This is a genomic window from Kocuria sp. CPCC 205263 (assembly GCF_040981075.1).
Classification (GTDB): domain Bacteria; phylum Actinomycetota; class Actinomycetes; order Actinomycetales; family Micrococcaceae; genus Kocuria; species Kocuria rosea.
On the sequence record NZ_JAVKPV010000004.1, the window covers coordinates 288,212 to 343,032 of the forward strand.

Annotated in this window: 56 protein-coding genes (2 of these 56 running past the window's edge); 27 read left to right on the plus strand and 29 right to left on the minus strand. The window is 74.4% G+C overall.

Going from position 1 to position 54,821, the window contains the following annotated elements:
- A protein-coding gene (locus tag RF647_RS08305; RefSeq protein ID WP_368811306.1) for a ZIP family metal transporter crosses the window boundary here: on the plus strand, positions 1-663 show its 3' portion. Its footprint begins 129 nt before the window's first position; only the last 663 of its 792 coding nucleotides appear in the window; the start codon falls outside the window, past its left edge; its stop codon occupies positions 661-663.
- A 79-nt stretch (positions 664-742) separates the two neighbouring features.
- Positions 743-1,465, plus strand: coding sequence for an NYN domain-containing protein (locus RF647_RS08310; protein WP_017834300.1), 723 nt, complete (start codon positions 743-745; stop codon positions 1,463-1,465).
- A gap of 20 nt (positions 1,466-1,485) precedes the next feature.
- Here the strand turns inward: RF647_RS08310 and RF647_RS08315 are convergent, their stop codons facing one another.
- The 9 genes from RF647_RS08315 to RF647_RS08355 all read right to left on the minus strand — a co-directional run bounded on the left by RF647_RS08315 (position 1,486) and on the right by RF647_RS08355 (position 10,192).
- The gene (locus tag RF647_RS08315; protein WP_368811307.1) at positions 1,486-2,394 is read right to left on the minus strand and encodes a neutral zinc metallopeptidase; all 909 of its coding nucleotides are present in this window, start codon (positions 2,392-2,394) and stop codon (positions 1,486-1,488) included.
- A 43-nt stretch (positions 2,395-2,437) separates the two neighbouring features.
- Positions 2,438-3,049, minus strand: a complete 612-nt coding sequence (locus tag RF647_RS08320; protein ID WP_368811308.1) for an energy-coupling factor transporter transmembrane protein EcfT — start codon at positions 3,047-3,049, stop codon at positions 2,438-2,440.
- The gene (locus RF647_RS08325) at positions 3,046-3,783 is read right to left on the minus strand and encodes an energy-coupling factor ABC transporter ATP-binding protein (protein WP_368811309.1); all 738 of its coding nucleotides are present in this window, start codon (positions 3,781-3,783) and stop codon (positions 3,046-3,048) included. Before RF647_RS08325 ends, RF647_RS08320 begins: the two co-directional genes overlap by 4 nt.
- 3 nt (positions 3,784-3,786) lie before the next feature.
- Positions 3,787-4,410 (minus strand): biotin transporter BioY, encoded by a 624-nt coding sequence (locus RF647_RS08330; protein ID WP_368811310.1) that lies wholly within the window; start codon positions 4,408-4,410, stop codon positions 3,787-3,789.
- Positions 4,411-4,420: 10 nt separating this feature from the next.
- Entirely contained in the window at positions 4,421-5,869 is a 1,449-nt protein-coding gene (locus RF647_RS08335) for an AI-2E family transporter (RefSeq protein ID WP_368811311.1), read from the minus strand.
- A 129-nt stretch (positions 5,870-5,998) separates the two neighbouring features.
- Entirely contained in the window at positions 5,999-7,093 is a 1,095-nt protein-coding gene (locus tag RF647_RS08340) for a zinc-binding alcohol dehydrogenase (RefSeq protein ID WP_368811312.1), read from the minus strand.
- Positions 7,090-8,091 carry a Gfo/Idh/MocA family protein gene (locus tag RF647_RS08345; protein ID WP_368811313.1) on the minus strand — a complete coding sequence of 334 codons (1,002 nt, stop codon included), beginning with the start codon at positions 8,089-8,091 and terminating at the stop codon, positions 7,090-7,092. The genes RF647_RS08340 and RF647_RS08345 overlap by 4 nt, the downstream gene beginning before the upstream one ends.
- A complete protein-coding gene (locus tag RF647_RS08350) occupies positions 8,088-9,227 on the minus strand; it encodes a glycosyltransferase (protein WP_368811314.1) in 1,140 nt (379 codons plus the stop codon). The genes RF647_RS08345 and RF647_RS08350 overlap by 4 nt, the downstream gene beginning before the upstream one ends.
- Positions 9,224-10,192 (minus strand): glucosyl-3-phosphoglycerate synthase, encoded by a 969-nt coding sequence (locus RF647_RS08355; protein WP_368811315.1) that lies wholly within the window; start codon positions 10,190-10,192, stop codon positions 9,224-9,226. Before RF647_RS08355 ends, RF647_RS08350 begins: the two co-directional genes overlap by 4 nt.
- A 282-nt stretch (positions 10,193-10,474) precedes the next feature.
- On the opposite strand from RF647_RS08355, the gene abc-f reads away from it, so the two are divergent.
- Entirely contained in the window at positions 10,475-12,073 is a 1,599-nt protein-coding gene (abc-f, locus tag RF647_RS08360) for a ribosomal protection-like ABC-F family protein (RefSeq protein WP_133410080.1), read from the plus strand.
- A gap of 21 nt (positions 12,074-12,094) precedes the next feature.
- Here abc-f and RF647_RS08365 read toward each other — a convergent pair whose 3' ends face one another.
- Genes RF647_RS08365 through RF647_RS08375 form a run of 3 tightly spaced genes read right to left on the minus strand, consistent with a single transcriptional unit; the run spans position 12,095 to position 13,905 of the window.
- The gene (locus tag RF647_RS08365; RefSeq protein WP_368811316.1) at positions 12,095-13,081 is read right to left on the minus strand and encodes an SURF1 family protein; all 987 of its coding nucleotides are present in this window, start codon (positions 13,079-13,081) and stop codon (positions 12,095-12,097) included.
- Complete coding sequence (locus RF647_RS08370; protein WP_095651523.1) at positions 13,078-13,356, minus strand: hypothetical protein; 279 nt, start codon at positions 13,354-13,356, stop codon at positions 13,078-13,080. Before RF647_RS08370 ends, RF647_RS08365 begins: the two co-directional genes overlap by 4 nt.
- 54 nt (positions 13,357-13,410) lie before the next feature.
- Positions 13,411-13,905, minus strand: a complete 495-nt coding sequence (locus RF647_RS08375; RefSeq protein WP_368811317.1) for a DUF3099 domain-containing protein — start codon at positions 13,903-13,905, stop codon at positions 13,411-13,413.
- Positions 13,906-14,081: 176 nt separating this feature from the next.
- On the opposite strand from RF647_RS08375, the gene RF647_RS08380 reads away from it, so the two are divergent.
- The 3 genes from RF647_RS08380 to RF647_RS08390 all read left to right on the plus strand — a co-directional run bounded on the left by RF647_RS08380 (position 14,082) and on the right by RF647_RS08390 (position 16,334).
- The gene (locus RF647_RS08380) at positions 14,082-14,810 is read left to right on the plus strand and encodes a beta-ketoacyl-ACP reductase (protein WP_017834285.1); all 729 of its coding nucleotides are present in this window, start codon (positions 14,082-14,084) and stop codon (positions 14,808-14,810) included.
- 45 nt (positions 14,811-14,855) lie between these two features.
- Positions 14,856-15,614, plus strand: a complete 759-nt coding sequence (locus tag RF647_RS08385; protein ID WP_368811319.1) for an SDR family oxidoreductase — start codon at positions 14,856-14,858, stop codon at positions 15,612-15,614.
- A gap of 210 nt (positions 15,615-15,824) precedes the next feature.
- Positions 15,825-16,334 (plus strand): SRPBCC domain-containing protein, encoded by a 510-nt coding sequence (locus RF647_RS08390; RefSeq protein WP_368811320.1) that lies wholly within the window; start codon positions 15,825-15,827, stop codon positions 16,332-16,334.
- Between the two features lie 17 nt (positions 16,335-16,351).
- On the opposite strand, the gene RF647_RS08395 is transcribed toward RF647_RS08390, so the two are convergent.
- The gene (locus tag RF647_RS08395) at positions 16,352-16,744 is read right to left on the minus strand and encodes a VOC family protein (protein WP_368796226.1); all 393 of its coding nucleotides are present in this window, start codon (positions 16,742-16,744) and stop codon (positions 16,352-16,354) included.
- 37 nt (positions 16,745-16,781) lie between these two features.
- Complete coding sequence (locus RF647_RS08400) at positions 16,782-17,198, minus strand: VOC family protein (RefSeq protein WP_368811321.1); 417 nt, start codon at positions 17,196-17,198, stop codon at positions 16,782-16,784.
- A gap of 107 nt (positions 17,199-17,305) precedes the next feature.
- Here RF647_RS08400 and RF647_RS08405 point away from each other — a divergent pair, with 107 nt between their 5' ends.
- Complete coding sequence (locus RF647_RS08405) at positions 17,306-17,860, plus strand: dihydrofolate reductase family protein (protein ID WP_368811322.1); 555 nt, start codon at positions 17,306-17,308, stop codon at positions 17,858-17,860.
- Here RF647_RS08405 and RF647_RS08410 read toward each other — a convergent pair.
- Positions 17,818-18,645, minus strand: a complete 828-nt coding sequence (locus RF647_RS08410) for an amidohydrolase (RefSeq protein WP_368811323.1) — start codon at positions 18,643-18,645, stop codon at positions 17,818-17,820. The genes RF647_RS08405 and RF647_RS08410 overlap by 43 nt on opposite strands.
- A 111-nt stretch (positions 18,646-18,756) precedes the next feature.
- On the opposite strand from RF647_RS08410, the gene RF647_RS08415 reads away from it, so the two are divergent.
- Positions 18,757-19,167, plus strand: coding sequence for a hypothetical protein (locus RF647_RS08415; RefSeq protein WP_368811324.1), 411 nt, complete (start codon positions 18,757-18,759; stop codon positions 19,165-19,167).
- Positions 19,168-19,221: 54 nt separating this feature from the next.
- Here the strand turns inward: RF647_RS08415 and RF647_RS08420 are convergent, their stop codons facing one another.
- The 5 genes from RF647_RS08420 to RF647_RS08440 form a co-directional block, all read right to left on the minus strand.
- Positions 19,222-19,497 (minus strand): helix-turn-helix transcriptional regulator, encoded by a 276-nt coding sequence (locus RF647_RS08420; RefSeq protein WP_095651514.1) that lies wholly within the window; start codon positions 19,495-19,497, stop codon positions 19,222-19,224.
- A gap of 41 nt (positions 19,498-19,538) precedes the next feature.
- Positions 19,539-20,204: a response regulator gene (locus RF647_RS08425; protein ID WP_368811325.1), complete on the minus strand. Its 666-nt coding sequence runs from the start codon at positions 20,202-20,204 to the stop codon at positions 19,539-19,541.
- Positions 20,201-21,994: an ATP-binding protein gene (locus tag RF647_RS08430; RefSeq protein ID WP_368811326.1), complete on the minus strand. Its 1,794-nt coding sequence runs from the start codon at positions 21,992-21,994 to the stop codon at positions 20,201-20,203. Before RF647_RS08430 ends, RF647_RS08425 begins: the two co-directional genes overlap by 4 nt.
- Positions 21,995-22,100: 106 nt before the next feature.
- Entirely contained in the window at positions 22,101-23,030 is a 930-nt protein-coding gene (gene serB / locus RF647_RS08435) for a phosphoserine phosphatase SerB (RefSeq protein WP_017834351.1), read from the minus strand.
- A gap of 46 nt (positions 23,031-23,076) precedes the next feature.
- Positions 23,077-23,775, minus strand: a complete 699-nt coding sequence (locus RF647_RS08440) for a FadR/GntR family transcriptional regulator (protein ID WP_368811327.1) — start codon at positions 23,773-23,775, stop codon at positions 23,077-23,079.
- Between the two features lie 206 nt (positions 23,776-23,981).
- On the opposite strand from RF647_RS08440, the gene RF647_RS08445 reads away from it, so the two are divergent.
- The 11 genes from RF647_RS08445 (at position 23,982) to RF647_RS08495 (ending at position 35,750) form a co-directional block, all read left to right on the plus strand.
- Positions 23,982-25,364, plus strand: a complete 1,383-nt coding sequence (locus RF647_RS08445) for an SLC13 family permease (RefSeq protein WP_133410094.1) — start codon at positions 23,982-23,984, stop codon at positions 25,362-25,364.
- Positions 25,365-25,417: 53 nt separating this feature from the next.
- Positions 25,418-26,710 (plus strand): CaiB/BaiF CoA transferase family protein, encoded by a 1,293-nt coding sequence (locus RF647_RS08450; protein WP_368811328.1) that lies wholly within the window; start codon positions 25,418-25,420, stop codon positions 26,708-26,710.
- Positions 26,707-27,630, plus strand: coding sequence for an enoyl-CoA hydratase/isomerase family protein (locus RF647_RS08455; RefSeq protein WP_368811329.1), 924 nt, complete (start codon positions 26,707-26,709; stop codon positions 27,628-27,630). The genes RF647_RS08450 and RF647_RS08455 overlap by 4 nt, the downstream gene beginning before the upstream one ends.
- Positions 27,631-27,690: 60 nt before the next feature.
- Positions 27,691-28,476: an ABC transporter ATP-binding protein gene (locus RF647_RS08460; protein WP_031283465.1), complete on the plus strand. Its 786-nt coding sequence runs from the start codon at positions 27,691-27,693 to the stop codon at positions 28,474-28,476.
- Between the two features lie 6 nt (positions 28,477-28,482).
- Positions 28,483-29,355: a sulfite exporter TauE/SafE family protein gene (locus RF647_RS08465; RefSeq protein WP_368811330.1), complete on the plus strand. Its 873-nt coding sequence runs from the start codon at positions 28,483-28,485 to the stop codon at positions 29,353-29,355.
- A gap of 119 nt (positions 29,356-29,474) precedes the next feature.
- Positions 29,475-30,278, plus strand: a complete 804-nt coding sequence (locus RF647_RS08470) for a TrmH family RNA methyltransferase (RefSeq protein WP_368811404.1) — start codon at positions 29,475-29,477, stop codon at positions 30,276-30,278.
- Between the two features lie 181 nt (positions 30,279-30,459).
- Complete coding sequence (locus RF647_RS08475) at positions 30,460-31,014, plus strand: hypothetical protein (RefSeq protein ID WP_165979678.1); 555 nt, start codon at positions 30,460-30,462, stop codon at positions 31,012-31,014.
- Between the two features lie 212 nt (positions 31,015-31,226).
- Positions 31,227-31,487: a type B 50S ribosomal protein L31 gene (locus RF647_RS08480; protein ID WP_017834341.1), complete on the plus strand. Its 261-nt coding sequence runs from the start codon at positions 31,227-31,229 to the stop codon at positions 31,485-31,487.
- 133 nt (positions 31,488-31,620) lie between these two features.
- A complete protein-coding gene (locus RF647_RS08485) occupies positions 31,621-32,685 on the plus strand; it encodes a biotin/lipoate A/B protein ligase family protein (RefSeq protein WP_368811331.1) in 1,065 nt (354 codons plus the stop codon).
- A 142-nt stretch (positions 32,686-32,827) separates the two neighbouring features.
- Positions 32,828-33,880, plus strand: a complete 1,053-nt coding sequence (locus RF647_RS08490; RefSeq protein WP_368811332.1) for an LCP family protein — start codon at positions 32,828-32,830, stop codon at positions 33,878-33,880.
- Positions 33,881-33,980: 100 nt separating this feature from the next.
- On the plus strand, positions 33,981-35,750 hold the full coding sequence (locus tag RF647_RS08495; RefSeq protein ID WP_368811333.1) for a glycosyltransferase: 1,770 nt from the start codon (positions 33,981-33,983) through the stop codon (positions 35,748-35,750).
- A gap of 13 nt (positions 35,751-35,763) precedes the next feature.
- Here the strand turns inward: RF647_RS08495 and RF647_RS08500 are convergent, their stop codons facing one another.
- From RF647_RS08500 to RF647_RS08510, 3 genes are all read right to left on the minus strand, one after another.
- A complete protein-coding gene (locus tag RF647_RS08500; RefSeq protein WP_368811405.1) occupies positions 35,764-36,654 on the minus strand; it encodes an oxygenase MpaB family protein in 891 nt (296 codons plus the stop codon).
- A gap of 143 nt (positions 36,655-36,797) precedes the next feature.
- Entirely contained in the window at positions 36,798-37,472 is a 675-nt protein-coding gene (locus tag RF647_RS08505) for a hypothetical protein (RefSeq protein WP_368811335.1), read from the minus strand.
- Positions 37,473-37,653: 181 nt separating this feature from the next.
- Positions 37,654-38,355: an SDR family oxidoreductase gene (locus RF647_RS08510; protein ID WP_133410103.1), complete on the minus strand. Its 702-nt coding sequence runs from the start codon at positions 38,353-38,355 to the stop codon at positions 37,654-37,656.
- 222 nt (positions 38,356-38,577) lie between these two features.
- On the opposite strand from RF647_RS08510, the gene RF647_RS08515 reads away from it, so the two are divergent.
- On the plus strand, positions 38,578-39,972 hold the full coding sequence (locus tag RF647_RS08515; protein ID WP_368811336.1) for an aldehyde dehydrogenase: 1,395 nt from the start codon (positions 38,578-38,580) through the stop codon (positions 39,970-39,972).
- A 60-nt stretch (positions 39,973-40,032) separates the two neighbouring features.
- On the opposite strand, the gene RF647_RS08520 is transcribed toward RF647_RS08515, so the two are convergent.
- From RF647_RS08520 to RF647_RS08530, 3 genes are all read right to left on the minus strand, one after another.
- Positions 40,033-40,740 (minus strand): BTAD domain-containing putative transcriptional regulator, encoded by a 708-nt coding sequence (locus RF647_RS08520; protein ID WP_368811337.1) that lies wholly within the window; start codon positions 40,738-40,740, stop codon positions 40,033-40,035.
- A gap of 173 nt (positions 40,741-40,913) precedes the next feature.
- Positions 40,914-42,596 (minus strand): ABC1 kinase family protein, encoded by a 1,683-nt coding sequence (locus RF647_RS08525; RefSeq protein WP_368811338.1) that lies wholly within the window; start codon positions 42,594-42,596, stop codon positions 40,914-40,916.
- Entirely contained in the window at positions 42,593-43,750 is a 1,158-nt protein-coding gene (locus RF647_RS08530) for a hypothetical protein (protein WP_368811340.1), read from the minus strand. The genes RF647_RS08525 and RF647_RS08530 overlap by 4 nt, the downstream gene beginning before the upstream one ends.
- Positions 43,751-43,942: 192 nt before the next feature.
- Between RF647_RS08530 and RF647_RS08535 the strand changes: the two genes are divergently transcribed.
- On the plus strand, positions 43,943-45,367 hold the full coding sequence (locus RF647_RS08535; RefSeq protein ID WP_368811341.1) for a hypothetical protein: 1,425 nt from the start codon (positions 43,943-43,945) through the stop codon (positions 45,365-45,367).
- Positions 45,368-45,433: 66 nt separating this feature from the next.
- The gene (locus tag RF647_RS08540) at positions 45,434-45,637 is read left to right on the plus strand and encodes a hypothetical protein (RefSeq protein WP_017834330.1); all 204 of its coding nucleotides are present in this window, start codon (positions 45,434-45,436) and stop codon (positions 45,635-45,637) included.
- A 112-nt stretch (positions 45,638-45,749) separates the two neighbouring features.
- Here the strand turns inward: RF647_RS08540 and pepN are convergent, their stop codons facing one another.
- Entirely contained in the window at positions 45,750-48,374 is a 2,625-nt protein-coding gene (gene pepN / locus RF647_RS08545) for an aminopeptidase N (protein ID WP_368811342.1), read from the minus strand.
- A 94-nt stretch (positions 48,375-48,468) separates the two neighbouring features.
- Between pepN and RF647_RS08550 the strand changes: the two genes are divergently transcribed.
- Both RF647_RS08550 and RF647_RS08555 read left to right on the plus strand, forming a co-directional pair.
- Positions 48,469-48,909 (plus strand): DUF2243 domain-containing protein, encoded by a 441-nt coding sequence (locus RF647_RS08550; RefSeq protein ID WP_368811343.1) that lies wholly within the window; start codon positions 48,469-48,471, stop codon positions 48,907-48,909.
- Complete coding sequence (locus RF647_RS08555; protein ID WP_368811344.1) at positions 48,906-49,691, plus strand: cytochrome c oxidase assembly protein; 786 nt, start codon at positions 48,906-48,908, stop codon at positions 49,689-49,691. Before RF647_RS08550 ends, RF647_RS08555 begins: the two co-directional genes overlap by 4 nt.
- 7 nt (positions 49,692-49,698) lie before the next feature.
- On the opposite strand, the gene RF647_RS08560 is transcribed toward RF647_RS08555, so the two are convergent.
- Together RF647_RS08560 and RF647_RS08565 are read right to left on the minus strand one after the other, a co-directional pair.
- Entirely contained in the window at positions 49,699-49,971 is a 273-nt protein-coding gene (locus tag RF647_RS08560; RefSeq protein ID WP_368811345.1) for a hypothetical protein, read from the minus strand.
- Complete coding sequence (locus RF647_RS08565) at positions 49,968-50,339, minus strand: hypothetical protein (RefSeq protein ID WP_368811346.1); 372 nt, start codon at positions 50,337-50,339, stop codon at positions 49,968-49,970. The genes RF647_RS08560 and RF647_RS08565 overlap by 4 nt, the downstream gene beginning before the upstream one ends.
- A 213-nt stretch (positions 50,340-50,552) precedes the next feature.
- On the opposite strand from RF647_RS08565, the gene RF647_RS08570 reads away from it, so the two are divergent.
- The 3 genes in view from RF647_RS08570 to RF647_RS08580 are tightly spaced (at most 2 nt apart) and all read left to right on the plus strand, a layout consistent with a single transcriptional unit that may run on beyond the window.
- Positions 50,553-52,190, plus strand: coding sequence for a carbamoyltransferase (locus tag RF647_RS08570; protein ID WP_368811347.1), 1,638 nt, complete (start codon positions 50,553-50,555; stop codon positions 52,188-52,190).
- On the plus strand, positions 52,187-53,830 hold the full coding sequence (locus RF647_RS08575) for an HAD-IIIA family hydrolase (RefSeq protein ID WP_368811348.1): 1,644 nt from the start codon (positions 52,187-52,189) through the stop codon (positions 53,828-53,830). Before RF647_RS08570 ends, RF647_RS08575 begins: the two co-directional genes overlap by 4 nt.
- 2 nt (positions 53,831-53,832) lie before the next feature.
- Positions 53,833-54,821, plus strand: the 5' portion of a protein-coding gene (locus RF647_RS08580; protein ID WP_368811349.1) for a glycosyltransferase family 9 protein. 115 nt of this gene lie beyond the right edge of the window; 989 of the gene's 1,104 nt are visible here — the first part of the coding sequence; its start codon is at positions 53,833-53,835; its stop codon lies beyond the right edge, outside the window.

Here is a 54,821-nt window from a genome sequence, read left to right on the forward strand (position 1 = left end):
ATCACCGCGCTGGCCTTCGAGCTGTTCGAGGACGCCTACGAGCGGGGCGGGCTCTGGCTCGCGGTCATCGGTCTCTTCGCCGGCGCCGTGGTCTTCACCGCGCTCAGCGCCCTCCTGGACCGCTGGGCGCAGCCAGGACCGGCCGCCGAGGACGCGGAGCAGCAGCAGGGCAGCGTCAAGCTGGACACCGACGCCGCCGCGGACGAGAAGGCGCCGACGGCCGCCTCCACCGGCGGCGCCGCGGGGCTGGCGCTGCTGGCCGCCGTCACCCTGGACGGCGTGCCGGAGAACGTGGCGCTGGGCGTCTCGCTCACCGAGGGAACGGGCGGGCTGGCCCTGCTCGCGGCGATCTTCGTGTCCAACCTGCCCGAGTCCCTGGTCGGGGCGGCGTCCATGCGGGAGCAGGGCATGCCCCGCGGCAAGGCCGTCCTGCTCTGGACGGTCTGTGCCGTGCTCCTGGTGGTGGCCGTGCTGATCGGCGCCGGTCCGCTGGCCGGCAGCGACCCTGAGACGATCTCCCTGCCGCTCGCCTTCGCCGCCGGCGCGGTGATCGCCTCCCTGGCCGACACCCTGATGCCGGAGGCCTACGAGCACGGCGGCCCGGCGGTGGCCCTGAGCACGGCGGCGGGCTTCGCGCTGTCCTTCGCCCTGTCCCTGGCCTGAGCCCGCTCCGCGCTCCCCGAGGGCGCCCAGCCGCGCGTCCCGTGCTCCGCTCGGGCCCGGTCCGTGGCAGAGTCGACGCGTGAACACCGACGAGAAGCGCATCGCCCTGCTCATCGACGCCGACAACGCACCGGCGGCCAAGATCGACGTGGTCCTCGCCGAGGTGGCCCGCCACGGCGCCGCGAACGTCCGGCGCGCCTACGGCAACTGGAAGAGCCCGCACCTGCAGCAGTGGGAGGCGGTGCTGCACGCGTACGCGATCCGGCCGATCCAGCAGTTCGCCTACAGCACCGGCAAGAACGCCTCGGACATGGCCATGGTGATCGACGCCATGGACCTCCTCTACGCCGGATCGGTCGACGGCTTCGCGATCGTCTCCAGCGACGCCGACTTCACCCCGCTGGTGATGCGGATCCTCACCGACGGGCACAAGGTCTACGGCTTCGGCCAGCGGCAGACGCCGGAGCCGTTCATCAACGCCTGCTCGCAGTTCACCTACGTGGAGAGCCTGGGGGAGCCCGCCGAGGAGAAGCCCGGCGAGGCGCCGGCGGCCGCGCCGCAGCAGGCGCTGCGCGGTGACGCGCGGCTGGTCAGGATGCTGCGGAGCGCGGTGGACGCCGCCAGCGGCGACGACGGGTGGGCCCATCTGGGCGCCGTCGGCCAGCAAATCGGCAACCAGGCGTCCTTCGACTCCCGCAACTACGGGTACCGCAAGCTCAGCGACCTCATCGAGGCCACCGGTCTCTTCGACGTCCGCCGGCAGAACCCGGGCGTCCAGGTGCGGGACAGCCGCCGCCGCTGACCTGTGCGCGCCCGGGGTGGTCAGAGGGCCGGCGGGGCGTTCAGGTCGCGGGCGCTGAAGGTGTCGCAGGCGTTGATGTCGCCGGTCCGGTAGCCCGCGTAGAACCACAGCTGCCGCTGAGCGGAGGCGCCGTGGGTGAAGTTCTCGGGGCTGACCCGGCCCTGGGTGGTCTCCTGGATCCGGTCGTCGCCGATCACGGAGGCGGCGTCGAGGGCCTGGTCGAGCTCCTCCTGGGAGATGTCGCCCAGGTCCACGGCCCCGGACGTGTCCCCGGCGGCGGCGCCGGCCCACAGCCCGGCCAGGCAGTCGGCCTGCAGCTCCACGCGCACGGCGCCGGACTCGGGGCCCTGCGGGTCCTGCTGGGCGTAGCCGAGGGTGCCGATCTGGTTCTGGATGTGGTGGCCGAACTCGTGGGCGAGCACGTACTCCTCGGCCAGCGGGCCGCCGTCGGCGCCGAACTGGGTCTGCAGCTCGTCGAAGAACGCGATGTCGAGGTAGGCGGTCTCGTCCGCGGGGCAGTAGAACGGGCCCACGGCCGACGACGCCGCGCCGCACCCGGTGTTGGTCTGGCCCTCGAACAGCTCCACGCCGGGCATCACGTACTGCTCGCCCGTGGCCTGCGGCAGGTAGTCCTCCCAGAACTGGTCGAGGCTCTGCGCCGTGGCGATCATCCGGCAGTCGGTGTACCGGTTGGCGTCCTCACCGGTCCGGCACCGCTCCGCCCGCTCCTGCTCCACGGAGGTCTGCGACCCGGTGTCCTGGCCGCCCCCGCCGGTGATCGCGTCGATGCCGTCCTGGCCGAAGAGCAGCCCCACGACGAGCAGCAGCAGTCCGCCGCCCAGTCCACCGCCCACGGCGATCCCGCGTCCCCGCCCGCCGCCGCTGCCGACGCGCGAGGCGTCCAGCTGGGAGTTGTTGTCGAAACTCATGGCTGAAGTGTAAGTCGTCTGATGGTGGCGCCGGTGCCGGCGCTCAATCGAAGCCGCGGGCGGCGAGGGCTTCACCGGTCCGCTGGGCGTAGGCGACGGCGGAGATCACCGCCGGGGTCACCAGCCGCACGGGGTTCGGGCGCAGCCCACGCGCGCGCACGGCGTCCCGGAGCTCGCCCACGGCGCCCACGATGAAGGGGATCGAGCGCAGCATCAGGGAGATCGCCAGGCCGATGCGCTCGGGGTCCGCCCCGACCAGCCGCACGGGCGAGCACAGCCACACGACGCCGTCGAGCAGCTCCGGCAGGGGCGTGGTGTGCATCAGGACCCGGGTGAGCACGAGGAGGACGAGGATCGTCAGCACCACGTCGGCGGCCTGCGCCGGCCCCGAGGTCAGGACGTGGTAGACGGCCAGCAGGACCAGCACAGGCAGGGCGGGGGCGAGCCCCCGCCACCACTCGAGGGCGCCGATGCCCGCGGCGGAGCCCGCGACCAGCAGGAGCAGGGTCAGCACGGTCGGCACCGGCCACGAGGGCGAGAGCACCACGGCCAGGGTCACGACGACGATGCCGAGCCCCTTGACCCGGAGCGGGGCGCGGTGCAGGAGGCCGGTGCCGGGGGAGTAGCTGCCGAAGAGGTCCGGGCCCCGGCTCACGGGCGCACCTCCCCGGGGAAGCCGTGCGCGCACCACCGCTCGTAGGCGGGAACGACCTCCTCGGGCGAACCGTCCGCGACCAGGGCGCCCTCGTGCAGGACCAGGACGCGCGGGGCGGTCGCGGCCAGGCCGAGGTCGTGCGTGGAGATCAGCAGCTGGTGCGGGAGCCCGTCGAGCAGCCCCATGAGCCGCCCCCGGTTGCGCAGGTCGAGAAGGGTGGTGGGCTCGTCGAGGACGAGCACCTCGGGCTCCACGGCCAGCACCGCCGCGAACGCCGCCAGCTGGCGCTCCCCGCCGGAGAGGTCGTAGATGCTGTGCTCGGCCCGGTGGCCGATGCCCGCGCGCCCGAGCAGCTCGAGGGCGGCGGTCCGTCGTCGGGCGCGGGGCACGCCGGCCCCGCGCAGGGACAGCTCGACGTCCTCGACCGGGGTCGGCATCACCAGCTGGGAGAGGGGGTCGGTGAACACGAAGCCCACCCGCCGCCGGGCCGCGCGCACGTCCCGGGCCACGTCCGTGCCGTGCACCGTGACCGTGCCCGAGGACGGGCGGACGAGGCCGTTGAACAGCCGCAGGAGCGTGGACTTCCCGGATCCGTTGAGCCCGAGCACGGCCACCCGCCGCTCGTCCAGGCTCACGTCGAGGTCGCGCAGCAGGGTCAGCTCACCCGAGGCGGTGGGCACCGTGACGGTCACGCGGGAGCACACGAGGGCCGCGGCCCCGGGGGTTCCGGGCACGGTTCAGCGCGTGCCCGCGATCCGGGGGAACGCCTTGTGCACGCCCACGGCGATGACCGCGGCGAGCACCACCTTGAGCAGGTCGCCGGGCCAGAACACGAGGTCGGCGAGGAACGCGTCCTGGAAGGGCAGGCGCGCGTTGACCACCAGGCCGAGGATGCCGCCGACCCGGATCACCACGAACCCGGCCAGGGCCGCGGCCACCAGCCGCAGGGTGTAGGTGCCGGTGCGCTCGTAGCGGGCGTTGGTGGCGCCGCCGTCGTTGGCCCGGCGGGCCGGGATCAGCCACTGGGCCACGTAGCCGGCCGCGGCCGCGGCGAACGGGAAGGCCAGAATGTAGCCCGCCGAGGGCCCGGCGAGCACGCCGAATCCGCCGCGGAAGCCCGCGAACACCGGCACGCCGATCAGGCCCACCAGGACGTACAGCGCCACGGCCAGGAGACCGCGGGTGCCGCCGAGGACCAGACCGGTCAGGAACACGGCGAGGGTCTGCAGGGTCAGCGGCACCCCCGCCGCGCCCAGGGGGATCCCGGGGAGCACGGACAGGGCGGCCGTGAGGGCGGCGAACACGGCGACGTTCGCGAGGTCCTCGGCGGTGATGGCGCGGCGGCGCTCGACGTTGGTCATGGCACCCAGACTAGGGCTTGCGGGCCCCCGCGGCGGAACCGGTGTCCTCGTCCTGGGCGGGCGCCGCGCCGTCGGCGTCGTCGCGCTGCCGGACGGCGTCGCGCTCCGTGGCCCCGAAGCGCCCGCCCAGCGCCTGCTGGTAGCGCATCCGCTGGTACTTCCAGCGCTCGGCCATGGTGGCCTTGGCCTCGACGCGGTCCTTCTGGTTCACCGGGTCCGGGCCGAGCACCGGGTCGTCGCCGACCTGGTAGCGGTTGGACCAGACCTGGATGACGGCCCACGCCACGGCGGTGTACGGGACGGCCAGGATGGCGCCGAAGATGCCGCCGACCAGCGTGCCGACGGTCAGGGCGAGCAGCACCATGAGCGCGTGCAGGCTCAGAGTGCGGCCCATGATGATCGGCTGCAGGATGTTGCCCTCGATCTGGTTGACGATCACGACGACGACCACCACGGCCAGCGCCACGCCGACCCCGTTGGTGACCAGGGCCACGAGCGCGGCGATGATGCCCGCGACGGTCGCCCCGACCACCGGGATGAAGGCGGTGACGAACACGATCACGGCCAGCGGGACGGCCAGGGGCACGCCGAGGACCACCAGCGCCACCCCGATGAGCACGGCGTCCACCGCCGCCACGAAGGCCGTTCCTCGGACGTAGCCGCCGAGCACCTGCGCGCTGCGGTCCACGGACTCCGCGAGCTTGGCGCGGCGCTCGCCGCGGAACCAGCGCAGCGTGAAGTTCCACATCCTCTCGCCGTCCTTGAGGCAGAAGAAGAGCACGACGATCATCAGCACCAGCCCGGTCACGAACTCCGTGGCCGCGCCCAGGCCGCTGAGGGCGCCGCCCGCGAAGGAGCCGCTGGTGACGAAGTCCCCGGCCTGCTGGACGGCGGAGTCGATGGCAGCCGTGTCGACGGGGATCGGCCCGGACTGCACGAGGCGCTGCAGCTCGTTCCAGCCCTCCTGCGCCGAGGCCCTGAGCGTGTCCCACTCGCTGCGCACGGCGAAGACGATGCCGGTGAGCACGCCGCCGACCAGGGCCAGGATGCCGAGGAAGGCGGCGAGGGTGGCCAGCAGGTTGGACCACCCCCTGCGCTCGAGCCACTTCACGGCCGGGCCCACGGCGGAGGCGAGGATGAGCGCCACGAGCACGGCGATCAGCACGACCTTGACCTGCAGCAGGACCCAGAGCACCCCGACCACCACGGCGGCGACGAGCAGGGTCTGGGCGGCGCGGGAACCGGCCCGGCCGAGGGAGTCCGCCCAGGGGCCGACCGCAGGGGCCAGCGCCTGGGTGGCCTCCTCGAAGCCGGCGGGCTCGACCCCGGAGCCCATGGCGGGGGCCGCGCTGGTGCCGGGGTCGGCCTGACCGCCGAGGACGCGCTCGGCGTGCAGCGGCGCGGCACTCGATCCTCCGGACGACGTGCTGTGCTGCTCGGGGCGGGGGGGATTTCCCATGCGGGCGCTCCTCGGGGCGTGGGTGGCGAAGGGAAGACGGGCACCGCGGAAGGGACGACGGCGATCGAGCCAACACTAAGGCGACTGTTGGAGGGCTGTCCAACGGTGCCCGCGCGCGGGCCGGAGGGCTCACCGGGGGTCGTCGACGACGAAGACCGCGGTGAGCACGTGCCGGCGCCGCACGACCACGTCCTGCATCAGCGCGGGAGCCTCGTCGAAGGGCACGACGTCACTGATCAGGTGCTCGCGGATCTCGCCGCCGTGGGCAGCCAGCAGACGGATGGTCTCCGCGGACAGCCGCTGCCGGTCCCAGGTGTGGGCGAGACCGCGGGGGACCCGGCCGATCTGTGCGCAGCGCAGGCTCAGCCCGTTGTGGTGGAACTCCTCGCCCAGCCGCACCGCGTCCGCGCCCGCGGTGTAGAACGCCAGGTCGATGACGCTGCCCTGCGGCCGGACCGCGCGCAGCGCCGCGTGCAGGGCCTCGGGCTTGCCGCGGCACTGGAACACGAGGTCCGCGCCGTGGTCGCCCGGCCCGTGCCGCCAGCGGGTCTTGAGCACCCGGCCGGGGTCGTCGGCGAGGTCCAGCGGGAAGAAGCCCAGCCGCTCGGCGAGCGCCCGCCGTCGAGGGTCGGCGTCGGCGACGGCGACCTCGCGCGCGCCGAGGGCGCGGGCGAACAGGGCCGTCATGAGACCCACCGGGCCCGCGCCCGTGACCAGCACGAGCCGCCCGGTGACCCCGTCGCCGAGCCCGCGGACCGGTCCCGCGTCCGCCGCGGCGTGCAGCAGCCCGTTGGCGCAGATGGGGCCGAAGTGGGCGACGAACACGCCGAGCAGGGGGTCCAGTGCCTCCGGCAGCGGCACCAGGTGCTCGGTGAGCGGGTCGGCGACATGGGCGGTGGCGTGGCCGTAGGCCGTGGCGAGCACGTCGCCGGCCCGGAACGCCGGCGTGCGGGAGCGCGCCACCCGGGCGACCTCCATGTAGCCCAGGCGGCGCACCGGGTAGCCCTGCTCCGCGGCACCGGGCCGGAACAGCCCGAGCTCGGTGTCGTGCCGGGAGTGCAGCCCCGGGTGGTCGCCCTTGACGAAGGCCAGCTCCGTGCCCGCGGACAGCCCCGTAGCGAGGGTCTCCAGCAGCACGCCGCCGTCCGGGACCGGGGGAAGCTCCTCCTCCACGATCTCGATCCGGTGCCGGGCGGGGACGACGAGGTTGCGGCGGGCACTCACGGCTCACCCGCCGGTCCCACGCGGTCCGGGTCCGCCAGGGCGACGGGCCGCCCGGTGCGCGCCGAGTCGGCGATCGCGCACGCGAGCCGGTGGGTGCGCAGCGCCTCTCCGTAGGGTGCGCGGGTGGACTCGCGCTCGCCGCGCACCGCTTCGAGGAACTCCCGGTCGACGGTCACCCTCGGGTCCTCGGCGGGGGTGTGCTCGGAGCGGTCCCGCGCGCCGTAGGCGGTGAGGCCCTGCTCCGAGAGCTCCAGGTAGAGCCCGCGGCTCACGGTGTGCAGGGCGGCGCGGTGCTTGACCGCGAGCGCCGACGTCGCGGCGAGCGTGGCGACGGCCCCGGAGCGGAAGCGCACGGTCGCGGCGGTGGCGTCGTCGACGTCGCCGTAGTCCTGCGGGGCCCCGTCCGGGGCCCTGCGGATCCCGGCGGCGTACACCTCGACGGCCTCGCCCAGCAGGAAGCGGGCGGTGTCCAGCACGTGGGTGAGCTGCTCCACGACCTGGCCGCCCGAGCGGTCCGTCCGCCCCCACCACGGCACGGGCGGGCGCTTGTCCAGCCAGTAGCCGTTGGCCAGCAGCGGGGGCGCGTCGGCGAGGAGCTCCCGGGCCAGCACGGCGGTGTCGAGGCAGCGCCAGTGGTAGCCGGTGCCCGTGACCACCCCGCTCTCCTCGACCCGGGCGCCGATCTGCTCGGCGACGTCCAGGCCCAGTCCCACGGGCTTCTCCACGAACAGCGCCTTGCCGCGCTCCAGCGCGGCGAGCTCGGCGGGCCCGTGGGCGAACGGCGGCACGCAGACGTAGACGGCGTCGGCCTCCACGGCGTCGAGGGCCTGCACGGGGTCGCCGAACGCGGGGACGTCCAGTTCAGCCGCCAGGGCGGTGGCGGCGGGCAGGTGCGCGTCCGTCACCCCGACCACGCGCGCCCCGCCGAGTCCGTGCAGCACGTCGACGTGGCGACGGGCCACGGATCCCGCCCCGACCAGGGTGATGCGCAGCGTCATGTCGGGTTCTCCTCCAGGAGCCGGTGGTACAGGTCCAGGTAGCGCCGGGCCATGCCCGCCGGCGTCCACTGCTCGGCGGCGTCCCGGCAGGTCTGCGGGTCGATGCTGTCCAGGTCCCGCAGGTGCTCGACCAGGTCGTCCTCCGCCGCGGCCAGGAACCCGGTGCGGCCGTGCTCCACCAGGGAGGGCAGCACTCCCAGGGGGGTCCCGACGACGGGCACCCCCCGGGACAGCGCCTCGACGACACCGGTGGCCCCCGGTTCGGCCCAGCGGTTGGGCGTCAGCAGGGCGCGGGCCGAGCACAGCAGCAGCTCCTTGCGCTCGCCCGCCACCCCGCCCACCCAGGTCACCGACGTCCCGTCGACCAGGGGCCGGACCGCCTCGAGCCAGTACCGGACGTCGGGGTGGGAGCGCAGCGCCTCGTCGCCCTCGGCGAGGCGCCGCTCCAGCTCCTCGGGGTCGTCGATGCCGGCCACGGGCCCGGCCAGCACCAGCGGGATCCCCGCCCGCCGGCAGACGCGGGCGGCGGTGTCCTGGCCCTTGTCGGCGGTGATCCGGGCCAGCAGCAGGGCGTGCTCGCCCCGGGGCGCGTCCACGGGCAGCCCCGGGGGCGCGGCCAGCGGGACCACGCCCAGCGTCTGCCGCCGCAGGTTGGCCGGCGCCCGCTCGAGCTGGGACGCGGAGACCGCCGCGAACCGGACCCGGCCCCGTCCGTCGAACGCCGAGTAGAACTCGGGGTGCTTGCGCAGGTCCCAGTGCAGGGTCTGCAGCACCGGTGGGGCCGCCGTGCCCATCGCGCCCAGCACGGACGGTCCCACGACCTCCAGGTGGTCGTGCACGAGGTCCCACCGCCGCGGTCCCCGCAGGGCGTCCACGACGCCCTGCATGTGCGCGTGGGCGATGCCCGAGACCCGGTTGTAGGGCATCGCGATGGAGCGGAACGCGGGCCCGGGCAGGGGGCGCAGGTGGTCGTCGGCCTCGAGCGTGCTGGGGCCCACCGTGGCGAGGGTGACGTGCACGCCGGCGCGCCGGAGCTCCGGCACCAGGGTGGCTACCACCGTCTCGATCCCGCCGTAGCCGGACGGGGGCACGGGCAGCCAGGGGCCCGCGTTGACGAGCACCCGCAGCGCGCTCATGCGACGCGGCCGGCCGGCTGCGTCCGGTACTCGGGCACCTGCGCCATGGGCGGGCGCTCGCGGACGCTGACGTCGTGGACCTCGGCGAGGAATCGCTCCCCGTGGCGCAGGAACTGCGTGAGGCGCCCGCTCTCGTCGGCGACGGGGGAGTCGCAGCGCAGCCGCGCCTGGACCGTCAGCTGGATCTGGGCGGCCATGCGGGCCAGGGCCGCGTCGGAGGAGTTCCGGTGGGACCGGACACCCAGGTCCACCTGCGCCATCGCGTCCAGGCCCACGGCCTCCAGCACGTCGATGAGCATCGCGATCTCCACCCCGTACCCGGAGACGAACGGCACCCGTTCGAGCAGGCTCCGGCGTCCCGCGTACTCCCCGGCCAGTGGCTGGACCAGTCCCGCCAGCTGCGGCCAGAACAGGTTCAGCAGCGGGCGGGCCACGAGCTCGGTGACGCGCCCACCGCCCGCCGGCATCACCGTGGCGCCGTCGTGCAGCGGGCGGTCGTAGCAGCTCTTGACGAACTGCACCCCCGGCTCGGTCAGCAGCGGCCCCAGCAGCCCCACGGCGAACTGCGGGTCGAACTCCCGCAGGTCCGAGTCCACGAACGCGAGCACGTCCCCGGTGGTCACGGCCAGGGACTTCCACAGCGCCTCGCCCTTGCCGGGGACGTTGCCGTGGGCGGGCAGGATGTCGGCCTGCCGGTGGACCCGGGCCCCGGCCACCGCGGCGACCGCGCCCGTGCCGTCCGTCGAGTCGGAGTCGATGACGACGAGCTCGTCGATCAGCGCCACGTCCTCCATGAGCGTGCGCCGCAGCGCGGTGACGATCGCGCCCACGGTCTCGGCCTCGTTGCGGGCCGGGAGCACCACGCTGACCGTGCTGCCGCGCTTCCGGCGGCAGAGCTGCTCCGCGGACCACTGACGGCCGTGGTAGCTGCGGGTGGTGAACCACTGCTGGACGTCCTGTCGCATGCTGCCCGCTTCCGACGATGAGAAATACTGGAAGGAGACTGACCAGTTGACGTCGGACACTACCCAGCGACGGCCCCACCGAGAAGAGCCCGCCCGGAGCCGGGCGATTGTGTCGGGCCTCCGGGCCCGGGCCGTGGAGAAGGTGCCCGTCCGTCACGTGAGCAAGAACGCGGACCCGGCCCCCTGCACGGGGTGCCGCCGCCGAACAGGGACCGGTAGAATGGACAGGTTGCCCGGTCAGGGCACCCGCTCCTCACCACTCCCTCCCGAAAGGTCTCCTCCGTGATCACTGTCCAGAACCTCGAACTGCGTGCCGGTGCGCGGCTGCTCATGGACGAGGTCAACTTCCGGGTGGACAAGGGGGACAAGATCGGTCTGGTCGGGCGCAACGGCGCCGGCAAGACCACGATGACCAAGGTCCTCGCCGGGGAGACCCTGCCCGCGGGCGGGACGGTCACGCGCACCGGGGCCATCGGCTACCTCCCGCAGGACCCCAAGGTCGAGGACATGGAGCAGCTGGCCCGGGACCGCATCCTCTCCGCCCGCAACCTCGCGGGCGTCGTCGCCCGCCTGCGCCAGGCGGAGCAGGACATGGCCTCCGAGGAGGACGCCGTGCGCAACAAGGCCATGCGCGGCTACGACCGGCTCGAGTCGGAGTTCCTCGCCGGCGGCGGCTACGCCGCGGAGTCCGAGGCCGCGACGATCACGTCCAACCTGGACCTGCCCGAGCGGATCCTCGACCAGCCGCTGCGCACTCTCTCCGGTGGGCAGCGCCGTCGCGTGGAGCTGGCCCGCATCCTGTTCTCGGACGCCGACATCATGCTCCTCGACGAGCCCACCAACCACCTGGACGCCGACTCCGTGGTGTGGCTGCGGGACTTCCTGAAGAACTTCCAGGGCGGGCTGCTGGTGATCAGCCACGACGTGGAGCTGATGGAGATGGTGGTCAACAAGGTCCTGTACCTGGACGCCAACCGCTGCGTCATCGACCTGTACAACATGGGCTGGAAGAACTACCTGCTGCAGCGCGAGCAGGACGCCCACCGCCGCAAGCGCGAGTACGCCAACGCGGAGAAGAAGGCCACCGCGCTGATGGACCAGGCCAACAAGATGCGCGCCAAGGCCAGCAAGGCCGTGGCCGCCCAGCAGATGATCAAGCGCGCCGAGCGGCTCATGAACGGCCTTGAGGGCGAGCGCCAGGCGGACAAGGTCGCGAACATCCGCTTCCCGAAGCCCGCCGACTGCGGCAAGACCCCGCTGACGGCCCGGGACCTGTCCAAGTCCTACGGCTCGCTCGAGATCTTCAACGACGTGGACCTGGCCATCGACCGGGGCTCCCGGGTGGTCATCCTCGGGTTCAACGGCGCCGGCAAGACCACGCTGCTGCGGATGCTGGCGGGCGAGGCCCAGCCGGACACCGGTGAGGTGGTTCCGGGGCACGGCCTCAAGCTCGGCTACTTCGCCCAGGAGCACGACACCCTGGACCCGGACCGGACGGTGCTGGAGAACATGCGCTCCGCGGCCCCGGACCTCGCCGACACGGAGGTCCGCAACGTCCTGGGCTCGTTCCTGTTCCAGGGCGACGACGTGTCCAAGCCGGCCGGGGTGCTCTCCGGCGGCGAGAAGACCCGCCTGGCGCTGGCGACCCTCGTGGCCTCCTCCGCCAACGTGCTGCTGCTCGACGAGCCGACCAACAACCTGGACCCGGCCTCCCGCCGGGAGATCCTCAACGCGCTGCGCACCTACGAGGGCGCGGTCGTGCTCGTCTCCCACGACGAGGGCGCGGTCGAGGCGCTGGACCCCGAGCGCGTGGTGATCCTGCCCGACGGCACCGAGGACCTGTGGAGCCAGGAGTACCAGGACCTCATCTCCCTTGCCTGACGGCGGGCGCCCCTCCCGGCCTCAGTCGCGGGCGGCGGAGGTGTGCTCGCGCTCCAGGGCGTCCAGCATCGCGTCCTCCTCGTCCTCCCACGTGGGGCCGGAGCGCCGGCGCTGCGGCCGGGGCCGCATGAGCGACCTGAGGTGGGCCGGCATGTCGTCGGCCATCTCGAGCTGGCGGACGACGAGCTCCTCGTCGCCCTCGCCGATGTAGTTGCCGTCCTCGTCGTAGAACCGTGCGAGCCGGCGCTCCATCTCCTGGGCGAACTGGCGGTCCCAGGCGTCGTTGCGGGCCTGCTGGCGGGCGGCGTAGCCGTAGGCCACGAAGAACAGCGCCGCGAACGCGTACCACTGCAACGAGTAGGACAGGTGCGGCCCGGAGTCGATCTCCGGCTCCGGAGCCGGCGCGGGGGCCGCCGCGGGGGCCGGGTCCTCGACGAAGACCTCGCCGTAGGCCGCCGTCCCGATCGGCCGGTCCCAGCGCTCGCGCAGCTCCTCGAGATCGATCGAGGCGATCTGGCCCTCGGGGGCGCCGCGGCTGACGGCCGGCTCCCCGGGCTGGAGCCGGGCGGTGACCGTCACCCGGCCGGCGGGCGGGGCCGGCACCTCGTCCGGCATCCCGTTGGCCGCCTCGCCCGTGGGGATCCAGCCGCGGTCGAGGACCACGACGTCCCCGTCCTGCGTGCGGAACGGGACGAGCACCTCGTAGCCGACGCGTCCGTCCTGCGGCCTGTTGCGGACCAGCACCTGGTCCTCGGGCAGGTACTCGCCCGTGAGCTCGACGGGGTGCCAGGTGAGGCGCTCGTCGTGGGCGGCGAACTGCTCGGCGGCGGCCGCACCGGTCAGGGGCTCGGCGCGGTAGTTCTGCGTGATCTTGGCGTTCTCGCCGATCAGGTGGTCGTTGCGGTCCATCTGCCAGCCGCCCAGGTACACCGAGACCACGGCGGCGGCGCAGGCGAGGAGGAAGAAGCCGAGCCACTTGCCGCTGAGCAGGAAACGGTAGTCGTTCATCCCCGGCGTTCCTGCGCGGGGCCGGCGTCGGCGAGGGGGACGGTGTCCTTCCAGAAGCCGCGCGCGCCGAGGAACTGCTCGAGGTCGCCGCGGTGCTCGGGGCACGCCAGCCACGTCTTGCGGCGCTCCGGGGCGTGGATGCGCGGGTTGTTCCAGCGGATCTGCCACGCGGCGTCCGCGCGGCAGCCCTTGCGGGAGCACTGCGGGGTGTCGGGCCCGGCCGGGGGAGCGTCGGCGCCTCGCGGGGACAGCGATCCGAGCAGGTCGAACTCCACGGCGGTCGTGCTCCTCAGGGTCTTCGTCGGGTCCCGGTACGGCCCGCGGCGGGCTCAGGCCGCTCCGCGGCGCCGGGTGGTGTCGTCCTCGACAGTAGCGGAGGAAGCCGGGTCCTCGCTGGGAGCGGTCGTGCTCCCGTGGCCGGCCGGGGCGGAGTCGTCCTCGCGGTGCCCGGCGACGAACTCGCCCTCGAGCACGAAGTCGATCGCCAGGGGCGGGGCCGGCGGCCGCGGCTCGGGGGCGGCGGCCAGCGCCGGCGCGGCGGGCGGCTCGTAGTACTGGCTCGTCCGGGCGGAGCGGTCGTTGCTGTTGGCCAGCAGCACCGCCATCCACGGCAGCACGGCCACGCCCAGGATCGCGACGCCGCGCACCCAGATGTTGTCGACCGCGACGAACACGATGAGGCACACGATGCGCAGGCCCATCTGGATGCTGTAGACCTTCATCCGGTGGCCCATGTCCTGGGTGTGCGGCTCCGCGGTGGCGGTGATGGAGTGGACGTCGTCCTGGCCGGCGGCCTCGCCGGTCGTGAGATAGCGCTTGCTCATGGTCCTCCCAACAGACGATCAAGTATCTCACCGGGGTCCGACATCGAGAAGGCGGTCCTCCGGGGCTACCGTCCGGTCGCCCGCGGCGACCGGTACGATTGGGGGGATTTCCACGCGGGCCGGCGCCGACCGGAGTGCCGCGCACCCGCGACCCACGACCGAAAGGCCCCCTTCCCATGGCAGACGAGCAGCGCAGCCCGGCCCCCCGCACCGTCCTCGTGACCGGCGGCAACCGCGGGATCGGACGGGCCATCGCCCAGGCGTTCCAGGACGCCGGGGACAACGTGGCCGTCACCTACCGCTCCGGCGAGGCGCCCGAGGGCTTCTTCGCGGTGCAGGCCGACGTCACCGACTCCGCGTCGATCGACGCCGCGTACAAGGCCGTCGAGGCCGAGTTCGGCCCGGTCGAGGTGGTCGTGGCCAACGCCGGGATCACCCGGGACACCCTGCTGCTGCGGATGAAGGAGCAGGACTTCCAGGACGTCGTGGACACCAACCTCACCGGCGCGTTCCGCGTGGTGCAGCGCGCCGCCAAGGGGTTCATGCGCCTCAAGCGCGGACGCGTGGTCCTCATCTCCTCCGTGGTCGGGCTCTACGGCTCGCCCGGGCAGGTCAACTACGCCGCGTCCAAGGCCGGCCTGGTCGGCATCGCCCGGTCGATCACCCGTGAGCTGGGCGGGCGCAACGTGACCGCCAACGTCGTCGCCCCCGGGTTCATCAACACGGAGATGACCGCGGCGCTGCCGGAGGACACCCAGAAGAACTACCTCGCCTCGATCCCGGCCGGCCGGTTCGCCGAGCCGGAGGAGGTCGCCGCCGTCGTGCGCTGGATCGCCTCCGACGAGGCGAAGTACATCTCCGGCGCCGTCATCCCCGTGGACGGCGGCCTCGGCATGGGCCACTGAGCCCCGCCGCCCCCTGATCCCCGCACGTTCCACCGAAGGAGCACCATGAGTTCACTTGCAGGCAAGACCGCCGTCGTCACCGGGTCCTCGCGCGGTGTCGGCGCCGACACCGCCAAGCTGCTGGCCGGGGAGGGCGCCAACGTGGTCGTCAACTACCGGCAGAAGGCGCCCCGCGCCAACAAGGTCGTCAAGGAGATCGAGGCGGCCGGCGGGAAGGCCATCGCCGTCCAGGCGGACATGACCGAGCCCGAGGACGTCCGCAACCTGTTCGCCCGCGCCGTGGAGACCTTCGGCGGGGTGGACGTGCTCGTGCTCAACGCCTCCGGGGGCATGGAGACGGACCTCGGTGAGGACTACGCGCTCAAGCTCAACCGGGACGCGCAGAACGACACCCTCAGCGCCGCGCTGGAGCACCTGCCCGAGGGCGGGCGCGTGGTCTTCGTGACCAGCCACCAGGCGCACTTCATCAACGACGTCGAGACCATGCCGGAGTACGTGGAGGTCGCCAAGTCCAAGCGCGCCGGTGAGGACGCCCTCACCGCCCGCATCCCGGAGCTGACCGAGAAGGGCATCACGTTCGTGGTGGTCTCCGGCGACATGATCGAGGGCACCGTGACCGCGACCCTGCTCAACCGGGCCCGTCCGGGGGCGCTTGAGGAGCGCCGCGAGGCCGCCGGCAAGCTCTACTCCGTGCAGGAGTTCGCCGAGGAGATCGCCCGCATGGTCACAGCGGACGTCCCCACCGGGCACGTCGAGCTCGTCGGCGGCGCCGACGACTTCCTGGCGAAGGCCGGTCACCGCTAGGCCCACGGCTCCCGACGACGGCGGGGCGCTCACCCTCCCGGGTGACCGCCCCGCGGTCGTCCCTGCCGGAACCGGCGGCGGCGCGAAACCGTCCGCAATGTGACGCCGTCCGCCCTCCGGGGGTGCTAATCATGGACTCCACGGCACGAGGCCGACCGCGCCCCGGCCAGGAGCACCTCCGCGCGGTGCGGAGCCGAGCGAGGAGCCACCATGACCCCACAGCCCACCGGCCGCCTCGACCCCGGCGGTCACCTCGTCCTCACCCGCACGTTCCGCGCCGCGGCCGAGGAGGTCTGGGCCGCGGTCACGGACTCCGCCCGGCTGGCCCGGTGGTACGGGGCGTGGAGCGGGGACCCGGCCACCGGGCGCGTCGAGGTGCTGCTGACGGTCGAGGACCTGGACGAGCCCGAGGCCCTGCTGATCCGCCGCTGCGACCCGCCCCGCCACCTGGCGCTCACCCTGGGCACGGCGGCCGACGCCTGGCGCGTGGACCTCGACCTCCAGGACGACGACGGCACCACCGTCCTGCGGCTCACCCACCGGTACCCGGACCCCGACGAGGTGGAGTCGGTGGGGCCCGGCTGGGAGTACTACCTGGACCGGCTCGTGGCCGCCGAGACCGGCGGGGACCCGGACGCCGTCGACTTCGCCCGGGACTACCACCCCGCGATGTCCGGGCACTACCGGCCGCTCGCCGAGCAGCTCCGGGCCCGGGACTGATCCCGGCCGGGCGGGCCTCACCCGGGGTTGGGGCTCGCGATCTGGATGAGGTTGCCGCAGGTGTCGTCGAGCACCGCGGTGGTGTACGGACCCGAGACCGTGGGCTCCTGGACGAAGTGCACCCCGCGCTCGCGCAGCCGCTCGTACTCCGCCCGCACGTCCTTGACCCCGAAGCTGGTGAACGGGATGCCGTCGGCGACGAGCGCGGCCTTGAACGGTCCCACGGCGGGGTGCTCGGAGGGCTCGAGCACCAGCTCGACGCCCTCGGGCGCCTGGGGCGAGACCACGGTGAGCCAGCGGGCGCCGCCGGCGGGGACGTCGTGCTTGACCATGAAACCGAGCTTGCCGGTGTAGAACAGCAGCGCCTGCTGCTGGTCGTCGACGAAGACGCTGGTGTGGGTGATGCGCATGGGACGCTCCTTCTCGGATCGGGCGGCGCGGGGCGCGTCAGGAGCCGGCGTCGCCGACGCTGAACATCCAGTGGATGCCGAACCGGTCGGTGCACATCCCGAACAGGCCGCCCCAGGGGGCTTCCTCGAGCGGCATCGTGACGGTCCCGCCCGCGCCCAGTGCCTCCCACCAGCCGCGCATCACGGACTCGTCGTCCCCGCTCACGGAGACCGAGACGTTGTCGCCGACGGCCAGGTCCATGCTGTTCGGGGTGTCGGCGGCCATCAGGACCATGCCGGTCCCGGTGGTGAGCATCGAGTGCATCACCTTGTCCTGCTCCGCGGGGTCGTCGCCGGCCCCGTACTCGCTGAACCGGCTGACCGACAGCTCCCCGCCGAACACGGAGCGGTAGAAGGTCATCGCCTCCTCGGCCATGTCCCGGAACGAGAAGTAGGGATTGAGCAGCATGGGCATGGCCGGGCCTTCCGCGTCGATCGGTCGATGCTCCCATCATGACGCCGTCCGCGGCGCGGGGGAAGCAACCCTGGGAAGCCGCCGGAGGGGTGCGTAACCTGGTGCGTATGAGCAGAACGCAGTACTACGTGGCGGCCAGCGCCGACGGGTACATCGCCGACCGGGAGAACCACCTCGACTGGTTGCTGCAGTACGGCTTCGAGGCCTACCAGGAGCACTACGACGCGTTCCTGGCCGACGTCGGCGCGCTCGCGATGGGCGCGAGCACGTACGAGTTCGTCCTCGACCAGGGGGACTGGGCCTACGGGGACCTGCCGGTCTGGGTCTTCACCCACCGCGAGCTGCCGCGGCCGCCGGGGGCGGACCTGACGTTCGTCAGCGGGCCGGTCACGCTGCACGTTGAGGCCCTGGTCGCCGCCGCGGGCGAGCGGAACCTGTGGGTGGTGGGCGGCGGGAAGCTCGCGGCCCAGTTCGCGGACGCCGGTCTGCTCGACGAGCTGTTGCTGACCTACATGCCGATCGTGCTGGGCGGAGGACATCCCGTCCTGCCGACCGCGGCGGCGCGCGATCTGCGGCTCCAGCGCACCACCCACTTCGAGGGCGGCGCCGTGGAGCTGCGCTACGTCCTGCAGGGCCCGGACCGGCAGGTGTGGCCGGAGTAGCCGCTCTCCGCCGCCGGGCCGGGCGGCCGGTGCGGGGCCGCCGTTCGCGGCAGCCCGTACCAGGCCGCGGCGTTGTCGTGCAGCACGGCCGCCGCGGCGCCGGCGCCCAGGGTCTCGGCGACCAGCGCGACGTCCGCGTCCCGGAACGGGCGCTCCGCCCGGGTGCTCGGCAGATCGGTGCCGAAGAGCAGGGCCGTCGGGTCCACGGCGTGGATCCGGCGCAGGGCGTCCGGCACGTCGAGGTCGACGCGCCCGAACCCCGTGGCCTTGACCTTCACGCCCCGCCCGACGAGCTCGAGCAGCCGCGGCAGCCCCGCCGCGCTCATGCCGAGGTGGTCGACGCCGGCCCGCGGCAGGCGCCGCAGCACGGGGGCGAGGTGCTCCAGCGCGGCGGCGTCCGCATAGAACTCGGCGTGCCACCCGGCGAGGTCGTGCACCCGCCGGGCGAGCCGCTCGATGCCGGCAGGGTCCGCGTCGGCGCCGCGGCGGAGGGTGAAGCGCACCGCCCGCACCCCGGCCCCGTGGAGCTCGTGCACCTGCTCGTCCGGGACGGTGGGCGGCAGCTGGGTCACACCGACGAATCCGGGGCCGAGCTCCGCCAGCGCCGAGCGCAGCCACTCCTGGGCGTGGCCCTGGAAGGAACCGCTGACCACGGCCCCGCCCGCCACGCCCAGCTCCCGGACCCTGCGCCGGTAGTCCCCGACCGTGAAGGTCGGCGGCAGGTACCCCTGGTTGGGCACCAGCGGGAACCGCGGGTCGACCACGTGCAGGTGGGCGTCGATCATGCGGTCATTCTGCCCGAGACCGTGGGGCCGTGCGCGGGCGCCGGCCGGTCCGGCGGCGCGACCGGGGTGGCGCCCGCCCTCGTTGCTTGCGCACACATACACTGCATGCCTGTGACCACCACCGTCCTGACCCCCGACCACGTGCTCCAGGCCGCCGAGGAGGCGCTCGACCGGGCCCGGCGCAGCTACGCCCGGAAGCTGCTGCGCCTGGTGGCCGCCGAGCTGGTGCGCCGCCACCCCGACGCGGTGCGCCTGGACGTGCTCGGCCACGACGGTGACCAGGAGTTCTTCGTCGACGCCCTGCGCGACGCCGCGGGCGACTACGTCTGGGGCGACCCGGGCCGGGTCGTGGTGGTGCGCGAGACGGCCGACGACGAGCTCGGCGGCACCGTCACGGTCGCCGCGCGGGACGTGCGCGAGCTCGTGGGCCGCGCCCTGGACGCCTACGACGGACCGCTGGAGCGGCTGCTGCACCACGACGAGCGGAGCGACACCTACTGGCTGGACCTGACCGCGCCCTGACCGGCGCCGGACCGTCCCGGCCGGGCCGCGGCGACCGTGCCCGGGCGGTGCGGATCACTCCTCGTAGGGGGGCCACAGGCTGACCCCCAGCCGCACCTCGAGGCGGGCGATCGTGTACCCGTCCGGCCAGACGTGCCCGTCCAGGATCCGGGACAGCGCCGTGTGGTCGACACCGGTGAGCGCCCCGAGCTCCCGCAGCGTCCGGGACCCCGCGGCCGCCCGCAGGTTCAGCGCGAACAGCCTCGCCCGCTCCGCCACCGGGTCGCCGCAGATCTCGTCCGGCCAGGAGAGACACTGGTCCTGTGGTTCCGGTCGCACCCTGCTCGCCATGGCGGGCAGTCTAGGGACCGGCCCTGAGCATGAACCTGGGATCAGGGGGCCGCGGGCCCGTAACGGTGCTCCGGGCGGCCCGTGCTCCCGTAGCGGAGCTGGATCTCGACCGACCCGTCCTCGGCCAGCGCGGAGAGGTAGCGCTGGGCGGTGGCCCGGGAGATGCCGACCTTCCGGGCGATCTCCGCGGCCGAGAGGGGCACCCCGGCCTCCAGGGCCGCCAGGACCGAGCTCTCCGTCGCGGACCGGGTGCGCTCGCCGGGGGAGGCGGTCTCGCCCGGGTGCAGGGCGTGCAGGGCACGGTCCACGGTCTCCTGCGTCAGCGCGTCCCGGTCGGTGAGCAGCCGGCGGTACCGTGCGTAGGCCCGCAGGGTGCGCGCCAGCCGCTCGTTCGGGAACGGCTTGATCAGGTAGGCGAGCGCGCCGCGGCGGACGGCGGTCCGCACGGAGGCCGGGTCGGCCGCCGCGGTGAGCATGATGACGTCCACGTCGAGGGCCCGCAGCAGGTCCAGGCCGAGCGCGTCGGGCAGGTAGACGTCCAGCAGCACGAGGTCGGGCTGGTGGGCGTGGACGGTGCGCATCGCCTGCTCGGCGGTGCCCACGGGGGTCAGCGCCGTGAAGCCCGGCACAGCGTTGACGAAGCCGGCGTGCAGCCGTCCCACGTGGAAGTCGTCGTCGACCACGAGGACCACCAGGTCGTCGCTCATCCTGCACCTCCTGATCTGCCGGCGGACCGTTCGCCGGCGACGTCGGTCCCGGGGTCGCGGACCACGGTACCGGGCAGGCGCGCGCAGAAGACGGCTCCCGGCCCGCCGGGGCGTCCGGGATCGGCCACCCACACCTCCCCGCCGCGCCGGCGGGCCAGCTCCCGGCTCAGGGACAGGCCGAAGCCCTGGCCGTGGACGTCGGGCAGCACGGCGAACGGCGCTCCGCCCCCGTCCCCGGATCCGCCGGAGGGCACGGCGGTGGACCAGCCCTGGGCGAAGATCGGCTCGGGGTCAGCCACGGGGAGCCCGTCGCCGGAGTCGGCCACGACGAGGTGCAGGGTGCCTTCCCCGCCGGTCCAGTCGTCGAGCAGCTCGACCTCGACCCAGCGGTCTCCCGCCGCGCCCTGGACGGCGGCGCGGACGGCGTTGTCCACGAGGCTGCCGATCACGGTGGTGACGTCCTGCGGGTCCGTGATGCGGCCGCGGACGAGGGTGTCGGCGCCGATGCGCAGGCTCACGCCGCGCTCGGCGGCCTCGACGCTCTTCGCCCCCAGAAACGCCTGCAGGTAGGGGTCACGCAGCAGCTGTGCTCCCTCGGCGGGGTAGCTCAGGGGGCCGGTCTCGGTCACCTCGGCCACGTACCGGCGGGCCTCCTCGGCGTCGCCGATCGCGAGCAGCCCCGCGATGGTGTGCAGGCGGTTGGCGAACTCGTGGCGCTGGGCGCGCAGTGCGGTGCTGAGGGCGCCGACGGCGTCGAGCTGGCGGGTCAGGGACTGCAGCTCGGTGCGGTCCCGGATCAGGACCACCCAGCCCAGCGGGGGCAGGCCCGGGCGGTCGGGGCGGACGGCGCGGGCGGAGAGGATCAGCACGTGCCGGCCGACGACCTGCTCCACGGCCGGGGACGCGGGGGTCGCCGCGGCGAGCAGCGCCGAGAAGGACGCCGGCAGGCCCGCCTCGGCCAGGGGGGTCCCCACGAGTCGGGAGGGTTCCGCCACGCCCAGCAGCCGTCCCGCCTCGGCGTTGACCACGGTGATGCGGTGCTCGGGCGAGATGCCGATGACGCCTTCGTCGACCCCGCGCAGCACCGCCTCCTGGTCCTGGGCGAGCGTGGCGATCTCCTCGGGCTCCAGGCCGAGGGTGAGGCGCTTGAGCCGGCGCGCGATCGCCGCGGAGGCGGCCGCGCCGAGGCCGAGGGCGCCCACGGCGGTGGCGGCCACGGGGGTGATGTCCTCCTGCAGGGTGGCGAGCATGTCCGTGCGGGAGATCCCCACGCTGACGGCGCCCACCACGGCGGCGTCCGTTCCCGGGGCGTACACCGGGACCTTGGCCCGGGCGGAGCGCCCCAGGGTGCCGCGCTCCTGGCTCGTGACCTCCCGCCCGGCCAGGGCCTCGGTGGGGTCCGTGCTGACGGGCCGGCCCAGCTGCTCGGGATTGGGGTGGGAGAGCCGCAGCCCGGTGTCGTCGGTGATCACCACGAAGAGGGAGTCCGTGCGGTCTCGGACCTCCTCCGCGGCGGTCTGCAGGGCGCCCCCGGACAGCACCTGCGGGTCGAGGTCGCCGGGACCGGCGTCGACCAGGTCCGCCACGCCCGCGCGGACGTCGTCGTCGGCGGCCACCGACCGGGCGATGGACAGCGCCTGGCGCTCGGCGTCCCGGCCCAGCCGCTCGTAGGTCAGCCAGCCGTAGACACCCCCGCACAGGGCGACGACGAGGGTCACCACGGCGAGGTGCAGCAGCATCATCCGGGCCAGGAAGCCGGGGCGCTGCCGGGGCGCACCGGGTGCCGTCACTGTCTCTCCTCGGGGCCGGGCGTGGTCTCGTGCTCGAGGGCCGCGCGTGCTGCATCCCACTCTACGACCCGGGTCGGCCGCCGGGAGCGGGGGCCTGGGCGGGGGATCAGAGGTCCGCGAAAAACCGGACCGCGTCGAGGTTCGGCAGGTTGACCTGGGCGTCGGCGGCCGCGCGCAGGGCGGGCTTGGCGTTGTAGGCCACGCCGAGCCCGGCGGCCGTGAGCATGTCGAGGTCGTTGGCGCCGTCGCCCACGGCGATGACGTCCTCGGGGGCGACGTCGAGCTCCTCTGCCCAGGTCCGCAGGCACCGCTCCTTGACGGTGCGGTCCACGACCTCGCCGAGCACCCTGCCGGTGAGCGTGCCGTCGACGACCTCGAGGGTGTTCGCCGCGTGCCGGGTGAGCCGCAGCTGCTCGGCGAGCGGGGTGAGGACGCCAAGGAAGCCACCGGAGACCGCCGCCACGGCGTGCCCCTCTCGCAGGAAGGCCTTGACGAGGACGTCCGCGCCGGGGGAGAGCCGGACCGCGGCCAGGACCTCGTCGAGCACGGACGCGGGCAGCCCGGCGAGGGTCTCGACGCGCGCGAGCAGGGACTCGGCGAAGTCCAGCTCGCCGAGCATGGCCGCCCGGGTCACGGCGGCGACCTCGGCCTCGCGCCCCGCGTGGGCGGCGAGCATGTCCACGACCTCCTGCTGGATGAGCGTGGAGTCGACGTCCATGATGAGCAGCTTCTTGCGCCCGGGGTCGAAGAGGGTGGTCGGCACCACGTTGACGTCCACGCCCGGCAGCATCTGGGTCAGCGGGTCGGGGCGCAGGGCGGCGAGCAGGGCGGTCGCGTCGGAGCCGTGCACGAGCGCGGTGAAGGCGTTGTAGCCGGGGACCTCCGAGTCCGGCCCGGCCGAACCTGGGCCGGTGACCCGCACCGTGGAGAAGCGCTCGACCTCGGCGCCGGCGTCCTGCACGAGGGTGAGGATGCGCTCACGGGCCTCCGGGTCCGGATTCTGGGCAAACGCGATGACGGCGAGGTCGGTGGTCATGTGCGCCAGCTTATCGGCAGGCGCGGGCAACGGCCGACCGGGGCTCTCACTCGGGGCGGAGCACCGCGACGTCGGAGACGAGTTCGATGTGCTCGGCCATCGCGCGGGCCGCCCGCTCGGGCTCCCGGTCGCGGATGGCGTCCACGATCGTCCGGTGGGATTCCAGGGACCGTTCGGGGCGGCCCTGCTGGCTCAGGGACTCGATGCGGGTCTCCCGCACGAGTCCGGAGATCTCGGTCATCATCCGGGCCAGGACCGAGGAGTGGGCGGCGGCGGTGACCGCGGCGTGGAACAGCTCGTCGCCCTCCAGCCCGCGGCCGCCGCCGGCGATGTCCTGCGCCATGAGCGCCAGGGCGTGCTCGATGGCGCACAGGTCCTCGGGGGTGCGCCGGGCCGCGGCCAGGGCGGCGATCTTGGTCTCCACGGCGCTGCGGGCGTCGACGATGTCCGGCAGCCGATCGGCGTGCTCGCGCAGTCCCCGCAGCACTACGGCGCTGGAGGGCCGGTAGCGCAGCACCGCCCCGTTGCCGTGCTGCACGTCGATCACCCCGAGCACCTCCAGCGCCACCAGGGCCTGGGCGACGGTGGCCCGGGAGACGCCCAGGCTGTCGGCGAGGTCCCGCTCCGGCGGGAGCCGGTCGCCGCTCTCGAGCCGGTCCTGGATGACGTGGTCCAGCAGCCGCTCCACCACCTGCTCGTAGAGCCGAGGGCGTTCCACCCGGTCGATCCTGTTGGGCCCTGCCATGTCCGTCCTCCCCGGTCGCACGGCGCCGGGGCGTCCCGGCGGCGCGGCACCTCGCGGCGACTGCTGCCTCCCATGCTAGCCCACCGATTGACAAGGACCCCTAGTGTCCTATTGGCTAGTCCAAAACTGGCGGTGTGATCCACACCACTGTTCCCGCAGGAGCTTCACCCTCACCGGCGGGACCGTCCTGATCCGAAGGAAGACCCATGGGCCCAGAAGTGCTCTCCATCATCATCCTGGCCGCGATGTTCGTCGTGGCCACCGTCCTGCCCGTCAACATGGGGGCGCTGGCCTTCGTGGGCGCGTTCGTGTTGGGGGTGTTCGTCCTCGGGATGGACACCGACCAGATCCTCGAGGCGTTCCCCGGCGGGCTGTTCCTCACCATCGTGGGGGTGACCTATCTGTTCGCCATCGCCCAGAAGAACGGCACCGTGGACCTGCTCGTGCAGGCGGCGGTGAAACTGGTGGGCAGCCGGGTCGCGCTGATCCCGTGGATCATGTTCTTCATCACCGCCGTGATCACCGCGGTGGGCGCCCTGTCCCCGGCCGCCGTGGCGATCATCGCCCCGATCGCGCTGAGCTTCGCCGCCAAGTACAAGATCAATCCCCTGATGATGGGCATGATGGTCATCCACGGCGCCCAGGGCGGCGGCTTCTCGCCGATCTCCGTCTACGGAGTGACCGTCAACGGCATCGTCGCCGGGGCCGGGCTGGACGTCAGCCCCATCGCGGTGTTCCTCTCCAGCCTGGTCTTCAACCTGCTGATCGCCGTGGGCCTGTTCGTGACCCTCGGCGGGCGCGGCCTCGTCTCGGCCCGCGCCGAGGACTTCGTGGAGCGGGCCTCCGAGGCCCGCCTGTCCCGCAGCCGTGTCGCCGCCGGGCACGCCGGGGACCGGGACGTGGACTTCAAGGGCTTCGGCTCGGGCATGTACGGTCCCCGTGACCCGGCCGGATCCTCCGAGCCCCCGGTCCGGCGCGAGGGCAGAGACGGACTGCTCCCGCAGGCCGCCACCATCCTGGGCCTGGTCGTGCTGGCCGTCGTCGCCCTGGGCTTCGGCGTGGACGTGGGCTTCGTGGCCATCACCGTCGCCGTCGTCCTGGCCCTGGTCTCCCCGAAGGCGCAGAAGGGCGCGGTCAACAAGATCGACTGGTCCACCGTGCTGCTGCTCGGCGGCATGCTGACCTTCGTCGGCGTGCTGCAGGAGGCGGGCACCATCGAGTACGTCTCCAACGGCGTGGCCGGCCTGGGGATGCCGCTGCTGGCGGCGCTGCTGATCTGCTACATCGGCGCCGTCGTCTCCGCCTTCGCCTCCTCGACCGCCATCCTCGCGGCGCTCATCCCCCTGGCCGTGCCCTTCCTGCTCGCGGGCGAGGTCGGGGCCACCGGGCTGATCTGCGCCCTGGCCGTTTCCTCGACCATCGTCGACGTCTCCCCGTTCTCCACCAACGGCGCGCTCGTGCTGGCCAACGCCCCCGCCGACGTGGACCGCGACGTCTTCTACAAGAAGATCCTCGTCTACGCCACCGGCGTCGTCGTCATCGGCCCGCTGCTGGTCTGGGCCGTGATGGTCGCCCCCGGCTGGCTGTAGCCCGCCGCCCCGCCCCGCCGATGCCCACCGACCCGATCCCGGAGGAACCCGCCATGACCGACACCCAGCCCGCCACCGCCACCGCGCCCCGCACCGACCCCCAGGAGCCCTCGCCGTCCGGCGGCCCCCTGGCGGACACCCTCGTCGTGGACCTGTCCCGGGCCCTCGCCGGCCCGCACGCGGCCATGATGCTCGCCGACCTGGGCGCGCGGGTCGTCAAGATCGAGAGCCCCGGCACGGGCGACGACACCCGCGGGTGGGGCCCGCCCTTCGTGGGACCCGAGGACGACCCGCAGGCCACGTACTTCCTGTCCTGCAACCGCAACAAGGAGTCCGTGGCCCTGGACCTCAAGTCCGACGACGGCGGGCAGGTGCTCCGGGCGCTCGTGGAGCGCGCCGACGTCCTGGTGGAGAACTTCCGGCCCGGGGTGCTGGACCGGCTCGGCTTCTCCGTCGAGGAGCTGCACCGCCTGAACCCCCGCCTGGTGGTGCTCTCCATCACCGGCTTCGGCCACGACGGACCGGAGTCCCGGCGCTCCGGCTACGACCAGATCGTCCAGGGCGAGGCCGGACTCATGTCGCTCACCGGGTCCGGCCCGGACGACCCCCAGCGGGTGGGCGTGCCCATCGCCGACCTGCTGGCCGGGATGAACGGCGCCTACGGCGTGCTGGCCGCCCTCTACGAGCGCGAGCGCACCGGGGCCGGGAAGGTCGTGCGCACCTCCCTGCTGTCCTCGGTGGTCGGGGTGCACGCCTTCCAGGGCACCCGCGCCACCGTGGCCCACGAGGTGCCGCGGGCCCAGGGCAACCACCACCCCTCCATCGCGCCCTACGGCCTGTTCGCCTGCCGCGGCGGGAAGGTGCAGATCAGCGTGGGCAGCGAGAAGCTGTGGCGCACCTTCGCCGGGGCCTTCGGGATCGACCCCGACCGGCCGGAGTTCGCGACCAACGCCGACCGCGTCCGCAACCGCCCGGCCGTGATCGCCGCCGTCGAGGAGGCCTTCGCCGCGCACGGTCCCGAGGAGCTGCTGGAGCTGCTGGCCGGGATCGGCATCCCGGCCGGGAAGGTCCGGACCCTGGACGAGGTCTACGCCTGGGACCAGGTGCGCTCGCAGGGGCTGGTCGTGGGCGTCGACCACGAGGTCCTCGGTCACGTCGAGCTGCCCGGACCCGCGGTGCGGTTCTTCGCCCCCGGCGACACGGACGAGACGACACGGCGGAACCACGCCGCGCCGCCCGTGCTCGACCAGCACGGTGCCTCCGTCCGCGACTGGCTCGCGGGCACCGCGACCGGGGCCAGTCCCACCGGGAACACCACCGACCCGAAGGCGGAGGCCCGCCGATGACCGCTCAGCCCCTCCCCGAGATGTCCACCGGCGCCCTGGAGGTCCGGCGGGAAGGCCCCGTGGCCTGGGTGGTCCTCGACCGTCCCGACCGGCGCAACGCGCTGTCCCCGGCGATGTGGGCGGCCCTGCCGGGCGTGCTGGAGAAACTCGACGCCGACCCCGGCGTGCGGGTGATCGGCCTGCGCGGAGCGGGCGGGGTGTTCTCCGCCGGGGCCGACATCGCCGAGGTGTTCGAGTGCCTGGGGGAGCCCGGCACCGGGCTGCCCCGCGGCGGGCTGCTCACCGAGGCCGAGGCGGCCCTGGCGGCGGTGCACAAGCCCACCGTGGCGGCCCTGGAGGGGTACTGCATGGGCGGGGCCTGGATGCTGGCCGGTGCCTGCGACCTGCGCATCGCCACGGCATCCCTGCGCATCGGACTGACCCCGGCCCGCATCGGCATCGTGTTCCCGGCCTCCGGGATCCAGCGCCTGGTCCGCCTGGTGGGCCCGGGCACGGCCTCCTACCTGCTGCTCACCGGCGACACCGTCACCGCCGCCGACGCCGAGCGGTGGGGCATGCTCACCCGCGTGGTGGAGGACGCCGGCTTCGAGACGGCCCTGGAGCAGCTGGTCACGGACCTGGCGGGGCGGTCCCAGCTGTCCGTGCAGGCCCACAAGCACCTGATCGGGCTCGCCTCCCCGGACGAGGGCGAGGCAACCGGGTTCGGCGCGGACGAGGTGTCGGAGGCCCTATTCCGGGAAGTCCTCGACGGACCCGACGCCCGCATCGGGCAGCGGGCGTTCCTGGACAAGGAGACGCCCCGCTTCCGCTGGGCCGGGGAGGACTTCTGGGCCGCCCGCTCCGGCGCCGCCGGGAAGGGCCGGGAGCACCGCGCGTCGATCATCCGTGGGCGGTGGCCGCGCCGCTCCGCCCGTCCCTGACGGGGTGCGCGGCGCACCGGCACGCCGGTGCGCCGCTCCGCGTGTCCTAGAGTGGCGGGTATGAGTGCTGTGGTGGAGATGGTGGACGTCAGCGTGGTCCGCGGACAGAAGACCCTGCTGGATTCCGTGGACTGGGTCGTCAACGAGGGCGAGCGCTGGGTCATCCTCGGCCCCAACGGCGCCGGCAAGACCACCCTGCTGTCCATCGCGGCGGCCCGCCTGCACCCCTCCCGGGGCATGGTCGACATCCTGGACGAGATCCTCGGCGCGGTGGACGTGTTCGAGCTGCGCCCGCGCATCGGGCTGACCTCCGCCGTGCTCGCCACCCAGATCCCCGACGCCGAGTCCGTGCGCAACTGCGTGGTCACCGCCGCGTACGGGGTGACGGGGCGGTGGATCGAGAGCTACGACGACGCCGACGAGGCCCAGGCGCAGGAGCTGATGGCCGCGTGGGGGATCGAGCACCTGGCGGAGCGCCGCTTCGGCTCGCTCTCGGAGGGGGAGCGCAAGCGCGTCCTGATCGCCCGCGCCCTGATGACCGACCCCGAGCTGCTGCTGCTCGACGAGCCCGCCGCCGGCCTGGACGTGGGCGGGCGGGAGGACCTGGTGGCCCGGCTGGACGAGCTGGCCCGCGACGGGGCGTCCCCGGCGATCGTCATGGTCACCCACCACCTCGAAGAGGTGCCCGACGCCTTCACCCACGCGCTGCTGCTGCGCGAGGGCCGGGTGGTGGCCGCGGGCCCCGTCCGCACCGTCATGACGCAGAAGAACCTCTCCGAGACCTTCGGCCTCCCGCTGAAGCTGGTGAAGGTCGGCAACCGTTTCGCCGCGTTCGGCCGGTCCTGACCCGACGTGGTGCCCGACACGCTCGCCGCCCTCGCCGCGGACTTCCCGTTCGAGTGGTGGCAGGCCGCCCTCATCCTGCTCGCCGGCGTCGCCGCCGGACTGATCAACACCATCGTCGGCTCCGGCACCCTCGTCACCTTCCCCGTGCTCGTGACCATGGGCGTCCCGCCCGTGACCGCGTCCATGTCCAACGCGATGGGACTGATCGCCGGCAACCTCACCGGCGCCTGGAACTACCGCCACGAGCTCGCGGGCGTGGAGCGGACCCTCCTCAAGCTCATCCCTTGCTCCGCGCTGGGCGGGGTGATCGGCGCGTGGCTGCTGCTGCACCTGCCCGAGGAGGTCTTCGGCTACGCCGCGCCGGGGCTGATCGTCGTCGCCCTCCTGTTCGTGGTCTTCCAGCCGCGGCTCCAGGCACTGGTGCGCCGGCGCAAGGACGAGCAGGCCGAGGCCGCCGCCGCGGCGGCCCGGGCCCGGCGGGAGACCCCCCGCACCCTCGACCCGGACCGGGCCCCGCAGCCCGCGTCCCTGTACGTCCTGGTGTTCCTGGCCGGGATCTACGGCGGGTACTTCGTGGCCGCCCAGGGCGTGCTGCTGCTCGGCATCCTGGGCGTGTTCCTGCTCGCCTCGCTGCAGGCCGCCAACGCCGTCAAGGTGGTGCTGGTGGCGGCGGTGAACATCGTCGCCGCCGTGTCTTACATCCTCTTCGCGTTCGACCGGATCAACTGGTGGGTGGTGCTGCTCATCGCCCTCAGCTCCACGGTGGGCGCCTGGGCGGGGGCCAAGATCGGCCGCCGGCTCTCCCCGGTCCTGCTGCGCACCGTGATCGTGGTGCTCGGCGTCGTGGCCCTCGTGAGCCTCGTGTCCCAGCTGCTCTGAGACCGGCCGGGCCCCGGACAGGCTCCAGCTACCATTCGGGGCGGACCCTGTCCGGGGCCCCGCCCCCGCCCGCCACGAACCCCGACCCCGAAGAGACACCCGTGACCGACCTCCCCCAGATGATCCGCCTCGACAGCGCCGACGACCCCCGGGTGGCCGACTACGCCCGCCTGACCGACGTCAGACTGCGGCGCAAGCTCGAGCCCGAGCGCGGCATGTACATCGCCGAGTCCTCCAAGGTGCTCCGCCGGGCGCTCGCGGCCGGGCACACCCCCCGGTCCTTCTTCATGGCGGAGAAGTGGCTGCAGGACCTCGCGGACGTCCTCGCCGAGCACCCGGACGTGCCTCTGTACGTCGGCCCGGACGAGGTGCTCGAGCAGATCACCGGCTTCCACCTGCACCGCGGGGCGATCGCGGCCATGCAGCGCCCGGAGCCGGTGGAGCTGGAGCGGCTCCTGGCGTCGTCGCACCGGGTGGCGGTCCTCGAGGACATCGTCGACCACACCAACGTGGGGGCGATCTTCCGCTCGGCCGCGGCGCTGGACGTCGACGCCGTGCTCGTCACCCCGCGCTGCGCCGACCCCCTGTACCGGCGCTCCATCCGGGTGTCCATGGGCACCGTCTTCCAGGTCCCGTGGACCCGGCTGCAGCACTGGACGGCCGACCTGCAGCGGATCAAGGACGCGGGCTTCACCACGGCGGCGCTCGCCCTGAGCGACGACTCGATCACCCTCCAGGAGCTGTCGGCGCGCCGCGACGAGCGGCTCGCCCTCGTCCTCGGCACCGAGGGGGACGGTCTGAGCGCCGCCACCGTCCACCACGCGGACCTCACCGTGCGGATCCCGATGTCCCACGGCGTGGACTCCCTCAACGTCGCCGCCGCCTCGGCCGTGGCCTTCTGGGAGACCCGGCCCGGCCGGTAGCCCCCGGGCGCGCGGTCACGAACCCGCCGCCCCGGCCACAGGTCACGGTTCGGGCGTCGATCACGGTGCGACCAGTGCTGTTGGCAAGTGCGAAGACTATCCTGGAGGGGTCTGCGAGGCCCGGTCCTTCCAACCGCGGCACCAGCCGGCGGCCGGGCGCAGAGGAACGATCGGGTGTGTCATGAAGAAGGTGATCTCGTGGCTGGCGGCAGTGGTGCTGGCCATGGGGCTGGGGCTCATCGTCCCCGGCAGCGCGAACGCCGCGGCCCCGTACTGCGGCATCACGTGGGGATCGGGGGCCAAGGCCCGCAGCGGTGAGGCGACCACGCCCCGCTACCCCCACGTCACGGACGTCCGGGCGGGGCAGCACCGCTGCTTCGACCGGATGGTGATCGACCTCGACGGCAGGTTGCGGGGCTACGACGTGCGCTACGCCCGGTTCACGGGCATCGGCTCCGGCGACCCCATCCCCCTGCGGGGGACCGACCTGGTGATCACGGCCAACGCCCCCGCCTACGACGGCAGGGGCAGGCCCACCTACGAGTTCGACGACCGGCGGGAGCTCGTGGACGTCGCAGGCTACCGCACGTTCCGCCAGGTCGCGTGGGGCGGCAGCTACGAGGCCCGGACCTCGGTCGGCCTCGGCGTGCGCGCCCGGCTGCCGTTCCGGGTGTTCGTCCTCGACGGGCCGGGCCGGGGGTCGCGGCTCGTCGTGGACGTCGCCCACCGGTGGTGAGGCGCCCGCGGCGCGGGGGGAACGGCACGCACCGGGCCCCCGCGCCGCGGGACGGCGGGTGTATTTCCACCGGCGATCCGGTACGCTGGACCGCTGGTGCCCGATGCCCCCGCCCTTCCCGGACCGCGCGGACGGACGACGACGGCGCACCGCCCACCGAGCGAAACCGTGGCTGGCAAAATCCAGGCACCGACGACAAAGGTTTGAACCCCATGAAGACTGACATCCACCCGGACTACCACCCGGTCCTCTTCCGCGACCTGGCCTCCGGCAAGACGATCCTGACCCGTTCCACCGCCACCTCGAAGAAGACCGAGACGTGGGAGGACGGCAACGAGTACCCGATCATCGAGGTCGAGATCTCCTCGGAGTCCCACCCGTTCTACACCGGCAAGCAGCGCATCATGGACTCCGCCGGCCGCGTGGAGCGCTTCAACGCCCGCTTCAAGAACTTCGGCAAGTCCAGCAGCTGATCTCCGTCCCGCTCGCGGGGCCCCGCACGATCGCCCGCAGGCCCGGACCGCACCGGTCCGGGCCTGCGCCGTGCCCGCGGTCCCCGGCGTAGGCTGACCCGGGACCACCGGCACGGACGAGGGAAGGACGCGGATGGCGCAGGAGCGGCGGCACGGGGAGTACAAGGTGCTGGGCGGCAAGCTCGTGGTCGCGGACCTGGACGTGGTCGACGGGCGGCTGGCCGACGTCTCCGTGAACGGGGACTTCTTCCTCGAGCCCGACGAGGCCCTCGAGGACATCAACGCGGCGCTCACCGGGCTCAGCGAGCACGCCTCACCGCAGGAGATCGTCGCGGCGGTCGAGGCGGCCCTCGCGCCCGACGTCGTGCTGTTCGGCTTCTCCGCGCAGGCGATCGCCACCGCGGTCCGCCGGGCGCTGGCCCACGCCACGACGTGGGACGACCACGCGTGGGAGGTCATCCCGCCGACCGTCCGCCCCACCCTGGAGAACCTCGCGCTCGACGAGGTCCTCGCCCGCGAGGTGGGCGCGGGCCGGCGCCCGCCCGCCCTGCGCCTGTGGGACTGGGAGGAGCCGTCCGTGGTGATCGGGTCCTTCCAGTCCCTGCGCAACGAGGTGGACGCGGAGGGCGCCCGGCGGCACGGCGTCTCCGTGGTGCGCCGCGTCTCCGGGGGCGGGGCCATGTTCATGGAGGCGGGCAACTGCATCACCTACTCGCTGTACCTGCCGCAGACGCTCGTGGACGGGCTCAGCTTCTCGGAGTCCTACCCGTTCCTCGACCAGTGGGTCATGCAGGCGTTCCAGGAGATGGGCCTGGAGGCGTTCTACGTCCCGCTCAACGACATCGCCACCGAGCACGGCAAGATCGGCGGAGCGGCGCAGAAGCGCTTCGCGGGCGGCGGGATGGTCCACCACGTGACCATGAGCTACGACATCGACGCGCAGAAGATGACCGAGGTCCTGCGGATCGGCAAGGAGAAGCTCTCCGACAAGGGGCACCGCTCGGCCAAGAAGCGCGTGGACCCGCTGCGCCGGCAGACCGGCATGGCTCGCGCCGACGTCGTGGACAAGCTCGTGGAGGTCTTCGCGGGCCGCTACGGGGCCGCGGAGGGCACCGTCCGGGACGCCGAGATCGCCGCCGCCCGCGAGCTCGTGCGCACCAAGTTCGCCACCCCGGAGTGGGTCGCCCGGGTGCCCTGACCCGCCCGTGGCCCTCCTCCGCCCCCGGCTCTCCCAGCGACCTCCGGGCGACCTCCGAGCAGCGGCGGCCTAGCATGGGCGCACCGGCCGGGACAGGTGCCGCGACCGGCGTCCGCCCGACCCACCGAACGGGGAGCCTCTGATGACCGTCCACGACCGCGAGTCCGCCCGCGACGCCGACCGTGGTGCCGAGCGCGCGGCGGCCGCGCCGCGCCGCCGCCCGGTGCGGCGCGTGCTGCTGGTGCTCCTGGGTCTCGTGCTGGTCCTCGCCCTGGTGGCCGCCGCGTTCGTCTGGAACCTGGGACGGACCTTCGACGCCCGCAAGCAGGTCGTGGACGACGCGTTCCCCGCCGAGAGCGGGCGCCCCGCCGCGGGTTCCGCCCAGGACCGGGGCACCACCGTGCTGCTGCTCGGCGCCGACAGCCAGCCCGGCGGGCGGGCGGACGTGGGCGTCGAGGGGGTGCGGGCGGACACCATCATGCTGGTGCACCTGCCCGAGGACGGCGGCGAGGCCTACATCATCTCCGTGCTGCGGGACACGTGGGTGCCGATCCCCGGGGTGGGGGAGGCGAAGATCAACGCCGCCCTCGACCTCGGCGGCGTCCCGCTGATGGTCGGGACGGTCGAGGACCTCTTCGGCACCCGGGTCGACCAGGTCGCCGAGGTGGACTTCGCCGGCTTCCAGGCCCTCACCGACGCCCTCGGCGGCGTGACCGTCGACGTGCCCCAGGACTTCGTGTCCAACGAGGGCATGACCTTCGAGCAGGGCCCCGAGCACATGGACGGGGAACGGGCGCTCGAGTTCGTCCGGGAGCGCAAGGCCTTCGAGGACGGGGACTTCCAGCGGGTGGAGAACCAGCGCAACTACGTCCAGGCCGCTCTCGAGCGGCTGCTCGGCCCGCAGACGCTGCTCAACCCGGTCCGGCTGCACACCGTGGTCAGCGACTTCTCGCCCTACCTGACGGTGAGCGAGGGGCTCGACGCGGCGTGGATCGCCGGGCTCGCCCCCGACCTGGCCGGTCTCTCCGCCGGGGACCTGCAGATGACCACGGCCCCCGACCAGGGCCTCGGCGTGTCCCCGGACGGGCAGTCCGTGGTCCTGCCGGACCTCGAAGCGATGGCGGGCATCGGCACGGCCGTCGCGGCGGACGATCTGGGCGCATATCTTGCTACGCTGAACCCTGACGATCAGTAGTTCCCCACCGGCCCCCGACCCGGCGAGGAACGTCTTCCCCCGCCCGCAGCACGCCCCGTGATCGACCGGGACGGCCCCTCTTGACCCCCGCGAGAAGGCCATGCCGCACACTCCCCGCCCCTTCAGTCCGGACGACGAGCCCGAGGCCTTCTGGCTGCCCGCGGCCCGGGTCCTCCCTGCCGGCGCGGCGCGACCCGCCGCCCGCGCCCTGCTGCGCAGTCCCTGGCCCGAGGCCGGGGCCGCCGTGGCCCGCACCCTGGGCCCGGACCCGCGCGCGGAGCGGCAGCTCGAGCACCGGCTCGGCCGGGCCCGCCGCCGGCGTCCCGCGCCGGGCGCGGCCCGCCGCCTCGCCGAGGCCGCCCTGTCCGCGGGCCGCGTGGCCGAGGCGGACCGGTTCCTCGCGCTGGTGCCGTCCGGCACCAGCGACCTCGCCGGCACGCGGGCCCGCCGGCACCGCCACGTCGGCCGGATCTCGGAGGCCGTGGTCGAGCTCCGGCGCGCCGTGGCCGCCGGGCGTGCCACGCCGGGGGAGCGCCGCCGGCTGCTCCACTACGAGGACGACCTGCGGCTGCTCTCCGGCTGGCGGCCCGCGCTCACCCCGGTGGTCGGCTACCGGCCGGAGGCCGCCTCCGTGCTGCACGTGCTGGCCGAGGCATCGCCGCGCACCCGGGGCCGCAGCGCCCCGCGCCACCACTCCCTGCTGTCCGCGACCGTGGCCCAGGGCTGGACCGTGACCGCCGTGACCCGCCCCGGTCCCGTGCCCGCCGACGGCCGGTCGCACGGGCCGGCGCCCGAGGTGCTCGACGGCGTCTCCTACCACCGGATCCTGCCCGCCCGCCGGGCGCTGCTGCCCACGGCACGACTGCAGCAGGAGGCGCAGGCCCTGCTCGAACTGGCCCTGCGCGCCCGGCCCGCCGTGCTGCACACGACGAGCCGCCCCGGCAACGGCCTCGTGACCCGCGCGGTGGCCGAGGCCCTGGGCATCCCGTGGGTCTACGAGGTGCGCGAGCTGCCGGCCGACCGGTGGGCGGCCTCCCGTCCCGCCGAGGCCGCCACGAGCGAGCGCCACCGGCTCGACTGCGCCCGGGAGGCCGAGGTCCTGGCCGCCGCGGCCGACGTGGTGACCACGAGCCGTGCGATGGGCGAGCGGGTGCGGGCGCTGACGCGGGCCCTGCCGGCCGGCCCGGTGCCCGTCCGCGTGGCGCCCCCCGCCGTGGACGGCCCCTACCTGGCGGATCCCCGCCCCCTGCGGGAGGCGCGCCGGGTCCTCGGGCTGCCGGAGACGGCCCGGGTGGTGGGCGCGGTCGCGGACCTCGTGGAGCACGAGGGCCTCGACGACCTCCTGCGCGCCGCGGCCCTCGTGCGCGCCGACGTGCCGGAGCTGCTCGTGGTGGTCGTGGGCGAGGGCCCGGCGCGGCGGGAGCTCGAGCGCCTGGCCGCGGAGCTCGGCCTGGGCGACCGGGTCCGCTTCGCGGGGCGGGTCCCGGACGAGCAGGTCGTGCAGTACCACCAGGCGTTCGACGTGTTCGTGGTCGCGCGCAAGGACCGCCCGGTCACCCGGGCCGCGGCCCCGACCGAGTCCGTCGAGGCCCTGGCCACCGGGACCCCCGTGGTCGCCTCGCGGCTGCCGGTGCTCGCCGAGACCGTGGCCGACGGCATCACCGGGATGCTCACCCCGCCGGAGGAGCCCGAGACCCTCGCCACGGTCCTGCGGATGATGCTCGAGTGCCCCGCCGTGCGCCGCTGCCTCGGCGGCGAGGGCCGGCGCCGGGTCGTGCCGGGACGAACCTGGCACGGCGTGGCCGCGGCGGCCGCGGCGGCCTACGACCACGTCACCGGGCGCGCCGGGACCGAGGAGGCCTCGGCCTGAGCGCGGTGCGTTCTCAGAGCAGGCCGAGGCGAGCGAGGCGGCGGCGTGCGGCCGCCTCGCTCGGCCCCGTCTCCCCGAGGGCGTGGCCGACCACCGCCAGGGTGAGCCCGGCGGCGCTGCGCGTGGGAAGCGGCACGGGGCCCAGCCGCGGACGCTCGAGACCGAGCAGGTCCAACCGGTCCCCGGGCAGCGAGTCCACGACGGCGGCGAACAGGGCCCGGTAGCCCGGCAGCAGCACCGGGTCCAGGGGAGGGCGGCGCAGGAACGCCACGACGTCGTCCACGCGCGGGCCTCCGGCGAGGCGGGGGCCGAAGGACCGGAGGCGCTCGTCCAGCTCGGCCTCGGAGCGCGGCGGCCGCTCCACGCCCATCAGCCGGCCCGCCACGGCCCACTCCCGCACGTAGGCGTCCGGCCCGCCCGGGATCGGCCCGTCCCACCGCTGGTGGGAGCGCAGGAACGCGTCCGTGAACGCCAGGTGGACCCACTCGGCGAGCTCGGGGTCGTTCGCGCAGTACGGGCGCCGCACGCCGTCGGCCCCGGTGTAGGTGCCTCGCACGCCGTCGTGGATCCGGCGGACGTGCGCCGAGGCCCGGTGCGCGGCGGTGGTGTCGCCGTAGGTGACGGTGAAGAGCCACCGGATGGTCCCGGCGAGGCGCCCCAGGGGGTCGTTCCGGTAGTCCGAGTGCTCGACGACGCCGGCCAGCGCCCCCGGGTGCAGGGCCTGGGTGAGCAGGGCGCGCACGCCCGCGGGGATGGTCGCCATCGACCCGTGCACGGCCCACACCGCCGAACCGGGCCGGAAGTGCCCGGCGTCCTGGCCGTCGGCCAGCGCCAGCTCCCACTCCGGCACGCGGTCCGCCTGTCCGGCGAAGGTCGTGCGCAGCCTGTCCTGCAACGGCGCCATCAGTCCCACGTCAAGCCCCTTCCGTCCCGGTGACCGGTCGGGCCCATCATGGCCGCCGCCTCCGACATCCGTGGCGGTGCGCCGAGCAGGACCGCGCCCGGATCCGCCCCCGGGGCGGGGCCGCACCGGGCAGGACCAGGAGTTCAGGGCCGTTCGGAGCCCCCGGGAACCAGCCCCGCCAGGGGCTCGCCCTGGAGGAAGCGCACGAGGGCGGGGGAGCGGGTCACCACCGTCTCCTGGTAGCGGCCCGGCAGCTCGAGGTCCTTGCCGATGACCAGCTGCTCGACGTCGTCGTCCAGGAACATCGCCATGGTGCCCCGCAGCAGCTCCAGCACCGCGTCGTCGCCGAGCATGCCGCGCACGGCGCCGGGCAGCCGGACGGTGCGCGCGCCGTCGAGGACCAGGTCGGCGAAGTCGGGGGTGTCACCCTCCGACCACCGGGCCGTGGACGCGGCGGCGACCGCCCCCACGGCCTCGACCGCGAGAGTCACGACGATGGTCGCCTCCGTCAGCGCCGTCCGGACGTCCTCCGCGCGGCCCCGCTCGCGGTTCCGCCGCCAGCGGCTCGGACGGGTGCGGTCCACCACCAGGTACTCCAGTTGCAGCCTGCCCCGGCAGTCCTCCAGGAAGGAGACGGTGACGGTCTCGGCGGGGCAGTCCTCCCGGACGGCGGCGTAGGCCCGGCGCAGCAGGTCCTGCAGGTCGGTGGAGCCGCGGCCGAGCGTGCGCGCCGAGAGGCGCACGGACCGGCCGTGCTCGTCGAGGCAGCGCACCGTGATCGGGACGCGTGCCACCGTGGTGTCGAGGGGGGAGTCCACGCTGACGTCAGGCCTTCCTGTGCGGTCGGGGAGAGGTCATCAGTCTAGATGCGCAGTCATGATCTGCCCGCGCCCGACTCGTCGCCCGTTGTGGGGACAACGGTACTCTCACCAGCGGCGACGGCCGGGCCCGAGGCGTTTCCACCGTGCGGCCCGGCCGTCCCTCCGCACGCAGTGCCGATCAGGGCCAGGAGCCCTCCTCGGCGTGGGCGACGAACAGCTCGCGGATCTCGCACCCGCGGGGCTGGCCGAGGGCGAACAGGACGGCGTTCGCGACGTTCTCCGGATCGTTGAGCTGGGAGTCGTCCTGGGGCTTGTACTGCTCGTCCCGGTCGTCGAAGAAGTGCGTCTTCATGCCGCCGGGAATGAGCTGGGTGACGCCGACCTCGCCCTTGAGCTCCGCGGCGAGGGCCTGGGTGAAGCCCAGCACCCCGAACTTGGAGGCGCAGTACGCCGTCGCGTCCGAGACGCCCTTCAGCGCCAGGGTTGAGGCCACGGTGACGACCCGCCCCCGGGACTCCCGCAGGGCGGGCAGCGCCGCACGCACCGTGGACACGGTGCCGAACAGGTTGACCTGCACGACCTTCTCCCACTCGGTGCTCGCCACGTCCTCGAGCCGGCCGCAGCGGTCGATGCCGGCCGCGGTGACGACCGCGTCCAGACCGCCGGCGGCCGCCACGGCCCGGCGCACCGTCCCGGTCACCGCGGCGGTGTCCGCCACGTCGACCTCGTAGGCGGTGACGCCGGTGAGCGTGCTGATGTCCCGGTCCAGGACGATGGGGGTGCCGCCGTTGTCGCGGACCGCCTCCGCCACGGCGGCGCCGAGCCCGGAGGCACCGCCGGTGATCAGCACCCGGCCGGGGTTGGTGGGCTGGAGACTCATGCAACTTCCTCTCTGCTGGACACAGCCGCGCCCACGGCCGGTGCCGCGGGCGGGCGTGCTGCTCCTCGTCGGAACAGGGGTCAGGCGCCGCGGGTGCGGCGGCCTGGTCCCTGCTACCGTAGCCGCTCCCGAGCCGTTCATCAGTATGCTCATCAGGACGGCCCCCGGGGTGTCCGCACCCGCACGGCCGGAGGACGCCCGCCCGCACGGAGAAGGAGTTCCATGACCACCGCAGCACCCGCCACCGCCCCGACGACCGAGCTCACCGTGCAGGATCCGCGGGACGGGTCCACGGTCGGCACCCTGGCCGCCGCCACGGAGGAGGAGGTGCGGGCCGCGGTCGCGACCGCCCGCGGCGCCGCCCGGGACTGGGCGCGGACCGCGCCCGAGGAGCGCGGGAAGGCCCTGCGCGCGTCCGCCGACCGCCTGGCCGCCCACGCCCAGGAGCTCGCCGAGCTCAACACCCGCGAGACCGGCAAGCCCGTCGAGGAGTCCTTGGGCGGGGTCATGGCCGGGGTCGGGACGCTCCACCAGTACGCGGAGCTCGGCCCGGTGCACCGGGGCCACAGCCTGCGCGGCAGCGTGCTCGCGGCCGACTACACGGTCGCGGAGCCGCGCGGCGTCGTCGTCGCCCTGACCCCCTGGAACGACCCCGTGGCCGTGGCCGCGGGCCTGCTGGGCGCGGCGGTCGTCACCGGCAACACCGTGGTGCACAAGCCGAGCGAGCGCTGCCCCCACGTGGGGGCCCGCCTCGGGGAGATCCTCGCCGGGGCCCTGCCGGCCGGCGTGCTCGGCACCGTCACCGGCGGCGCCGCCGTGGGGGAGCTGCTCACGGCGCTGCCCGGCGTCGACGTCCTCGCCCACGTCGGCTCCACCGCCACGGGGGAGGCCATCGCCCGCGCGGCGGTCGGCACCGGCGCCCACGTGGTCCGGGAGAACGGCGGCAACGACGCCCTGGTGGTCGACGACGACGTCGACCCCGTCTGGGCCGCCGGGCAGGCCGCCCTCGGCGCGTTCGCGAACTCGGGCCAGATCTGCGTGGCGGTCGAGCGGATCTTCGTCCACCGCGGCGTCGCCGAGCCGTTCCTCGAGGCGCTCGCCGAGGAGGCGCGCCGGCGCAACACCGACGGCACGCTCGCGCCGCTGGTCGACGAGCGGCTGCGCGAGGAGGTCCACCGCCAGGTCGCCGAGAGCGTCGCCCAGGGGGCGGTCGTGCTCGAGGGCGCACAGGTCCCGGAGGGCCCCGGCGCGTTCTACCCGGCCACCGTCCTGCGCGGGTGCACCCCCGCGATGACCGTGATGAGCGAGGAGACGTTCGGGCCCGTGGCGCCGGTCCAGGTCGTCGACAGCTTCGACGAGGGGCTCCGGCTGGCCGCCGCCGACCGCTACGGGCTGGCCGCGACGGTGCTCACCGGCCGGATCGCCCACGCCCAGCGCGCCGTGGCCGAACTGCCGGTGGGCACGCTCAAGGTCAACAACGTCTTCGGCGGCGCCCCGGGCGGTGCGGCGCAGCCGCGGCGGGCGTCGGGCGCGGGCTTCGGCTACGGCCCCGAGCTCCTCGACGAAATGACCCAGGTGAAGGTCGTGCACCTGGAGATGCCGCCCGCGGCCGGCTGAGCCCGGACCGCGGCGCCAGCGGGCCCCGGTGGCCGCAGGCCGGTCCCGGGGCCCGGGTCCTCACCGTCGGCGCCGGGGCTCGAGCAGCCCCCGGACCCGGTCCGAGGGCTGCTCGCCCAGCTCCGCCGCGAGGGCCGAGCGGTACTCCTGGAACGCCCGCCGGGCCTCGGCCTCGTTGCCGAGAGCGAGGTGGGCGCGGAGCAGCAGGCGCACGGCGCTCTCGCGCAGGGGAGCGGCGTCACGGACCGTCCGGGCCAGCGCGAGGGCGTGGTGGACCTCGCCGCGGACGAGGCAGAGCTCGGCCCGCTCCTCCACGGCGTTGACGTAGAGCTCCTGCAGCCGGGCCTGCTCTTCGACCACCCAGTCGTCGTACCAGCCCGGCAGCAGCGCCACCCGGGGGCGGTCCAGCACCCAGGCGTCGTCCTGCTCGGCGGACCAGGAGGCCACGGGGCGCACGACCAGCTCGAGCAGGCGGTGCAGGTCCACGTCCACCGCCCCGGAGAGCGTGAGGTCGCCGCCGCGGCCTTCCAAGGCCCCCGGCACGCGCCGGGACAGGGTGAAGACGGCCGCGCGCAGGCTGCCGAGCGCGTGGTCCTCCGGGCACTCCGGCCACAGCAGGCCGGCGAGGTAGTGCCGGGACCGGGGGCCGTGGATCGCCAGCGCCGACAGGAGCCGCTGCTGCCGCGCCCCGGTGTGCACCGGGGCGCCCTGCACGGCGAGGTCCCAGCTCCCCAGCAGGCGCAGCGTGATCGTCCTCCGCTCGCCCATGCTCCTGCTCCCCCCCGGCTGACCAGGCACAACGTCCGCGCCCGGGCTCCACCGCCATGCTCTGCCGCGGGGTGGGGGAAGTCAACGAGATGTCGTGCCCCGCCGCGAGTGCGTCCGTGCCGGGTCCCTGCGGGGGTCCAGGATGGAGGCCGGGCGGACCGCCCCGCCGGGGCTCAGAAGCGGCGGCGGACCCGGATGGTGTTGGCCAGGCGCCGGACCTTGGGCACGTTGGTGGAGAGCACGAGATAGCCGGTGAGCGTGCCCACGGTGGTCGCTCCGCCGGCGATCAGGGGGGTGTGGAACTTCCGCCACCGCTCCGGGTCGGACGCCAGGATGTGGGCCATGCCGTTGATGGACGCGGCGATCACCGCGCCGGCCACCACCTGGTGGCCGATCTTCTCGCCGCGCTTGAGCAGCGGCTCGAACTCGTCGGCGCGCAGGTGGACGTCGAAGCCGCCGCGCTCCAGCACCACGATGAGCCGTCGGAGGTACTCGGGGGCCTCGACGCCCATCTGCACCGCGTCCTGCAGGATGTCGCGCACCCGCTTGGCCAGGATCTCGGGGGAGAGCCGGTGCAGCACGAACCGCTGGGCGTACGGGGCGAGGACCGAGACGAGGTCGAACTCCGGGTCCAGGCCGGTGCCCACGGACTCCGCCGTGACGAGCATCCGCAGGAACAGGGCGGACTCGCGCGGCAGGTGCATCCGGTAGCGGCGCAGCATCCCGATGAGGTCGCCCATCAGGTGGCCCACCCGCACCTCGTGCAGGGGCTTGTTCGCGTAGCGGCGCAGCAGGATCGCCACGTCCCGCTCGAGCTCCTTCTTGTTGACGTCCAGCTCCTGCGAGGTCAGCCCGAGCAGCCCCGCGGCGACCCGCCGCGGGTTCTCCTGCACCACACCGAGCATCAGGGTCACCAGGTGGTCCCGGAACTCGTCGGTGAGGGTGCCCATCATCCCGAAGTCGATGATGCCGATCCGCCCGCCGGTCTCCACGAAGAGGTTCCCGGGGTGCGGGTCCGCGTGGAAGAAGCCGTGCTCGAAGATCATCCGGCAGATGGCCTCGGTCGAGTCCACGGCCAGCAGGTGCCGGTCGAGCCCGGCGGCCTCGAGGGCGGGGTAGTCGTTGATCTTGATCCCGCGGATCCGCTCCATCGTGAGGATCCGGGAGGTCGAGGCCTCCCAGAAGATCTCCGGGACGTGAACCCGGGGGTCGCCCCTGAAGTTCTCGGCCATCCGCTGGGCGTTGCGGGCCTCCGTCAGGTAGTCCAGCTCGTCCCGCAGGGACTGGGCGAACTCGTCCGCCAGACCCACGAGGTCGAAGTGCTGCACCGCCGGCCAGTAGGTGGACAGCAGCTTGGCCAGCTCCGCGAGGATCTCGAGGTCGCGGTTGACCTCCTCGACGACGCCGGGGCGGCGCACCTTCACGACGACGTCCACCCCCTTGTAGACGGCCGCGTGCGCCTGGCCGATCGAGCCCGTGGCGAGCGGCACGGGGTCGATCTCGGCGAGGATTTCCTCGGCGGCGGAGTCGGGCTCCGACTCGATCATCGCCCGGATCCGCTCCGGCGGCACCGGGGGCGTGCTGTCCTGCAGCCGGGTCAGCTCCTGCACGTACCGCGGCGGCAGCAGGTCCGGCCGGGTCGAGACCACCTGGCCGAGCTTCACGAACGTGGGCCCGAGCTCCTCGAGGGCCTGCCGCAGGTGGACCGGCTGGCTGTAGAGCTTGTCGGGGTCGATGAGCCGGACCCGGGCCAGCGGTGCGCGCCACTCCTCCTTGATCCCGCCGAGGGCGAAGCCGAAGCCGTGCTTCGAGAGGACCTCGAGGATCTGGAGGAAGCGTTCCCGACGGCTGATCATCGGCGGGCCGCTCCGGTGCTCATCCGGGCGAGGTAGAAGGACATGAAACCGGTTGCGACGGCCACGATGAAGCACAGCGCGCTCACCAGCGGCTCGATGCCGAGGAAGACCACGCCCACCCCACCCAGCAGCACGGTCATGGCCAGCAGCGCCCACACGGCCACGTGCACCCGGCCGAGCACGCCGTTCCCCGGGCCGGCGGAGGAGCGCTGGGCGGACACGTCGTCGTCGTGCCCGGCGCGCTCCGCGCCACCGGACCCCGCCGTGGAGACGGCCAGGCCCTTGCGCCACTTCTTCGCGTTGCGCGAGCGGTCGGCCTCGGCCGCGACGTAGGCGTCCGGGACGGGAAAGCTGCCGCCGGGCGGCAGGAGCTCGGGGACGTCGTTGGGCAGCTGCTCGAACCACTCCGCGGGAATGTCCTCCGGACGCGCGGCCTGGAGGGTCATCGAGACCTCGAAGGCCGAGCCGCGGATGGTGCCCCACACCGCGGTGAGCTTCTCCTGCTGGAAGGCGTGGTCGATGATCGGGATGAACTGCTGGGACATCTGGGTGGAGAGCCGGCCCACCTGGCGGCGCTCGTAGAGCACGTCGACGATGTCCAGGGTCTGCCCGTGGTGGTTGCGGACCTTGTTCGTCTCCAGGGTCAGCATCACGCGGCCCTCCCCGGACGGGGGGATGACGCTGTGCAGGTACTCGGCGAACTCCTGCTCGTCCAGGACCTTGATCGACGGGCCCTGCGGCAGCACCGCGGCCTGCGCCGGGGGAGTGTTGAGCGGGAACAGCAGGTCCGGGGCCGCGATCGACAGCCGCGCCGCGGCGTCGACCTCCGCCTGCCCGTCCTGGCGCAGGACCGTGGCCTCCAGCTTCAGCGGCGCCACCGGCGTGTAGCCGGACGCGATGACCCGCGCGAGGTAGGGCCAGTACCGCTGCGCGTCCTGCTGGGCGAGGTGGCCGATCTTGTTGGGCCCGATCCGCACCGAGACGGTGTGGGGGTCGAAGGGGTTGTCCGGCTCCGGGACCAGCGCCGCGTTGCCCGTCCAGGTGCGCAGCTTGCCGAAGGACAGACCGCCGAACACCCGCATGATCTCGGTGTCGTAGAAGTTCTCCGTGACGATCTCCAGAGAGCCGCGGTCGTTGAGCGCGTAGTCGGTCATGGTCTCCCTCGATGGAGCTGGGGCATCAAGTCGTCAATAGCTTCTCACGATTCCCGTGACGCCCGGTCCACCGCCGGGCCCGTACGGTGTCCGCGCTGACTGGTGCAATGATGACCGATCAGGACACCGGGCGGGCCCCGGTGACCGCCCCGGGACGAGAGCCGGACCGGGACCCCCGAAGGAGGCGCGCGGATGTCCCAGGGCCAGGACCTCCCGCCCGAGCCGGGCCGCCCGGCGGTGGACGTCGACGTGCTGCGCACGCTCTTCCTCAGCCCCGGCGACTGGATCCACCGGCGCGTGGAGTCCGTGCTGATGAGCCCCGACGGGGTCACCCGCCGAAAGGTCTCCCTCGACGTCGACCTCGCCGCGCGCGCCCCGTGGCCGGCGGACGCCGCCGGCCGGCTGCTGGTGCCCGTGACCATCCAGGCCAAGCAGCCCCTGCGCAACTTCGACGCCGTCTGCCAGGGCGACCCCGTCCCGGTCCTCAGCACGGAGGACAACGGCGCGCTCGCCGAGCTGCTGCTGCGCGGACTGATCCCGGAGCAGCTGCCGCTGGCCGAGGCGGCCGTCCTGGCGGACGACCACGTCCCGGCCGTGGTGCACGCCCCCGAGCTGCTCGTGGAGGACGCCCTCGACGGGTTCCGGGCCTACTGCGAGCACCTGCGCGCCGTCGTCCAGGAGCTCGTCGACCGGGGGCGGCTGCCGGCGGAGGACGCCGAGCACTGGGAGGCCGACCTCGCCCTGTTCACCACCGTGGCCGACCAGCTGGCCCGCGGCTTCCTCCTGACCTTCGCGCTGCCCGCCGAGTTCGCGGGGCGCCGGCTCGTGCTCAAGTACTCGATGGACGAGCAGTACGCCGCCGGGCGGAGACCGCGCGCCCGGGACCGGCTGCGGCACTGCTGGATGCCCTGGGTGGGCCGGGTCGGCCTGCACGACCTCGCGTCCTGCCGCAGCTTCCACCTGGAGCTGACGGTGCCCGCGGAGGTCCGGCTGCACGAGTTCACGGTCCTCTCGCACGAGGGCGGGCGCCCCGGCGCGCCGGGCGGCTCGCACCGGGCGGTGGACCGGGTGCTCGCCGAGGACCGCGCCGTGCGGCGGTGGCCCGGGGCGGTGCGCGGCCACCTGGCGCTGCGGCCCACGTCCCGGTTCGACGACGCCTTCTGCGAGATGGTGATCCTGCCGGCCCGGCAGGGGATCACGGCGTTCGCCTCCGTGGCGGTCAGCCTCATCACCGCGGTCCTGCTGCTCGTGGGGTTCGTCGCCACCGTGCGGGAGCACGTCCTGGGGCCGGGCTGGCAGGTGCCCTCCGCGGCGGCCTCGATTGTGATGTCCGTGGTGGCGGTGCTGCTGTCCTGGATCAACCGGCAGCCCGAGCACGACATCTCCGTGCGCGTGATGCGCCCCCTGCGCTACGCGCTGAACCTGGAGGCCCTGGTCATGCTGATGCTCGCCGGCGCGGCCTCCGTCCCCTTCACCCCGGTGGCGGCCGCGGCGTACTGGTCGGTGCTCGTGCTGCTGCACGTGCTGTCCCTCGTGCTCGTGGCGCGCACCTGGTGGGTGCGGCGGTCCGTGGACCGGGGCTGGTTCACGTCCCGGGCGCGGCGGCACGGCCGATGACCGGCGGCGCTCTGTTCAGTGGGACGGCGGCCTCCTACACTGGAGGTGTCACGGAAAGGATCCACCATGGCCTATGACGCCCGGACCGGTCCGCAGGCGCCCCAGCCGCGCCGCGAGCACCGCAACGACTCCAAGGTGAACCTGCTGCAGCTGGGCAACTCGTCGATGTCGCTCGGCCAGAGCCTCGACCGGCGGGTCTTCAAGTCCAACGAGGACGCCCAGCGCGCCGTCGACCGCGTGCTGCGCCGCTCGGGGCGCCCCGCCACCTGAGTCCGCGCCGCCCGGAACCGCCGGGTCCCCCGGACCGTCGCAGTCCCCCTGGTGCGCACCGGGGGGACTGCCGTTGCCCGGGGGACCCGGGGCCGGCCTCGGCGTGCGGGGGTCAGGGGCGGGCCGCCGCCTGCGCCCGCAGCGCCCGCAGCAGGTGGTCCCGCTCCTCGACCAGGATCCGGCGGAGGGCGGCGGGCGCCCCGGCGTGGTTGCTCAGCCACAGCTCCGTGCGGGCGAGCACCGGGTGGTGCTCGGGGTCGTGCCCCGGCTCGAGATCGGCGCCGGCGGGGAAGAGCCCCTGCACGATGCGGGTGGCCATCCCGATGGACCGGCGCGCCCACACCTCCTCCAGCATGGCGAAGTACCGCTCCCGGTACGGCTCCACCAGCTCCGCCGGGCCCAGCTGGAAGCCGGCGACCGTGGCGCTCAGCAGGTCGTTGGACAGCTCGTCACCGGTGATCGCGTCCCACGCCTCGGCCTTGGCCCGGGGGAGCGGGCGGGCGGCGCGGGCCCGGGCCCAGCCGACCTGCCCGGTGCGGGTCCGGTCGGCGGCGCGCTCCCGCTCCAGGGCGGCGTCCAGGACGGGGTCCTCGCCGTGGCCGGTGGCCGCGAGCGCCGTCCACAGCGCCCAGCGCAGGTCCGAGCCCAGCCGCAGCCCGGGCAGCGCGTCCCGTCCGCCCAGGAGGTCGCGCAACCAGCCGGCGTGGCTCCCGTCGCGCCGGGCCGTGCGGGCGGTGAGCCGGGCGAGGGCCAGCTGCCGGTCGCTGCCCGGGTCGGCCCGGCGCAGCTCCCGGACGGCGGCGTCGAGCAGCCGGCCCCGCAGCCGGGCCCGCCGGGCGGTCGGGGTGAACCGCTCGACGGCCTCCACGGCGTGGTCCACGGCGGTGGAGAACATCCCGGTCTGCGGCTCGGCGAAGCCGTGGTCCAGGACGGCGCCCACCCAGTCCCCGGGGTCGAGCTCGGCGTCCCGGGTGGCGTTCCACAGCCCCGACCACAGCTGGGCGCGGGCCATGTCGTCCTCCACGGAGGACAGGGAGCTCAGGGCCGTGGTGAGCGAGAGCGGGTCCAGGCGGGTCTTGGCGTAGGTGAGGTCCTCGTCGTTGACCACCAGCAGCGGCGCGGTCGAGCCCACGAGCTCGGGGACCTCCACGGAGGACTCGGCGGGCAGGTCCACGCTGACCGTGCCGGTGCGCACCAGGACGTCCCCGGGACCGCGCTCGTAGCCGCCGAGCAGCAGCCGGTGCGGGCGCAGCACCCCGGCGCCGGGGTCCTGGAGCAGCGCCGCGAAGGTGACGGTGCCGTCGTCGTCCCGGGCGAGGTCCAGGGCCAGCGAGGTGACGCCGGAGGTGCCCAGCCAGGACTCCGCCCAGCCGCGCACGTCCCGCCCGGAGGCCTCCTCGAGCACGGCCAGGAAGTCCTCCAGGGTGGTGGACCCGTAGGCGTGGCGGCGGAAGTAGGCGCGGCACGCCTCGACGAACGGGCCGTAGCCCACGAACGCCACGAGCTGCTTGAGCACCGCGGCGCCCTTGGCGTAGGTGATGCCGTCGAAGTTCTGCCGGGCGGCCTCGAGGTCCTGGATGTCGGCGACCACCGGGTGCGTGGTCGGCAGCTGGTCCTGCCGGTAGGCCCAGGCCTTCCGGCGGTCCGCGAACGCGATCCACGCCTCCTCGAAATCCGTGGCCTGCACCGACGCGTGCGCCCCCATGAACTCCGCGAAGGACTCCTTGAGCCACAGGTCGTCCCACCACGTCATCGTGACGAGGTCCCCGAACCACATGTGGGACATCTCGTGCATGAGGGTGTTCGCCCGCCCCTGGTACTGGGCGCGGGTGGCCCCGTCCGGGAACAGGTACTCCTCGGTGAAGGTCACCAGCCCGGGGTTCTCCATGGCCCCCAGGTTGTACTCGGGCACGAACGCCTGCTCGTACTTCCCGAACGGGTACGGGTAGCCGAACAGCTCGGTGAAGAACGTCAGGCCCTGCCGGGTGAGGTCGAACAGCTCGCGGGCGCCGGTGGCCGCGTCGAGGTGCTCGGCCAGCGAGGCGCGGCAGTACAGGGCCAGCGGCACGGACATGCGGCTGCCGTCCTCGAAGGAGTGCCGCCACTCGCCCGCCACCCGGTGGTACGGGCCCGCCAGCACCGTGGTGATGTACGTGGAGATCCGCTCCGTGGGGGCGAACTCGTGGCGCACCGCCCCGGGCCGCTCGGCCTCCGGGGCGGGGGACGCCGCCATGCGCACCCCGTTGGAGGAGACCTGCCAGCCGTCCGGGGCCAGGACCGTGAACCGGAAGGACGCCTTGAGGTCCGGCTGCTCGAAGTTCGCGAAGACCCGGCGGGCGTCCGCCGGCTCGTACTGGGTGTACAGGTAGACCCGGCCGTCGGCCGGGTCCACGAACCGGTGCATCCCCTCCCCGGAGCGGGAGTACAGCCCCCGCCCGGCCACCGTGACCTCGTTGGCCACCTCGAGGGACGGCAGCCGGATCCGCGCGCCCTCCACGACGTCGTCCGGGTCCAGCTCCCGGCCGTTGACCGTCACCGACTCCACGGCGCGGCCGATGAAGTCCAGGAACGTCTGGGCGCCCTCCTCCGCGGCGAAGCGAACCGTGGTCACGGACCGGAACGAGTCCGCTTTCGGGTCCGGCGCGGTGGACAGGTCCAGCAGGACGTCGTAGCTCTCCACGGCGACGAGCGCGGAACGGTCGGCGGTCTCGCGGCGGGTCAGGTTGTCGTTGCGCACCGTGCCATTGAACCACCCGGGCCGGTCCACCCGCCGGGCCCCGGGCGGCCGTAGGCTGGGTCGCAACCCCGCCCGCCCGCACCAGGAGGACACCATGGCCGACCAGGACCGCCGGACGGTGATCGCCGGCGCGCTGCTGGGGGCGGGCATCGCCGCCTCCGTGGTGGACCTCGCCGTCTTCCACCTGCTCCTGCACTGGCACCACTTCTACGACCTCTCCACCACCGGTGTCGCCCTCGCCTCGGACGGGCTCTTCCACGCCTTCGGCTGGTTCGTCACCGTGGGCTCCCTCTTCCTGCTGGCCGACATCCGCCGCCGCGGCGCCATGTCCTGGGGCCGCTGGACCGGGGGACTGCTCGCGGGCCTCGGCGCGTTCCAGCTCGTCGACGGCGTGGTCCTGCACAAGGTGCTCAGGATCCACCAGATCCGCTACGACGTGGACCTGCTGGTCTACGACGCCACCTGGATCGGCACGGCCGTGCTCGCGCTCGCCGCGGGACTCGTGCTCCTGCGCCGGACCCGCCCGCGCCGATGACGCACGACCACGGGACCACCGGCTGGGCGCTCTTCGACGCGACCGTGCTCGCCCTGCTCGTCCTGGGCGCCGCCGGCTGGGCCGCGGGGCTGTGGGCGGCACGGCACCGCGGCCCGTGGCCGGCGCACCGCACGGTGCTGTGGTGCGCGGGACTGCTGTGCGCCGGCGCGGCGCTGATCGGGCCCCTGGCCGGGGCCGCCCGCGCCGGCTTCACCGCCCACATGGCCGGACACCTGCTGCTGGGGATGGCCGCCCCGCTGCTGCTGGTGCTCGCCGCCCCCATGACCCTGGCGCTGCGCGCGCTGCCCGTGGCGCGCGCCCGCACCCTGTCCCGTCTCCTGCGCACGCCGCCCGTCCGGGCGGTGACCCGTCCGGTGGTGGCCGGGACGCTCAACGCGGGCGGCCTGTGGGTGCTCTACACCACCGGGCTGTACGGCACGATGCACGCCTCCGTGGCCGTGCACGCGGCGGTGCACCTCCACGTCCTCCTCGCGGGCTGCGTCTTCACCGCCGCCGTGGTCGGGGTGGACCCGGACCCGCACCGGGGCTCCTTCCGCGTGCGGGCGGCGGTCCTGGTCGGCTTCGTGGCGGTCCACTCGGCGCTCGCCAAGCACCTGTACGGGCACCCCCCGGACGGGGTCGGGGCCTCGGACGCCCGCACGGGGGCGCAGCTCATGTACTACGGCGGGGACGTGGTGGACGTGGCCCTGATCGTCGTGCTCTTCGCCCAGTGGTACGCCGCCGGGCGACCCCGCGTCGGGGCGGCCCGGTCCGTGGCCTGAGAACCGGTCACGCCCCGGGGGCCGCGTCCCGCCGGGCCTCGAGCTCCGCCACGAGCTCCTCGTGGCGGTCCTGGGTGACGGGGTGGGGGCCGTCGGTGTTCACGAGGTACTCGTGCTCGAGCTGGCAGACCACCCGGCTGTGCAAAACCTGCAGCTCCACGAGGGGGAGCGCGGAGAGCTCCGCGGGGAAGTCGCAGTCCGGGGTCAGGCACGTGTCGCAGTCCCGGGTGCCCCCGGCGCCGGTGCCGGCCGGCGACGTGGCGACGTCGACGCCGCTCACGCCGCCACCCCGCCCGGCTCGGCGCCGTTCCAGCGCGCGGGTGCCGGCGCGTGCGCACCGGCCGTGGGGCGGTCCGCCTCGGCGAGGCCGAACGGCGCGGGCCGGGTGAGCACCCGGACGGCGCCGCCGGACTCCGGGAGGGGGTCGTGGTCGAGGGACCACCACAGCAGGTCCAGACCGCCCGGGTCCACGTGCTGGGCGCCCGTGAGGTCCACGACGACGGCCGCACCGGGCACCAGGGTGCGGGCGCGGGCCACCAGGGGGGTGAGGATGCGGTGGTTGCGCTCGGTCAGATCGCCGGTGACCACCAGGTGCACGCACCGGGTGTCCAGCTCGATCTGCACGACGACGGACAGGGAGTGGTCCATGGAGGGGTCCTTCCACGACAGGACGTCACGGCCGGCTGCTCGACCCGTGCCATCGAGCCTAGACGCCCGTGACCTGCGTCACCAGTTGTTGCGCCGACTCGTTATGGGACGTGACAGTGCTGCTGGTTCGCCCGCCGAGCGGCCGGGGTGACACCCGGGGCCGACACGAGATGTATATCAGCCGCCTGATCGTTTTGTGCCATACTCCGGTTCATGAACTACCTGGGTGTCAACGCGATCTTCCACGACCCCGCGGCGGCCCTCGTCGTGGACGGCACAGTGGTGGCCGCGGCGGAGGAGGAGCGCTTCTCCCGCCGCAAGCACGGCAAGCGCCCCGTGCCGTTCTCGGCGTGGGAGCTGCCCGAGCAGGCCATGCGCTGGTGCCTCGCCGAGGCCGGCCTCACGCCCGCCGACCTGGACGCCGTCGGCTACTCCTTCGACCCCGCCATCGCCGCCGAGATGCCGGACGACCCGTACGACCCCGTACGCGTGGACTACGCCCGGCGCGCCGCCGGGTTCCTGGCCGAGGCGCTGCCGGGCCTGGACCGCGACAAGGTCCGGTTCGTGGAGCACCACGTGGCCCACGCCGCCTCCGCCGGGCTCGCCGCCCCCACGCGTACGAGCAGCGTCCTGGTGGTCGACGGCCGCGGCGAGGCGCACTCGCACCTGGCCGGCCGCTACCGGGACGGGGAGCTGGAGATCCTGCACCGCCAGGCCCTGCCCGAGTCCCTCGGCCTGCTCTACGAGTCCCTCACCGACCACCTGGGCTTCCTGCGCTCGAGCGACGAGTTCAAGGTCATGGCGCTCGCCTCCTACGGCGAGCCCCGCTTCCTGCCCGAGCTGCGCGAGATCGTCCGTGCCACGGGCGACGGCGGCTTCCGCGCCCAGGCCCCCGACTGGACCCGCTTCGCGCCCCGCCGGATCGACGACGGCACCTGGGGCGGCGACCACGCCGACCTCGCCGCCTCGGTCCAGGCCGTGGTCGAGGAGGTCCTGGTCGACCTCGCCATCTGGCTGCACGGGCAGACCGGGGACACGGTGCTCACCATGGCCGGCGGCACGGCCCTGAACTGCGTGGCCAACTCCCGGATCTGGCGCGAGACGCCGTTCGAGGAGGTCTGGGTCCAGCCCGCCTCCGGGGACTCCGGGACCGCGCTCGGCGCCGCCCTGCACCTGGCCCAGGAGGCCGGTGACCTCGGCGCGCCCCAGCCCACCGCGGCCCTCGGGCGCAGCTGGTCCGGCGAGGAGCTCGCGCAGTGGCTGAGCACCGCGCAGGTGCCCTTCACCACCCCGGAGGACCTCGCCGGCGAGGTCGCCGACATCCTCGCCGGCAACGGCGTGATCGCCTGGTTCGAGGGCCGCAGCGAGTTCGGGCCCCGGGCGCTGGGCCGCCGGTCCCTCCTGGCGAACCCGATCCACCCCGACAACCTCGAACGGCTCAACGACGTCAAGGGCCGCGAGCAGTTCCGGCCGGTGGCGCCCATGGTCCTCGAGGAGCGCGCCGCGGAGATCTTCGGCGGCGGGCCGCTGCCCAGCCCCTTCATGCTCTTCGTGCACGACGTGGCTCCCGAGTGGCGCGAGCGGATCCCCACGGTCACCCACGTGGACGGCACCGCCCGGATCCAGACGGTCACCGACGAGGACAACGCCGGGATCGCCGCGCTGCTGCGGGCCTTCGACGAGCGCACGGGCGTGCCCGTCGTCGTCAACACCTCGCTCAACACCGCCGGCCGGCCCATGGTCGACGACCCGCGCGACGCGCTCGAGCTCTTCGGCTCCGCCCCGGTGGCCGCGCTCGTGCTCGGCCCACACCTGGTCCGCCGCGCCGCCTTCTTCGAGGGGGCCGAGTGACGGCCGCGCCCACGACCTACGCCGTGGTCGTCCCCTCGATGGGCCGGCCGAGCCTGCAGTGGCTGCTGGACACGCTCGCCGCCCAGGACGTCGACGCGGACCACCCGGGACCGCTCGAGGTCGTGGTGGTGGACGACCGGCCCGGCGACGTGGAAGCGCTGCGGCCCAGCGTGCCCGGCACCGTGGCCTGGACCGTGCGCACCGTCCGCGGCTACGGGCGGGGCCCGGCCGCCGCGCGCAACCGGGGTTGGCGGGTCGCCCGCCGCTCGGGGGCGCAGTGGATCGCCTTCCTCGACGACGACGTGGAGCTGCCGGCCGGCTGGGCCCGGCGCCTGGCCGAGGACCTCGCCGCGTGCGGGCCCGAGGTCGGCGCGACCCAGGGCCGGATCGACGTCCCCCTACCGGACTCCCGCCGACCCACCGACTGGGAGCGCAACACCGCGTCCCTGCAGGACGCCGACTGGGCGACCGCGGACATGGCCTACCGCACGGCCGCCCTCGAGGCCGTCTCCGGCTTCGACGAGCGCTTCCCCCGGGCCTACCGGGAGGACGCCGACCTCGCGCTGCGCGTGCGCCGGGCCGGGTGGCAGCTGATGCGAGGGCATCGCCGGATCACCCACCCCGTGCGTCCCGCCGACGACCTCGTGAGCCTGCGCGTGCAGGCCGGCAACGCCGACGACGCCCTGATGCGCCACCTGCACGGACCCGACTGGCGCCGCGCGGCCGAGGCTCCCCCCGGGGGCTTCCGCTGGCACGCCGCGACGGTCGCCGCCCTGGGCGCCACGGGCGCGGGCGCCGGCGCGGCGCTCACCGCCGCCGCCCTGGGCGACCGGCCCGCCCGGCGCTCCGCCCTGGCCGCGGCCGGCGCCGGCGCCGCGGCGTGGGGCTGGCTGACCGGCCGATTCGTGCTGCTGCGCACGGTCCCGGGGCCCCGCCCCGGCGACCCCGAGTTCCTGCCCGAGCTCAGCCGCATGGTCCGCACCAGCGTCACGATCCCCGTGGCCGCCGTGCGGCACAAGGCGCTTGGCTGGTGGCGGCACCGGGGGACCGGGCCCTGGCCCGTCACGGTGCGTGCCGTGCTCTTCGACCGGGACGGCACCCTGGTCCACGACGTGCCCTACAACGGCGACCCGGACGCGGTCGAGCTGGTCCCCGGGGCCCGGGAGGCGGTCGACGCCGTGCGCGCGGCCGGGCTGCGGGTGGGGGTGGTGTCCAACCAGTCCGGCATCGGCCGCGGCCTGCTGGCCCGGGAGCAGGTCGACGCCGTCAACGCCCGCGTGGCCGAGCTGCTCGGCCCCTTCGACACCTGGCAGCTGTGCCCGCACGCCCCCGAGCAGGACTGCGCGTGCCGCAAGCCCCGGCCCGGCATGGTGCTGGCCGCGGCGGCGGAGCTGGGCGTGGACCCCTCCGAGTGCGTGCTCATCGGCGACATCGGCGCGGACGTCGAGGCCGCCCAGGCCGCCGGCGCGCGCAGCGTCCTGGTCCCCACCCCGGTGACCCGCGAGGAGGAGGTGGCGGCCGCCCCGGTGGTCGCGCGGACCCTGCGCGAGGCCGTCGCCGCGGTCCTGGCCCCCGCGGAGGACGGGGGGACGGCCGCCCGGCCCGACGCCGGCCCGGTCGCGGCCGGGGCCCGGGGCTGAGCGTGGGCCGCACCCTCGCCGTCCGCCTCGACTCGGACGGGGACGTCCTGCTGACCGGGCCCGCGGTGCGGGCCCTGGCCCGGCTGGGGAACTCGGTGGACCTGCTGGCCTCCCCGTCCGGTGCCGCGGCCGCCCGCCTGCTGCCGGACGTGGACGAGGTCCTCGAGTACGCGGCGCCGTGGTCGGGCTTCCGGCCCCCGCCCGTGGACCGGGAGACGACCGAGGACCTGGTGGACGCCCTCGCCGCCCGCGGCTACGACCTCGCCGTGGTGTTCACGTCCTTCCACCAGAGCCCCCTGCCCATGGCGCTGCTGGCCCGGCTCGCCGGGATCGACCGCGTGGTCGGCACGAGCGAGGACTACCCCGGGTCGCTGCTGGACGTCCGGCACCGCCGCCCGGACCCGCCCGGCGGGGGCCACGAGGTCGAGGCGGCGATGGAGCTCGCCGTCGCGGCGGGCGCCCCCGAGCCCACCGCCGCCGACCTGCGCCTGGCCGTGCGCCGCCCGCTCCCGGAGCTCCCGGCCGAGGTGTCGGCGCTGCTGGACGGGTTCGTGGTGCTGCACCCCGGCGCCTCGGTCCCGTCCCGCGGGCTCACCGCCGAGCACGCCGGGGCCCTCGCGACGGGACTCGCCGCGGCCGGGCGCCCGGTCGTGCTGACCGGCGGGCCGGGGGAGCGGGAGCTCACCGCGGCCGCCGGGACCGCGGCCCGGGCCGCCACGCCGGGCGGCACGGTGCTGGACCTCGCCGGCCGGACCGACCTGCCCGGCCTGGCCGCCGTGCTGGACGCCGCCGCGTGCGTCGTCGTCGGCAACACCGGGCCCGCGCACCTGGCCGCGGCCGTGGGCACCCCGGTGGTCTCCCTCTTCTCCCCGGTCGTGCCGCCCGAGCGATGGGCGCCCTGGGGCGTGCCCGTCGCGCTGCTCGGGGACCAGGGCGCGGACTGCCGCGGCTCCCGCGCCCGCGACTGCCCCGTGCCCGGCCACCCGTGCCT

What these genes read in the sequence shown, in the direction of transcription:
- RF647_RS08315 (WP_368811307.1), bottom strand. Translation starts at nt 2,394, where the DNA reads ATGAGTTTCGACAACAACTCCCAGCTGGACGCCTCGCGCGTCGGCAGC.
- RF647_RS08330 (WP_368811310.1), bottom strand. Translation starts at nt 4,410, where the DNA reads ATGACCAACGTCGAGCGCCGCCGCGCCATCACCGCCGAGGACCTCGCG.
- RF647_RS08335 (WP_368811311.1), bottom strand. Translation starts at nt 5,869, where the DNA reads ATGGGAAATCCCCCCCGCCCCGAGCAGCACAGCACGTCGTCCGGAGGA.
- RF647_RS08345 (WP_368811313.1), bottom strand. Translation starts at nt 8,091, where the DNA reads ATGACGCTGCGCATCACCCTGGTCGGGGCGGGATCCGTGGCCCGTCGC.
- RF647_RS08350 (WP_368811314.1), bottom strand. Translation starts at nt 9,227, where the DNA reads ATGAGCGCGCTGCGGGTGCTCGTCAACGCGGGCCCCTGGCTGCCCGTG.
- RF647_RS08355 (WP_368811315.1), bottom strand. Translation starts at nt 10,192, where the DNA reads ATGCGACAGGACGTCCAGCAGTGGTTCACCACCCGCAGCTACCACGGC.
- RF647_RS08365 (WP_368811316.1), bottom strand. Translation starts at nt 13,081, where the DNA reads ATGAACGACTACCGTTTCCTGCTCAGCGGCAAGTGGCTCGGCTTCTTC.
- RF647_RS08375 (WP_368811317.1), bottom strand. Translation starts at nt 13,905, where the DNA reads ATGAGCAAGCGCTATCTCACGACCGGCGAGGCCGCCGGCCAGGACGAC.
- RF647_RS08380 (WP_017834285.1), top strand. Translation starts at nt 14,082, where the DNA reads ATGGCAGACGAGCAGCGCAGCCCGGCCCCCCGCACCGTCCTCGTGACC.
- RF647_RS08385 (WP_368811319.1), top strand. Translation starts at nt 14,856, where the DNA reads ATGAGTTCACTTGCAGGCAAGACCGCCGTCGTCACCGGGTCCTCGCGC.
- RF647_RS08390 (WP_368811320.1), top strand. Translation starts at nt 15,825, where the DNA reads ATGACCCCACAGCCCACCGGCCGCCTCGACCCCGGCGGTCACCTCGTC.
- RF647_RS08395 (WP_368796226.1), bottom strand. Translation starts at nt 16,744, where the DNA reads ATGCGCATCACCCACACCAGCGTCTTCGTCGACGACCAGCAGCAGGCG.
- RF647_RS08400 (WP_368811321.1), bottom strand. Translation starts at nt 17,198, where the DNA reads ATGCCCATGCTGCTCAATCCCTACTTCTCGTTCCGGGACATGGCCGAG.
- RF647_RS08405 (WP_368811322.1), top strand. Translation starts at nt 17,306, where the DNA reads ATGAGCAGAACGCAGTACTACGTGGCGGCCAGCGCCGACGGGTACATC.
- RF647_RS08410 (WP_368811323.1), bottom strand. Translation starts at nt 18,645, where the DNA reads ATGATCGACGCCCACCTGCACGTGGTCGACCCGCGGTTCCCGCTGGTG.
- RF647_RS08420 (WP_095651514.1), bottom strand. Translation starts at nt 19,497, where the DNA reads ATGGCGAGCAGGGTGCGACCGGAACCACAGGACCAGTGTCTCTCCTGG.
- RF647_RS08425 (WP_368811325.1), bottom strand. Translation starts at nt 20,204, where the DNA reads ATGAGCGACGACCTGGTGGTCCTCGTGGTCGACGACGACTTCCACGTG.
- serB (WP_017834351.1), bottom strand. Translation starts at nt 23,030, where the DNA reads ATGACCACCGACCTCGCCGTCATCGCGTTTGCCCAGAATCCGGACCCG.
- RF647_RS08440 (WP_368811327.1), bottom strand. Translation starts at nt 23,775, where the DNA reads ATGGCAGGGCCCAACAGGATCGACCGGGTGGAACGCCCTCGGCTCTAC.
- RF647_RS08445 (WP_133410094.1), top strand. Translation starts at nt 23,982, where the DNA reads ATGGGCCCAGAAGTGCTCTCCATCATCATCCTGGCCGCGATGTTCGTC.
- RF647_RS08450 (WP_368811328.1), top strand. Translation starts at nt 25,418, where the DNA reads ATGACCGACACCCAGCCCGCCACCGCCACCGCGCCCCGCACCGACCCC.
- RF647_RS08455 (WP_368811329.1), top strand. Translation starts at nt 26,707, where the DNA reads ATGACCGCTCAGCCCCTCCCCGAGATGTCCACCGGCGCCCTGGAGGTC.
- RF647_RS08460 (WP_031283465.1), top strand. Translation starts at nt 27,691, where the DNA reads ATGAGTGCTGTGGTGGAGATGGTGGACGTCAGCGTGGTCCGCGGACAG.
- RF647_RS08470 (WP_368811404.1), top strand. Translation starts at nt 29,475, where the DNA reads ATGATCCGCCTCGACAGCGCCGACGACCCCCGGGTGGCCGACTACGCC.
- RF647_RS08475 (WP_165979678.1), top strand. Translation starts at nt 30,460, where the DNA reads ATGAAGAAGGTGATCTCGTGGCTGGCGGCAGTGGTGCTGGCCATGGGG.
- RF647_RS08480 (WP_017834341.1), top strand. Translation starts at nt 31,227, where the DNA reads ATGAAGACTGACATCCACCCGGACTACCACCCGGTCCTCTTCCGCGAC.
- RF647_RS08485 (WP_368811331.1), top strand. Translation starts at nt 31,621, where the DNA reads ATGGCGCAGGAGCGGCGGCACGGGGAGTACAAGGTGCTGGGCGGCAAG.
- RF647_RS08490 (WP_368811332.1), top strand. Translation starts at nt 32,828, where the DNA reads ATGACCGTCCACGACCGCGAGTCCGCCCGCGACGCCGACCGTGGTGCC.
- RF647_RS08495 (WP_368811333.1), top strand. Translation starts at nt 33,981, where the DNA reads ATGCCGCACACTCCCCGCCCCTTCAGTCCGGACGACGAGCCCGAGGCC.
- RF647_RS08500 (WP_368811405.1), bottom strand. Translation starts at nt 36,654, where the DNA reads ATGGCGCCGTTGCAGGACAGGCTGCGCACGACCTTCGCCGGACAGGCG.
- RF647_RS08510 (WP_133410103.1), bottom strand. Translation starts at nt 38,355, where the DNA reads ATGAGTCTCCAGCCCACCAACCCCGGCCGGGTGCTGATCACCGGCGGT.
- RF647_RS08515 (WP_368811336.1), top strand. Translation starts at nt 38,578, where the DNA reads ATGACCACCGCAGCACCCGCCACCGCCCCGACGACCGAGCTCACCGTG.
- RF647_RS08520 (WP_368811337.1), bottom strand. Translation starts at nt 40,740, where the DNA reads ATGGGCGAGCGGAGGACGATCACGCTGCGCCTGCTGGGGAGCTGGGAC.
- RF647_RS08525 (WP_368811338.1), bottom strand. Translation starts at nt 42,596, where the DNA reads ATGATCAGCCGTCGGGAACGCTTCCTCCAGATCCTCGAGGTCCTCTCG.
- RF647_RS08530 (WP_368811340.1), bottom strand. Translation starts at nt 43,750, where the DNA reads ATGACCGACTACGCGCTCAACGACCGCGGCTCTCTGGAGATCGTCACG.
- RF647_RS08535 (WP_368811341.1), top strand. Translation starts at nt 43,943, where the DNA reads ATGTCCCAGGGCCAGGACCTCCCGCCCGAGCCGGGCCGCCCGGCGGTG.
- RF647_RS08540 (WP_017834330.1), top strand. Translation starts at nt 45,434, where the DNA reads ATGGCCTATGACGCCCGGACCGGTCCGCAGGCGCCCCAGCCGCGCCGC.
- RF647_RS08550 (WP_368811343.1), top strand. Translation starts at nt 48,469, where the DNA reads ATGGCCGACCAGGACCGCCGGACGGTGATCGCCGGCGCGCTGCTGGGG.
- RF647_RS08555 (WP_368811344.1), top strand. Translation starts at nt 48,906, where the DNA reads ATGACGCACGACCACGGGACCACCGGCTGGGCGCTCTTCGACGCGACC.
- RF647_RS08565 (WP_368811346.1), bottom strand. Translation starts at nt 50,339, where the DNA reads ATGGACCACTCCCTGTCCGTCGTCGTGCAGATCGAGCTGGACACCCGG.
- RF647_RS08570 (WP_368811347.1), top strand. Translation starts at nt 50,553, where the DNA reads ATGAACTACCTGGGTGTCAACGCGATCTTCCACGACCCCGCGGCGGCC.